This window comes from Desulfovibrio sp. ZJ369, assembly GCF_011039085.1.
In the GTDB taxonomy this organism is placed as follows: Bacteria; Desulfobacterota; Desulfovibrionia; order Desulfovibrionales; family Desulfovibrionaceae; genus Desulfovibrio.
Genome location: NZ_JAAKEI010000009.1, coordinates 1 through 55,025, shown reverse-complemented (window position 1 = coordinate 55,025; position 55,025 = coordinate 1). Strand labels below are relative to the sequence as shown.

General features: G+C 61.1%; 58 protein-coding genes (1 of these 58 running past the window's edge). 22 read left to right on the top strand and 36 right to left on the bottom strand.

The features are described 5' to 3' along the window. Positions 1-313: the 5' end (the start) of a thioredoxin domain-containing protein gene (locus tag G7Y51_RS04835; RefSeq protein WP_165175248.1), read on the bottom strand. It extends 362 nt beyond the left edge of the window; only the first 313 of its 675 coding nucleotides appear in the window; its start codon is at positions 311-313; its stop codon lies off the left edge, out of view. A 184-nt stretch (positions 314-497) separates the two neighbouring features. Between G7Y51_RS04835 and G7Y51_RS04830 the strand changes: the two genes are divergently transcribed. Together G7Y51_RS04830 and G7Y51_RS04825 are read left to right on the top strand one after the other, a co-directional pair. Next, positions 498-815 carry a cytotoxic translational repressor of toxin-antitoxin stability system gene (locus G7Y51_RS04830; RefSeq protein WP_165175247.1) on the top strand — a complete coding sequence of 106 codons (318 nt, stop codon included), beginning with the start codon at positions 498-500 and terminating at the stop codon, positions 813-815. Positions 816-825: 10 nt separating this feature from the next. Continuing rightward, complete coding sequence (locus G7Y51_RS04825) at positions 826-1,203, top strand: helix-turn-helix domain-containing protein (RefSeq protein WP_165175246.1); 378 nt, start codon at positions 826-828, stop codon at positions 1,201-1,203. A gap of 21 nt (positions 1,204-1,224) precedes the next feature. Here G7Y51_RS04825 and G7Y51_RS04820 read toward each other — a convergent pair whose 3' ends face one another. The 13 genes from G7Y51_RS04820 to G7Y51_RS04755 all read right to left on the bottom strand — a co-directional run bounded on the left by G7Y51_RS04820 (position 1,225) and on the right by G7Y51_RS04755 (position 14,877). Then, on the bottom strand, positions 1,225-3,000 hold the full coding sequence (locus G7Y51_RS04820; protein WP_165175245.1) for a TraM recognition domain-containing protein: 1,776 nt from the start codon (positions 2,998-3,000) through the stop codon (positions 1,225-1,227). A gap of 11 nt (positions 3,001-3,011) precedes the next feature. Next, positions 3,012-4,370: a hypothetical protein gene (locus G7Y51_RS04815; protein WP_165175244.1), complete on the bottom strand. Its 1,359-nt coding sequence runs from the start codon at positions 4,368-4,370 to the stop codon at positions 3,012-3,014. 241 nt (positions 4,371-4,611) lie between these two features. Beyond that, positions 4,612-5,028, bottom strand: a complete 417-nt coding sequence (locus G7Y51_RS04805) for a hypothetical protein (RefSeq protein WP_206214247.1) — start codon at positions 5,026-5,028, stop codon at positions 4,612-4,614. Between the two features lie 94 nt (positions 5,029-5,122). After that, complete coding sequence (locus G7Y51_RS04800) at positions 5,123-7,246, bottom strand: DNA topoisomerase 3 (RefSeq protein WP_165175241.1); 2,124 nt, start codon at positions 7,244-7,246, stop codon at positions 5,123-5,125. Position 7,247: 1 nt separating this feature from the next. After that, on the bottom strand, positions 7,248-8,639 hold the full coding sequence (locus G7Y51_RS04795; RefSeq protein ID WP_165175240.1) for a zincin-like metallopeptidase domain-containing protein: 1,392 nt from the start codon (positions 8,637-8,639) through the stop codon (positions 7,248-7,250). After that, the gene (locus tag G7Y51_RS04790) at positions 8,636-8,851 is read right to left on the bottom strand and encodes a hypothetical protein (RefSeq protein WP_165071967.1); all 216 of its coding nucleotides are present in this window, start codon (positions 8,849-8,851) and stop codon (positions 8,636-8,638) included. Before G7Y51_RS04790 ends, G7Y51_RS04795 begins: the two co-directional genes overlap by 4 nt. 22 nt (positions 8,852-8,873) lie before the next feature. Next, positions 8,874-9,149, bottom strand: a complete 276-nt coding sequence (icmT, locus tag G7Y51_RS04785; protein ID WP_165071965.1) for an IcmT/TraK family protein — start codon at positions 9,147-9,149, stop codon at positions 8,874-8,876. Further along, complete coding sequence (locus G7Y51_RS04780) at positions 9,146-9,916, bottom strand: phosphoadenosine phosphosulfate reductase family protein (RefSeq protein ID WP_165175239.1); 771 nt, start codon at positions 9,914-9,916, stop codon at positions 9,146-9,148. Before G7Y51_RS04780 ends, icmT begins: the two co-directional genes overlap by 4 nt. Beyond that, positions 9,900-11,051: an ATPase, T2SS/T4P/T4SS family gene (locus G7Y51_RS04775; protein ID WP_165175238.1), complete on the bottom strand. Its 1,152-nt coding sequence runs from the start codon at positions 11,049-11,051 to the stop codon at positions 9,900-9,902. Before G7Y51_RS04775 ends, G7Y51_RS04780 begins: the two co-directional genes overlap by 17 nt. Further along, entirely contained in the window at positions 11,048-12,304 is a 1,257-nt protein-coding gene (locus G7Y51_RS04770; protein ID WP_165175237.1) for a type IV secretory system conjugative DNA transfer family protein, read from the bottom strand. The genes G7Y51_RS04775 and G7Y51_RS04770 overlap by 4 nt, the downstream gene beginning before the upstream one ends. Then, positions 12,301-12,771, bottom strand: coding sequence for a DotD/TraH family lipoprotein (locus G7Y51_RS04765; protein WP_165175236.1), 471 nt, complete (start codon positions 12,769-12,771; stop codon positions 12,301-12,303). Before G7Y51_RS04765 ends, G7Y51_RS04770 begins: the two co-directional genes overlap by 4 nt. 49 nt (positions 12,772-12,820) lie before the next feature. Continuing rightward, positions 12,821-13,072, bottom strand: a complete 252-nt coding sequence (locus G7Y51_RS04760; protein WP_165175235.1) for a hypothetical protein — start codon at positions 13,070-13,072, stop codon at positions 12,821-12,823. Beyond that, on the bottom strand, positions 13,069-14,877 hold the full coding sequence (locus G7Y51_RS04755; protein ID WP_165175234.1) for a DotA/TraY family protein: 1,809 nt from the start codon (positions 14,875-14,877) through the stop codon (positions 13,069-13,071). The genes G7Y51_RS04760 and G7Y51_RS04755 overlap by 4 nt, the downstream gene beginning before the upstream one ends. Before the next feature lie 78 nt (positions 14,878-14,955). On the opposite strand from G7Y51_RS04755, the gene G7Y51_RS04750 reads away from it, so the two are divergent. Continuing rightward, positions 14,956-15,216 carry a type II toxin-antitoxin system RelB/DinJ family antitoxin gene (locus G7Y51_RS04750; protein ID WP_165175233.1) on the top strand — a complete coding sequence of 87 codons (261 nt, stop codon included), beginning with the start codon at positions 14,956-14,958 and terminating at the stop codon, positions 15,214-15,216. Next, positions 15,217-15,489, top strand: a complete 273-nt coding sequence (locus G7Y51_RS04745; RefSeq protein WP_165175232.1) for a type II toxin-antitoxin system YafQ family toxin — start codon at positions 15,217-15,219, stop codon at positions 15,487-15,489. It begins immediately after the preceding gene. A gap of 18 nt (positions 15,490-15,507) precedes the next feature. Here G7Y51_RS04745 and G7Y51_RS04740 read toward each other — a convergent pair whose 3' ends face one another. From G7Y51_RS04740 to G7Y51_RS04695, 10 genes are all read right to left on the bottom strand, one after another. Then, complete coding sequence (locus G7Y51_RS04740) at positions 15,508-16,605, bottom strand: hypothetical protein (protein ID WP_165175231.1); 1,098 nt, start codon at positions 16,603-16,605, stop codon at positions 15,508-15,510. Next, on the bottom strand, positions 16,602-16,799 hold the full coding sequence (locus tag G7Y51_RS04735) for a hypothetical protein (RefSeq protein ID WP_165175230.1): 198 nt from the start codon (positions 16,797-16,799) through the stop codon (positions 16,602-16,604). Before G7Y51_RS04735 ends, G7Y51_RS04740 begins: the two co-directional genes overlap by 4 nt. A 417-nt stretch (positions 16,800-17,216) precedes the next feature. Then, positions 17,217-17,687, bottom strand: a complete 471-nt coding sequence (locus tag G7Y51_RS04730) for a hypothetical protein (protein WP_165175229.1) — start codon at positions 17,685-17,687, stop codon at positions 17,217-17,219. Beyond that, complete coding sequence (locus G7Y51_RS04725; protein ID WP_165175228.1) at positions 17,687-18,394, bottom strand: DotI/IcmL/TraM family protein; 708 nt, start codon at positions 18,392-18,394, stop codon at positions 17,687-17,689. The genes G7Y51_RS04730 and G7Y51_RS04725 overlap by 1 nt, the downstream gene beginning before the upstream one ends. Before the next feature lie 15 nt (positions 18,395-18,409). After that, complete coding sequence (locus G7Y51_RS04720; RefSeq protein WP_165175227.1) at positions 18,410-18,799, bottom strand: hypothetical protein; 390 nt, start codon at positions 18,797-18,799, stop codon at positions 18,410-18,412. 12 nt (positions 18,800-18,811) lie between these two features. Continuing rightward, positions 18,812-19,318, bottom strand: coding sequence for a hypothetical protein (locus G7Y51_RS04715; RefSeq protein WP_165175226.1), 507 nt, complete (start codon positions 19,316-19,318; stop codon positions 18,812-18,814). Positions 19,319-19,322: 4 nt separating this feature from the next. After that, the gene (locus tag G7Y51_RS04710; RefSeq protein WP_165175225.1) at positions 19,323-19,805 is read right to left on the bottom strand and encodes a hypothetical protein; all 483 of its coding nucleotides are present in this window, start codon (positions 19,803-19,805) and stop codon (positions 19,323-19,325) included. A gap of 6 nt (positions 19,806-19,811) precedes the next feature. Continuing rightward, a complete protein-coding gene (locus G7Y51_RS04705; RefSeq protein ID WP_165175224.1) occupies positions 19,812-20,921 on the bottom strand; it encodes a DotG/IcmE/VirB10 family protein in 1,110 nt (369 codons plus the stop codon). A gap of 9 nt (positions 20,922-20,930) precedes the next feature. Further along, positions 20,931-21,872 (bottom strand): DotH/IcmK family type IV secretion protein, encoded by a 942-nt coding sequence (locus G7Y51_RS04700; RefSeq protein ID WP_165175223.1) that lies wholly within the window; start codon positions 21,870-21,872, stop codon positions 20,931-20,933. Between the two features lie 10 nt (positions 21,873-21,882). Continuing rightward, positions 21,883-23,133 (bottom strand): helix-turn-helix domain-containing protein, encoded by a 1,251-nt coding sequence (locus G7Y51_RS04695; RefSeq protein WP_165175222.1) that lies wholly within the window; start codon positions 23,131-23,133, stop codon positions 21,883-21,885. 425 nt (positions 23,134-23,558) lie between these two features. On the opposite strand from G7Y51_RS04695, the gene G7Y51_RS13875 reads away from it, so the two are divergent. Next, positions 23,559-23,693, top strand: a complete 135-nt coding sequence (locus G7Y51_RS13875; protein WP_277424681.1) for a hypothetical protein — start codon at positions 23,559-23,561, stop codon at positions 23,691-23,693. A gap of 784 nt (positions 23,694-24,477) precedes the next feature. Continuing rightward, complete coding sequence (ggt, locus tag G7Y51_RS04685) at positions 24,478-26,139, top strand: gamma-glutamyltransferase (RefSeq protein WP_165175220.1); 1,662 nt, start codon at positions 24,478-24,480, stop codon at positions 26,137-26,139. Positions 26,140-26,241: 102 nt separating this feature from the next. Here the strand turns inward: ggt and G7Y51_RS04680 are convergent, their stop codons facing one another. The 4 genes from G7Y51_RS04680 to G7Y51_RS04665 form a co-directional block, all read right to left on the bottom strand. Next, positions 26,242-26,931 carry a DsbA family protein gene (locus G7Y51_RS04680; protein ID WP_165175219.1) on the bottom strand — a complete coding sequence of 230 codons (690 nt, stop codon included), beginning with the start codon at positions 26,929-26,931 and terminating at the stop codon, positions 26,242-26,244. 129 nt (positions 26,932-27,060) lie between these two features. Continuing rightward, a complete protein-coding gene (locus G7Y51_RS04675; protein ID WP_165175218.1) occupies positions 27,061-28,986 on the bottom strand; it encodes a TRAP transporter large permease subunit in 1,926 nt (641 codons plus the stop codon). A gap of 153 nt (positions 28,987-29,139) precedes the next feature. Beyond that, entirely contained in the window at positions 29,140-30,165 is a 1,026-nt protein-coding gene (locus G7Y51_RS04670) for a TRAP transporter substrate-binding protein (RefSeq protein ID WP_165175217.1), read from the bottom strand. A gap of 192 nt (positions 30,166-30,357) precedes the next feature. Next, positions 30,358-30,732, bottom strand: coding sequence for a hypothetical protein (locus tag G7Y51_RS04665; protein ID WP_165175216.1), 375 nt, complete (start codon positions 30,730-30,732; stop codon positions 30,358-30,360). Positions 30,733-30,753: 21 nt separating this feature from the next. Between G7Y51_RS04665 and G7Y51_RS04660 the strand changes: the two genes are divergently transcribed. Together G7Y51_RS04660 and G7Y51_RS04655 are read left to right on the top strand one after the other, a co-directional pair. Further along, the gene (locus G7Y51_RS04660) at positions 30,754-32,286 is read left to right on the top strand and encodes a helix-turn-helix transcriptional regulator (RefSeq protein WP_206214246.1); all 1,533 of its coding nucleotides are present in this window, start codon (positions 30,754-30,756) and stop codon (positions 32,284-32,286) included. 322 nt (positions 32,287-32,608) lie between these two features. Further along, entirely contained in the window at positions 32,609-32,980 is a 372-nt protein-coding gene (locus G7Y51_RS04655) for a hypothetical protein (protein WP_206214245.1), read from the top strand. A gap of 242 nt (positions 32,981-33,222) precedes the next feature. On the opposite strand, the gene G7Y51_RS04650 is transcribed toward G7Y51_RS04655, so the two are convergent. The 5 genes from G7Y51_RS04650 to G7Y51_RS04630 form a co-directional block, all read right to left on the bottom strand. Beyond that, entirely contained in the window at positions 33,223-33,507 is a 285-nt protein-coding gene (locus tag G7Y51_RS04650; RefSeq protein WP_165175213.1) for a hypothetical protein, read from the bottom strand. Between the two features lie 243 nt (positions 33,508-33,750). Continuing rightward, positions 33,751-33,978 carry a hypothetical protein gene (locus G7Y51_RS04645; protein ID WP_241160132.1) on the bottom strand — a complete coding sequence of 76 codons (228 nt, stop codon included), beginning with the start codon at positions 33,976-33,978 and terminating at the stop codon, positions 33,751-33,753. A gap of 356 nt (positions 33,979-34,334) precedes the next feature. Further along, entirely contained in the window at positions 34,335-35,879 is a 1,545-nt protein-coding gene (locus G7Y51_RS04640) for a fused MFS/spermidine synthase (protein ID WP_165175212.1), read from the bottom strand. 17 nt (positions 35,880-35,896) lie between these two features. Beyond that, positions 35,897-36,424 (bottom strand): nucleoside deaminase, encoded by a 528-nt coding sequence (locus G7Y51_RS04635; protein WP_241160131.1) that lies wholly within the window; start codon positions 36,422-36,424, stop codon positions 35,897-35,899. A gap of 100 nt (positions 36,425-36,524) precedes the next feature. Further along, positions 36,525-37,193 (bottom strand): TIGR00730 family Rossman fold protein, encoded by a 669-nt coding sequence (locus G7Y51_RS04630; protein ID WP_165175211.1) that lies wholly within the window; start codon positions 37,191-37,193, stop codon positions 36,525-36,527. A 232-nt stretch (positions 37,194-37,425) separates the two neighbouring features. On the opposite strand from G7Y51_RS04630, the gene G7Y51_RS04625 reads away from it, so the two are divergent. The 14 genes from G7Y51_RS04625 to G7Y51_RS04560 all read left to right on the top strand — a co-directional run bounded on the left by G7Y51_RS04625 (position 37,426) and on the right by G7Y51_RS04560 (position 51,485). Beyond that, complete coding sequence (locus G7Y51_RS04625) at positions 37,426-39,036, top strand: MBL fold metallo-hydrolase (protein ID WP_165175210.1); 1,611 nt, start codon at positions 37,426-37,428, stop codon at positions 39,034-39,036. Between the two features lie 46 nt (positions 39,037-39,082). Beyond that, complete coding sequence (gene rsmD, locus G7Y51_RS04620; RefSeq protein ID WP_165175209.1) at positions 39,083-39,634, top strand: 16S rRNA (guanine(966)-N(2))-methyltransferase RsmD; 552 nt, start codon at positions 39,083-39,085, stop codon at positions 39,632-39,634. Continuing rightward, on the top strand, positions 39,631-40,173 hold the full coding sequence (coaD, locus tag G7Y51_RS04615; protein ID WP_165066511.1) for a pantetheine-phosphate adenylyltransferase: 543 nt from the start codon (positions 39,631-39,633) through the stop codon (positions 40,171-40,173). Before rsmD ends, coaD begins: the two co-directional genes overlap by 4 nt. Beyond that, positions 40,170-41,129: a tRNA (adenosine(37)-N6)-dimethylallyltransferase MiaA gene (gene miaA, locus G7Y51_RS04610; protein ID WP_165175208.1), complete on the top strand. Its 960-nt coding sequence runs from the start codon at positions 40,170-40,172 to the stop codon at positions 41,127-41,129. The genes coaD and miaA overlap by 4 nt, the downstream gene beginning before the upstream one ends. Before the next feature lie 338 nt (positions 41,130-41,467). Continuing rightward, a complete protein-coding gene (locus G7Y51_RS04605; RefSeq protein ID WP_165175207.1) occupies positions 41,468-42,439 on the top strand; it encodes a cytochrome c3 family protein in 972 nt (323 codons plus the stop codon). A gap of 14 nt (positions 42,440-42,453) precedes the next feature. Further along, positions 42,454-43,563, top strand: coding sequence for a sulfate respiration complex iron-sulfur protein HmcB (gene hmcB / locus G7Y51_RS04600; protein ID WP_165175206.1), 1,110 nt, complete (start codon positions 42,454-42,456; stop codon positions 43,561-43,563). After that, the gene (hmcC, locus tag G7Y51_RS04595) at positions 43,564-44,778 is read left to right on the top strand and encodes a sulfate respiration complex protein HmcC (protein ID WP_165175205.1); all 1,215 of its coding nucleotides are present in this window, start codon (positions 43,564-43,566) and stop codon (positions 44,776-44,778) included. Positions 44,779-44,917: 139 nt separating this feature from the next. Then, positions 44,918-45,064 carry a hypothetical protein gene (locus G7Y51_RS04590; RefSeq protein ID WP_165175204.1) on the top strand — a complete coding sequence of 49 codons (147 nt, stop codon included), beginning with the start codon at positions 44,918-44,920 and terminating at the stop codon, positions 45,062-45,064. Positions 45,065-45,430: 366 nt separating this feature from the next. Further along, positions 45,431-45,682 (top strand): HypC/HybG/HupF family hydrogenase formation chaperone, encoded by a 252-nt coding sequence (locus G7Y51_RS04585; protein ID WP_165175203.1) that lies wholly within the window; start codon positions 45,431-45,433, stop codon positions 45,680-45,682. Between the two features lie 429 nt (positions 45,683-46,111). Continuing rightward, on the top strand, positions 46,112-48,958 hold the full coding sequence (ileS, locus tag G7Y51_RS04580) for an isoleucine--tRNA ligase (protein ID WP_165175202.1): 2,847 nt from the start codon (positions 46,112-46,114) through the stop codon (positions 48,956-48,958). Next, complete coding sequence (gene lspA / locus G7Y51_RS04575) at positions 48,955-49,479, top strand: signal peptidase II (RefSeq protein ID WP_165175201.1); 525 nt, start codon at positions 48,955-48,957, stop codon at positions 49,477-49,479. The genes ileS and lspA overlap by 4 nt, the downstream gene beginning before the upstream one ends. Next, positions 49,476-49,682, top strand: coding sequence for a PLDc N-terminal domain-containing protein (locus G7Y51_RS04570; protein ID WP_165066535.1), 207 nt, complete (start codon positions 49,476-49,478; stop codon positions 49,680-49,682). The genes lspA and G7Y51_RS04570 overlap by 4 nt, the downstream gene beginning before the upstream one ends. A gap of 12 nt (positions 49,683-49,694) precedes the next feature. Next, positions 49,695-50,669, top strand: a complete 975-nt coding sequence (gene ybgF / locus G7Y51_RS04565) for a tol-pal system protein YbgF (protein WP_165175200.1) — start codon at positions 49,695-49,697, stop codon at positions 50,667-50,669. A 177-nt stretch (positions 50,670-50,846) separates the two neighbouring features. Beyond that, on the top strand, positions 50,847-51,485 hold the full coding sequence (locus G7Y51_RS04560) for a protein phosphatase CheZ (protein ID WP_165175199.1): 639 nt from the start codon (positions 50,847-50,849) through the stop codon (positions 51,483-51,485). Between the two features lie 137 nt (positions 51,486-51,622). Here G7Y51_RS04560 and G7Y51_RS04555 read toward each other — a convergent pair whose 3' ends face one another. From G7Y51_RS04555 to G7Y51_RS04545, 3 genes are all read right to left on the bottom strand, one after another. Next, a complete protein-coding gene (locus G7Y51_RS04555) occupies positions 51,623-52,216 on the bottom strand; it encodes an acyltransferase (protein ID WP_165175198.1) in 594 nt (197 codons plus the stop codon). A gap of 205 nt (positions 52,217-52,421) precedes the next feature. Continuing rightward, on the bottom strand, positions 52,422-53,489 hold the full coding sequence (locus G7Y51_RS04550) for a Gfo/Idh/MocA family oxidoreductase (protein ID WP_165175197.1): 1,068 nt from the start codon (positions 53,487-53,489) through the stop codon (positions 52,422-52,424). Between the two features lie 2 nt (positions 53,490-53,491). After that, on the bottom strand, positions 53,492-54,688 hold the full coding sequence (locus G7Y51_RS04545) for a DegT/DnrJ/EryC1/StrS family aminotransferase (protein ID WP_165175196.1): 1,197 nt from the start codon (positions 54,686-54,688) through the stop codon (positions 53,492-53,494). Between the last annotated feature and the right edge of the window lie 337 nt (positions 54,689-55,025).

Below are 55,025 nucleotides of genomic sequence, written 5' to 3'. Positions count from 1 at the left end.
TGAGGGAAAAGCCGCGCAATGCCTCATAGGCCAGAGCTTTTTTCAGCGATTCGCCGTATTCATCCGAGGGAATATGCCGCACGACGATGCACAGATTGGGATTGTCCCGTTGCGCCTGAAGCGGTTCCTGGATGCCGCAATAGGGGCATTCAAGATTCGACCAGTATTCAAGGATATCGCCCTGAAAACCGTCCACCGGCCTGCCGTCCAGGCAGGTTCTGCCGGAGAGCGCCTCCAAAGGCCGGTAAGCTTGGGACAGGTCTTTGGCGATCTCGGCTTTTACCCCGACTTCCACGGCGAGCCGGTCAGACATGAGCGTTCCGGCGTGGAGGGATGGCGCAAAGAATATCAGGGGACACAGAAAAATGGCTACTGTTACCAGTAAGGCATGAGGGTGCTTGAACATAGAAGTTCTCCTTGGCTGCTTGCATGGAGCTTGCATAGCAAAATTGAAATAAACTCATTGACAATATATCATAATTCGCTATATTTTTTACATGGAAGGCGCACACGACAACAGACCTTGGAAAGTGGACTTTTCCGGCAAGGCCGATAAGCAGGCGCGCAAGTTGCCCGGTGATATTTTGGGCCGTCTGTATGCTCTGAAACTTGATCTTGAGGATAAAGGACCGGAGCAGCCGACGTGGCGTAATTATGGCCGGATCGTCGGCGGCAAGGACGTGCATCACTGTCATTTGAACAGCGGACGCCCGCGTTATGTCGTCGTGTGGAAAGTCATTGATAGGGAAATTCGGATAATGGAAATACGGTATGTCGGGCCGCATGGCAGTGTGGACTACAGCCGCGTCAAATAGGGGAATTGATATGCAGACTGAAATGCAGCTCCTTCCGGCGGAAGCGGGACAGGCGATAATTTCTCTCTCCGTTCCCGCAGCCAAGGCGAGTATGGTGGCCGATGCCATCAAGGGGATGTTGACACTGGCCGGACACAAGGTGCGCCGGGTCAATTCAGAGGGAGAAGAAGTCGTCAGCGCCGATGAAGTTTTTTCTGATGCTTCGCCCGCTATGGCTCTTCGGGGGTTCCGTGGGAAGATGGAATGGACGCAGCAGGAATTGGCGGAAAAACTCGGCACCACGCAGAACTGTATTTCCGCTATGGAAAGCGGGAAGCGACTTATTTCTATGAATATGGCCAAGCGGCTGGAAAAAGTGTTCAATATCCCGTACAAGGTTTTTCTGTAGCAGGGAACAGACTGTTTCGCGCTATGCAGCTTCATGGATTACCGCCTCCTGACTGAGTTGCAACAACTGCGGCACTCTCAGTTGCGCCTTTTTGAGTGAGGGATTGGCATAGAACATATCGCCCCGGACGATCTGGCCGGAAAAGACAAAATGGGCCTCGCCCTCTATCTGTTCCTGCAAGTCGCGCAGGACAACGCGGTCTTCCTGCTCCACTGTGGTGGAATTGGCGTCGCGGTAGTCGGAACTGATTTGTTCATTGACGTTGAAGCCTGTGGTGCGAAGGACAGTGCTTTGCCCTGCCTGCCCGCGCAATAATTCCCATGTCTTCTCAGCGTCCTGCATTTTCATGAAGACTTTCAAAGAGGTGTTTGCCACCATCTGTTGCGCGCCTTTCTGGTCAGCTTCCAGAATACCGGCGTAATCCTGTGAAGCCACAATGGCGGCAATGCCCAGGCCGCGCCCCTGTGTCAGCACGACTTCAAAGCCCGGCGTAACAATGGCCGCGTATTCATCCACGATGCACAGATACGGCCCGATGCCTGTGGCGTCAGTCGGAAGGGCCTCCAGCACATCAGCGGCGTCGCCTTCGATATTCGCGCCAAGGCCAACGGCGCAGGCGTTGCGGATGGCGGAAAGGCTGATTTTGCCGAGACTGGCGAGTTCAGCGGGAGCTTTTTCCAAAGAAGGCAATAAAACCACGAGGATGCGTCGCTGCATGATGGCATCCGCGAAATCCACTTCCCCGTCTTCCGCGCCGTAGATGTGGCTGTAGGTATCCGTCAGGCTGGAAAGGGCCTTGCCGAAGTAGGATTGCGCATAGCCGAACTGCTCCGCGAAGGATTCCGGCTGGTCTTTCAGGTCGCGCCCGGCAATCCAGCCGGAGGTGGCAAGCGCCGCCTGGATGGAGGCGCGGGATTCCTGATCCAGTTCGGGATGCAGGGCCAGAGCCACGCATTTTTCCAGGGCCAGGGAATCACGGATGATCGATGTGGAGAGCTTGAGCAGCCCCTTGTCCCGCAGGTCAACCAGGGCATACATGACGCCGGAAATCAGAGCCTGCGCCTTGTCGGCAAAGATGGAATTGGCCCCGTCCGATGCTGGCATGAGGGAAACAAGAAGCTGTGTCAGGGCTTCCGCCGAGCCGAACGTGAATGGATTGTTCGTGTTGGAAAGACGGCGCGGAGACTTGCCCTTGACCTTGCCGGAAGTGCCGTAGTTCAGCACACGAAAATCATCGTCCCGGCCAAGGAAACGGGCCATCTGCCATATCTGCACCGCCAGCTTGGGGCTGGCTTTGGGGTCGATGTAGAACAGCCCGGATGCCGTTGCCAGGGCATTGTAGGAAAGGGAAACCAGCGTCTCCGTCTTGCCTGAGCCGGTTGTGCCGAAAAGCAGGCAGTGGGTCAGAATATCCTTGGCTTTCAGCCAGAGTTCCTTCCCGTCCTGAAGCCGATTGCCGAGGAAAAAGATGCCTTCCGGCCTGGCAAAACCGCGTCTGCCAGGGAGCGGATCGCCCCTGTCCGTGCCGTACAATCCCAGCGGCATCCGAAACGGCAGGCGTTCCCTGTTCACACAGGCGCAACGGGCGAGAAAGAACGCCAGACCAAGACAAAACAGTGGTGTGGCGCAGGCCGGAAAAAGAAACAGACACGCCCCCGCCGCAAAAATTCCGCCGGTCTGCACCTGACCGAGTTTGAGAGAATCCGCGAGGCGCTGCGCGGGGGAGCGCACGTCCCGGTGCAGGCGCTTTCGTTCCTGCGTTTCATGGTCTTCCAGACCTCTGATGGTTCTGTTCATAAGTACAGCCTCTAAAAGTATTCGTCAGCCAACTTTTCATCTTCGTTGGCGTCGTATTCGGGATCGTCTTCCGCTTCAGCCAGAACCACTTCCGGCGGCGGTTCCACGGAAGAAAATTCGGTATCCAGAGTCGAAGTTCCGGCGGGTTCAGTGGGCGGAACCGGCATCGTTTCCGGCGTGGGCGGCACAAAGATTTCGGTCAGCCAGCCCTGATCGGCCAGAGCTTGCTTGAGACTGACAACGGCAGGCTGAATATGCGGTTCAGCCAGAAGCATTCCGGCTTTCTCCTCCGCCAGATACTGCGCCCACGGCGCGGAGGCTTCGGCCCATGCCGCGCGTCCGCCGCACTGATTGAGGGCATACCAGAGCGGTCGATCCAGCGGCCGGAGCCAGAGGAACTGCGACGTGGCCAGTACGCCTTTTTGCCGCGCCCGATACAGCAGGGCCATGAACCAGGGCAGCTCATAGGCGGCATGGATGCTGAGACACTTCTCGGTCAGCAGGGAGGAGTGACAGCCCCATTCTTTTTTCAGCTTGCTGACAAAGCGGCCTTCTTCCAGCAAAGGACAGGACGCCTGCTCATGATTCTCGGCGTAGGAAAGAGAAACGGCATCCAGCAAAGCGATGCAGCCCTTCTTGTTCCCGCCCGCATAGGCCAGAAAGGCGGCAGCCAGGGCGCGGCGGCAGGGCGACAGGCCCTCGAATCCTTCAAATCGTTTGCCGAGTTGTTCTCGCAGCACGGCGAGAGCCTTTGCTTCATCCAGCCGGGCGTGTCCCCAGGCGGGAAGCGCCGTGGACGGCAAGCCGTTTTTCAGGGCCTGTTCCGGCGTGAACGGCTCACCCTGTTCATCAAGCAGCAGTCCGTGTTCCAGCGCGAACTGGACGGGCGTCCGGGCGATTCGCCACAAGCCGGAATCATAGGATTTTGGCGAGAGCAGATACTTGCCGCGCCCCACCACAGGCCGCAGACAGGGAAAGGACTCCGCATTGTTTTTCAGCAGACTTTCCATGTTGAAGCGCCGGACAAGACCTCCCACGCGGCCCATGAAGATGGAGGCCACGCCGAACAGAACAAGCAGCAGAAGAAACGGCCAGCGAATCCATGAGCCGGTGTAGCGAAGCACCTTTTGCATGGTGTCCCATGACAAAGAGGCGGGATCGGCGGCGTCAATGCGTCCGAAAGCGATTTCCGCTTCCTCGAAAAACAGCGTGAACGCCTTGAGCTGCGCTTTGGCCAGATTCAGAAGCGGGACGTTTACGGCATTGGAATGCGCGGCGTACAGCAGCGGCACAATGCAGAAAACGATAATCAGGCACGCGAACCACAAGAACAGGCGCTGATCTTCCCCGCCGTTGCCGGACTGGTTCATGGCCGTGTCTCCGTGGTTTGTAACGGCAGCATGGAAAGGCCCTCTTGCCGGAGTTTGTTCAGGTTGTCCCTGAAGCGCCCGTCGCGCAGCACGGCGTCGGGCATCCCGCTGACGCGGGCCGCGTCCGGAACGCAGTCAGCCGTCAAGGGATGCTGTGGCGGGAACGCGACTTTCCTGCGTTGTGCGCTCAGGGCAAGGCTCGGCATCAGACAAAGGGCAAGCAAGAGGAGACCGACCGCCCTCATTTGAGATTCCCCTTGAGATGGAGGATGTAGTCGCCGCTTGTTCCGTAAACTTTAAAAGGATTGTTGCCGCCGATGCCGTTGACGGTATTCAGCACCTGATTGTGCGCGTTGTTGATTTTCTGGTGGATGTAGGAATCCACCTGCTTGCAGATGCCCGCGACAATCTGCTCCATGCCGGGAAGCGTCACGCCAAGGCTGAAGGCGTCCCCGATGCCATTGATGGAAGCGAGACAGCCGGAAAGCGCGTCGCGCTCGGTTTCCGGATCGGGCATGAGCACGTCATGCGTCTCTGAAACTCTGCCGTTGCGCTCCTGAATCGCGCCGCCCACGGCTTCCCGCATATCCTGACAGGAGCCTGCAAAACACGGCGCGGCCAGAGCCATGCACAGCAAAAATGTCACCATATATTTCATCTTTCACAGTCCTTGACTGATAAAAGTTTAGAAAAGGAGGGCGCGGGGAGGGAGACCCCTTTTGCAAAAGGGTTTCCCTCCCCACAGGCTCCCTTTATTTCTTCTTACTTTTCGCCTCAAAGTCCGGAGCGCCGCCCGGAGCGACGGGCCAGGTTTTCTTGCATCCGGGATAGCCGGAGCAGCCGTAGAACTCGCCTTTCGCGCCGGAGCGTTTGACGAGCGGCTTGCCGCAGGCCGGGCAGGCGTATTCGGAAAGCGCGGGCTTGGCTCTGGCCTTTCCGGGCTTGCCTTTGTCGTCGGGCAGGATGACCTTGCAGTCGGGCCAGGCGGTGCAGCCCCAGAACCACGCGCCGTCCTTTTTGCGCTTGCGACGGTTCAGGGCCGCGCCGCAGGCCGGGCAGGGAAAGGCGGGCTTGCCGTTGCCGAGAATGGGCGCAAGCAAGTCCGGCAGAATCCTGCACTGATCGGCCAGAAAGGCATCCAGCGTTTCCTGGCCCTGAGCGATGGCCTCAAGGCGGGATTCCCATTCCGCCGTGGTGATGGGGTCTTTGAGCGCGGGCGGGGTGAGGGCAATGACTTCCCTGCCGAGCGGCGTGGAGACAAGGGCTTTTTTGTCGGCAACGAGATAGCCTCGCTCTTTCAGGGTTTCGAGAACTCTGGCGCGGGTGGCTTCGGTGCCGATGCCCTTGGCGTCCTTGAGCGCGGCTTTGGCGTCGGCATCGGCCACAAAGCGATGGACATTGGCCATCGCCTCAATGAGTGTCCCTTCGGAGAAACGGGAGGGCGGCGAAGTCTTTTTCTTCAGGGTCTGCACGTCGCGGCAGTGAACGGCATCGCCCTTTTCCAGCGGCGGCAGAGACTGTTCTTCGGAATCACCGTCTTCATCGTCATGGCCGCTGAAGGCCGTCCAACCGGGATCAAGGATGCGCCGTCCTGTACCCTCCCAGCGGGTATCGGCAAGAGAGACAGCGACTTTTTGCGCCTCATAGCGCATGGGCGCGTGGAATTGCAGATAAAAGGCCGTGGCAATCATGAGGTAGAGATCGCGTTCCTTCTGCGGGAGCGAGTCCGGCGGAATTTCGCCCGTGGGCGCGATGGCGTGGTGCGCCGTCACCTTTTTGGTGTTCCACGCGGCGCTTTTCAGGGAAGCGTCCGCCGTTCCCGCCACCTGCTCCAGACCGGGAACCGAGGAAAGCGCGGCCAGCACGGCGGCGGCATCCGCAAACTGTTCTTCCGGCAGATAACGGCAATCGGTGCGCGGATAGGTGGTCAGCTTTTTTTCGTACAGGGCTTGCGCGGTATCCAGCACCTGTTGCGCCGACATGCCGAGCTGGGCGGAAGCGGCTTTTTGCAGGGAGGAAAGACTGTGCGGCAACGGCGCGGCCTTGCTTTTCGCCTCTCGCGTGGCTTCTGTTACAAGGCCGTCCGTATTCGTGTGGGCTGTAACCAGGGCTTCGGCTACGGAGGCATCAGTCAGGCGTCCGCAGGCATCCAGCCCGGCCAGATCCTCGGAGGGCGCGAAGGTAACGGCAAAGTCTCCAGCGATGTGAACGAGCGAGGCCCGCAGAACGAAATAATCCACAGACTTGAAATGGGAAATTTCCAGATCGCGCGCGACCACCAGCGCCAGAGTGGGCGTCTGGACGCGGCCCAGGGAAAGCACGTCCGAGCGCCCTTCCGCGCGGCCCTTGATGGTCAGGGCGCGGGTGGCGTTGATGCCCGCCAGCCAGTCGGCGCGGCTTCGGGCGCGGGCGGCGTCGCGCAAGGGCGCGTAGCGGGCGTTGTCCGTGAGGTTTGCCAGCGCCTTCCTGACCGAAAGATCGTCCAGTGAGGCCAGCCAGATACGCTCCACCCGTCCCCTGTAGTGAAAGTGTTCCAGCACCTCATCCACAAGAAGCTGGCCTTCACGATCGGGATCGCCCGCATGAACCACGGAATCGGCGTCCCGCAGCAGGGAACCGATGATTTTAAGCTGCGCGGCGGCGTCCTTTTTGACCTTGTATTTCCATTGGTCGGGAATGATGGGCAGGTGTTCACGCCGCCATTGGGCGTATTCAGGCTTGTAATCCTGCGGCCAGGCCTGTTCGAGCATGTGCCCGAAACACCATGTCACCACGTCATCGCCGCAACGGATGCAGCCTTCGGCTTTTTTCTGATTGCCAAGACCAGCGGCAATGGCGCGGCCCAAGGAGGGTTTTTCGGCAATAAACAGTCTCATGTCATATCCTCATGCGGCGTTTGGCCGCGTTTTTCTGTTCCGTGAGCGGAATGGAACTTTCGACAGCTCCGGCAGGAGCCTGTTCCTGAGTGGCCTCGGCCTCATGGCTCAGGGCAAAGGAAAGCTGGCCGCAAAGGTCGGCAAGCTCCCTGATATGCTGAGGGTCCTGTTTGAGCGCCATGTCCAGGAAGTCGGGGTTCTGGAGAATGGCGCGGGCCTTGGCGACGGGATTGTCCGCAGCCTCGAACGCGGCGACGGATTCGGCCAGAGTCGGATCGCGCCGTGCTGAAGCCTCGGACGACGCGGCCTGTGTCGGGGAGACGCCGACCGCCGCGTCCCGCTGCTTCTGCATGGCTTCCAGCTCCGCCCAGGCTTCGGGCCTGGGGAACCACCAGTCGCGTGGTTTTTCCCCTGCCTCGAACTGACGCATGGAAGTCAGCGCCCTGGCCGCGTCAGTCGCAGCCCTGAACAGCTCCGCCACGTCTCCGCCGGAAAACTTCCGGTTCCAGTTGGCCACTTGCGCGGACGCGCTGTTTTCGGGCATGGGCAGATTGAATTTTGCCCCGGCCAGCAGGGTGAACATTTCCGCCCGCATTTCCTCGAAAGCGCGGCTTTTGAGGGTTTCCGGCTCCGTTTGCCGATTCTCCCGCGAGCTGTGACCTGTTGCCTCATAGAAGCCCCGCAGCTTGGCGGCGTAATAGGCGTCAGAACTCTTGAAACTGTCCGGGAACGGCAGCTTCACCACATCTTCGGCATGGCTGTATGCAGCAGGGCCTTTGTGGTGTTCGACGGCAACGCCGGAATCGGCGACGAATTTCTCCAGAAACACGTTGCGTTCCTGTTCCGTGAGCGCCGGAGTCGTTCTTTCTTTGGCAGGCAGTCCGTAGATTTGTTCCGCATTGAACACCGTGAAGGGATAAAACAGCGTCTTGTGCTGGACAGGCGGGAGCTTTGCGCCCTGCTTGCGCTGCTCTTCAATGGCTCTTGCCTCATCCTGGGAATGGAATGTCCATTTTTCATCTTCCCCGATGGTGAAGAACACTTCTTCGGGGCGCAGGAGCTTGATCCCGTGTTCTCCCTTTTTGATCCCCACTTTCAGATTCGGGTGCTCGCTCTGGTAGTGCCGCACCTGTTTGAACGTCAGCCAGCGGTCGTCAGCGTAGCCCTTTTCCATCCCGGCCAGCATGAGGCGCAACATGTTGGGGCCGCCGTACTCCCTGCCGGTTGTCGGGCAAAACGGCGTTCCTGCCGGCGCGGCGGCGATCCTTGGCGCGCCGCCCGCCCGGCTGGTGAGGGAAAGCATGGTTTCGGCAATGCCGTTGACAAACTCTTCCTGCACCTCACGGCTGACCTGGAAACGACTTTTCCTTTCTTCTTGCTGTGTTTGGCTCATGCTTCCTCCCGCGCGATGTCCACAATGACGGCATCCGGCTCTTCCAGGGGATTGAGAAATCCGGCGGCGATAGCTTCCTCGCGGCTCATGAGAAACGCGCCCGCCTCAAGCTGGCGCTCAATGTCCGTCTGAGTGAGTGTGACGCGCTCTTTTTCGCGAGCACGGACGGGAGCGTCGAACAGGCCATAGCTGTTGATGATTTCGTTGGGCATAATTGACCTCAAATGGTTTTCGTCACCAGCGGCAGCGTTTGCGCCACTGGCTTTCATTGTTTCTTGTTTCCCGCCGCCGTCCCATGCAGGCCACGCGGATGGCGCGAAAGCAGGCAAGCGGCGTCATGCCGGTGCGCTGCACGAGGTAAAGGACGAGGATTGCCGCGACGGCAATGGCCGCTGTCCACCAGGCCCAATGGAACAACCAGAGAGCCAGAGGAAAGACGGCGCGGGCGTCCAGAATGAAGATTTTTGGCGTGAGCGCGGTGTCGCGCCAGAGAACTTCGCCGGGCATCATTCCACCTCCTCAGCCGCAAAACGGGCATCCAGGGCTGATACTGTGGTATCCTTGAAACGCCGCCTGTTTTCCGGCAACCAGGATTCCATGACGAGCATCCGTTGCCACAAATCGGAAAAATGGCGGCGAAGCGTCCGCAGTTCATCAAGAGGTTGCAGAGGACAGCAGAAGCAACTGACACGACTGAAGAAACGGTACAGTCCGTTCCAGGCAAAGCCGCGTTTGTAGCAATAAGCCAGTGCATCGGCCTCCGTGACGCCCCATTCAATAAGCGGATACCGTTTCACGCAGTAGGAATTGTCCCTCTTGGCATTTTTGCCAAGCCGATACTGTTCGTCGGCGGCAAAGCCGACACACTGATACAGAGGCAGTGTGACGTTTTGTCGGTGTGTGAGCGCCAGAAGATGCGCGTGAAGCGCATCCCGCTTGTAGCCGGTACACCAGCGTATTTTGGCGTTCGGCCACTGACGGCCAAGCATATGGATTTCTCCGCTGCCCCGGCGTGTTACGGGCATGTCGGAGAAAAGCCAGTCAAAGGGCGATTTGTCCGTTTCCACGTCCACCGGCAGTCTGGGACGCAGGCGCGTGATTTTCAGGCCGGTGAAGGCTTCGAGCTGTTCCAGATGCTCGTACATTTCAGGGAATTCCCAGCCGGTGTCGAAAAACACGACATCGGCCACGGGTTCGCCCCGCTCAAGCAGCATAAGCAGCATGGCCGTACTGTCCTTTCCGCCGGACAGGGAAACGACGTTATGCCGTTGCGCCATACGAAGTTCCTCCTTTGTGTTTGCGTTCCGCCAGAATCGCCAGATAGTTTTCTCTGGCGAGTTTGCCGTCCTCATAGGCGGCTTGTGCGGCGTCCTGTATTCTCTGGCCTGAGACGGCCAGCAGTTCTTCGGTTTTCAGAATCAGACGTTCCAGCGGCGTATCCAGCAGGGTTTCCCGAATCTCCGGCGTAAAAGCCAGATACTCGCGCAGGGCGATACGTCCGCTCTTGTCCGGCAAGGGGAGCAGGCGTTGCGAGACAATCAGCCGCAGACTGGAAAGCAGCGTGGCTGTGACTTGCAGCCGCTCCGCGAACGGGAAGACATTGATGATGCGGGAGAGCGTTTCCGGCACGGAGCGGGTATGCACGGTGGAATAGGCGGCCACGCCGATTTCCGCGCTTTCCATCATGCCCCGCAGGGTATCGGGATCGCGGCTTTCGCCAATCAGCACCACGTCCGGGGCCGTGCGCGTACTGTTGCGCGTGGCCGTGAGAAACGATTGCAGGTGTTCGGGAATCGTGCTTTGCGAGACAGGGCCGCCGGGCTTGGGTACGGCATCAAAATCGAACTCGATGGGCGCTTCATAGGTGCTGACGTGGCGGCCGCCGTTTTCGATGATGCGCCGGAGGATGGCGGCCAGCAGGGTGGACTTGCCCGACCCCATCACGCCCGTGACCAGCACCAGACCGTTGGACGGCATGGCGTGGTCAAGGATGCCCTGCTCCACGTTCAAATCTTCCAGCGCGGGCGGCAGGGAGGGAATGGCGCGGAAGACGATTTTGACGCCTGTGGAATAGCCGTCCGCCACCGGCGTGGCGTTGCCGCGATAGCGACGGCGCACGCCGCGCGCTTCCTCAATTTCATGGGCGAAATCATAATCCGACTGGCCGGATTTGATCTGCGCGGAAACGGAGTTGTTTCGGGTCAGATGCTCCAGCGCGGCCAGCAGTTCATCCGTGGTGATGGGACGCTGCGTAACCTGCCGCCATGCGCCGTTGAGCCGCATCCAGGCCGGAAGGCCGGAGCGCAGGCACAGATCGGACATGCCGCTGTGCGTGGCCCAGAGCAGCAGATCGTTGATCTGCGAATAGTCCCAGCGGATGCGGGGTTCGGCGGGATACACGTTGCCGCTCATTGCCGCTTCCCTCCCTTCGTTCGCGCGGGAGGCGAGACGGTAAAGGCGGAAGGCGCGGTAATCCTGTACACCTTTTGGCCGATGTTCAGCTTGTTGCCTTGCGTGCGCGTCCCCAAGTCGGCGGATGCCGTGTTGACCCGGCTCAGGAGATGTTGGGCGGTGAGCAGGTGGTAGAGCATGACCCCGCGATAGCTCCGCGCCATGCGAGACACATTGTCGGCATAGAGCTGATCCGCTTCGGCCAGTCCCTGCGCCCAGGCTTCGCGTACCGCCGCCCGCCAGATAGCCTGTTCTTCCGCGTTCTCTGGCAGGACGGCGGGGTTGGGTTGTTCCGGCGCGGGGAAGTCATCGGCCATGAGAAATTCCCGCCAGTGAGGGACAACCGCGATGTAGCGCGCCGGTTCCAGCAGTTCGTAGGTTGTTTTGGCGGCTGTGGCCGTGGCCCCGTCCTCGATGCGCATGGACGCGCCCGCCCGCGCGATCTGCGGCGGCAGGATCAGGGCTTCGCCCTGGGTGAGCATGAGCGGCCCAAAATTGAACGCCGTGTCCATGATGGCGCTGTAGCGTTCCGTTTCCGCCACAAGCTGGCCGTAGCGCCAGGACATGGCGGTCTGGAACGTGATGAGTCGCGCCGCTTCCCGAATGGCTCCTGGCCGCATGAGCTGGACGGCGCTTTGTTCCTTGCCGCCGCTACCCTTCATTTCCAGCAGTTCCGCCAGTTCGGCGGGTTCGCCGTCACGCGGCCCGGAGGCCGGGTCAGCGGGAAGGTTCACTTCAAGGGATTGTCCGGAGGCATCTTCCTGATATGAGGCGTCATGGGGTATGAAATTCCCCGTTCCCTTGTCGGCGCTGTCGGCGGGAGCCGGAGCGTTGACAACATCCGGCGACACGGGCGCGGGATTGACGACTTCGCCCTGTTTTCCGGCGCATCCGCTCAGACCGGCGCAGAGCAGAAACGGCAGAACCAGCGCGGCCAGTTTTTGTGAAGCGGACTTTTTGGACACGTCAACCTGGAAACGCTGGCAAAGGATATTCACCACACGCGAGGCGTGGCGCATGACCACGATGCAGGCAATCAACAATGCCAGAAGGCCGCTTCCGCAGAGGACGACGCCGGGTGTGGACAGGTCGGCGGCAGCAAAGCCGTCCTGAAAACCGTCCCGAAAGCCTTTCTGGTAACTTTCCCTGTGGAGGGGAGGCTCATGCAAATCGGGCAACGGCTCTTTGGGAATAAGGAGGGCGGGAGCTTTCATGACCTTCCCTCCAGCCCGAAAGTTCTGGCCAGCGTCAGCACCCGATTGACCGGATCGACGCGCAGCACAGCCTGCGGCTGAATCTGCCAGGCAATGTCCTCCAGCAGTTCATGCGCCGGACGATTCAGACCATGCACCACAACGGGCATGGCTTGCGCCGTGGGAGCGCCGGTTTCCCGGTAGCGGTAGCCGACGTGCAGGCAGATGGCCTTGAGCGCCCCGGACGCTTCGCCTGCCCAGTCGATGGAGACAGGTTGCGTCAGAGAAGGATCGGTGGGCGGCAGCAAGGGCTGCATTCCCTCCCCGCGCAGCCGGGCAAGCATGGCGAGTTCGCTGTGGGCCTGTTCCGCAGCCTGGCCGAGGGTAGCCGCTACAAAATCGACGGAAGGCGAAACCGGTGGCGCGGCTTTGTGCGCGCAGGCGGCAAGCGCCAGACAGGACAGCATCAGCAGAGTTTTGGGTATCACGATGATTGCTCCTTTATAGAGAAGGTGAAAACAGACACACCCCCGCCCGCTATGAGGGCTTGCGGAAACGCAGCAGCCAGCGGCACAGCGGCGTAAAACGACGGGTTCGCAGGATGAAAATGCGCCAGAGTGCTGTAACGAGGCCCAGCAGACAGGGCGGCGCGATGCAGGCCAATGACAGGAAAGAAAGCGGACTGTGCGACCAGGCCGCCGCAACGAGACAGGCCAGCATCGGAACGGCCAACACCAGCAGACGCAATCGCAAGGCCGAGATGACGCCGGGAATATCGGCCTCAGTCATGCCCCAGGCCGCAAGCACGAGGGTGAAATTTTCTTCCAGCGCGGCCTGTTCCGAGGCCGCGCGGTGACGCCGACAAACATCTCAAAGCCCGCGCCGAGCATCCGACCCACCACGTTCATGAGGATGACGGCGGCAAAGAAGCCGCAGACCATGAGCGGCGGACGGATCAGGATGCCGAGAAGGAGGAAATAGCCCCGTTTGCCGTGCTGACCTGCCGCGCCCTCGCCATCGGGCATGGCGTGGGCGCAGAGCCAGAGCGGAGCCGCGACCAGAGCTTCCACCACCAGAATGATCCAGCCCGCCAGAGCGGAAATCCAGCGGATGAACGGAATGGCGGGCAGATAATAGGCCAGCGCCAGCCCGTAGAGCAGGAGCGGCAGAAAGACCGTGAACAGGGCGAAACTGATGTATTTGTCCAGATTGGGAATGGCCTTGCCCACAAAGGGGAGCGCCTTGCCCATTGAGTGGGCCACGTCCACCACACCGAGCGCCGAGGCCAGCCCCCAGGCCGAGCCGATGAGGTAATCCCCCACGTTGGACACGGCCATGATGGGATCGCCGGAGGACAGTTTTTCAATGGCTATGGGCAGGATGTTGCCGGCCACAAGCTGGTTCAGGGTCGCCCGCAGCCAGTTGCAAATTTCGTCAAAGGCCCGGCCTTCGTCCGTGACGGACGGTGTGGCCGTGGTGTCGGAAATACCCCTCCGGCTAGCGTAGGCGGTCTTGATGTAGTTGGCCACCCGTTCTTTGGCCGCTTCATAGTCCCGCAGGCCGTGCATCAGCGCCTGAAGCTCCGACATCGTGTATTCGTGCGGGCTGTAGGTAATGCCGGAGTACATGGCCTCGCGGACTTCCTGATTGATCCAGGCGATTGACCAGTAGGATGAGCCTGCCGCGAACCAGCCGTATTGCGCGGCATTTTCCCTGAATTCGTTGAGCTTGCCCTGAAGCTGCCCCTGTTGCGCGTAGTTCTGCACATCGGCCAGAATGGTCTGGTTGACCTTGGTGGCCGCATCGTAGAGGGCACGGGGATCAATGGAGGATGCGGGCGTGTCGGGATCGGCAAGCTGCTGCGCCAGGGGCGAAAGCGCGGAAACCGCCGCGCTTACGGCGTTGACCTTGCCCCGGCACAGGGCGTCGCCTTCATCCACGCAGGAAACCGTGATCGAACCGGCATTGCCGTTGAAAATGAACCTGTATTCGCCCCCGGAGCGGAACCAGTTGCCGCTGTATGTCCATTCCCCGCCAGGCGTGATGTTCAGGCCGCGTCGTTCGCTCAGGTAGTATTGCAGCGTCAGCGATTCCAACGCGCCATTGCTGATGGCCGCGTAGTGGGTGACGTTCTGATCCGGAGCCTGCACGGTGAGCTGACCGCCATGCTCCACAAAATAGTCCGTACCCAGCTCCCAGACGTAGTTGCCGAGGTTGATGCTGAAACCAAGGCAGGCCAGAATCGCCACCTGAAAAAGTGACAGCCCTTTGAAGATGGGAGCCAGCGCGCCCATTGCGCCCACAAAACGCAAGGGCATCCACAGCGAGCTGTACCGCTTGCCGAAGGGTGTTCCCTCATGCGCGGTTCCGGCCACGGCAACGGCCAGAATCCAGATGAACAGGGCCGACACCACCGCGAGAGCCACCAGATTGAAGGCGCTGAACATTTCAAGCATCAGTTCGGAAGCATGGCTGCCGCCAAGGCTCGCGCCCCAGGTATCCCAGCCCTGCCCCAGAAAGGTGTCCAGAATATGCTTGCTGGCATCGGTCGGGAGCAGGACTTCCGAAGTCGCGGGAAGGTCAGATGTGGCCATGACTGCCCTCCGATTCAACGCTGTGTGATACTTGACAATGCGCACATTTGGGCTACATTTTTCAAAAGGAGAAAAAATATGTCTGCCAACGCCGTTGTTCGTGCCAGAATTGATCCTGCCATCAGGGATGAAGCCAGTGCCATCCTTGCGGATTGGGGGCTTACTGTTTCTGATGCATTGCGTATGACGTTGACGAGAATTGCTCGAGAAAAGCGCCTTCCTTTCAGTGAGGAAATCCCCAACGCACTGACCCGTGAAACCATAGAGAAAGCGGAACGGGGAGAGGAAATATTTCACGCCAAGGATGCGGAAGACCTTTTCAGGCAGTTGGGAATATAAGTGCGTAATTCCACTTTTACCGCTCAATTTCGCCGTGATTTGAGAAAGGTGGAACATCGCGGCTACGATATGCAAAAGCTGAAAACGATAATTATGCTTTTGCTTAATGAGGAACAACTGCCCGAGCGTTGTCGTGATCATGCCCTCAAAGGTGAGTGGAAACCATACCGGGAGTTGCATATAGAACCGGATTGGCTTCTTGTGTATAAAGTAAGCGGGAACGATTGCGTTTTTTACCGCACCGGCACTCATGCCGACCTTTTTTCGTTGTAGCAGTCGCATAGCCGCCCCCTACTGTTGCGCGCCGACCATGCGCGTGTAGAGGTCATCCATTTCCTTGCCCGTCGTGCCTTCCATGCATGTGAGATAGTCCAGTGAGGCGATGACGGTCAGCCTGTTCAGCAAGTCCGTATTCTTGCGCGTCAGTTCCAGTTGAAACGCCTGCATGATGACCAGCTCCCGCAAGAGGCCGGCATCCGTTGCGGAGGCGATTTGCGCGAACCAGTTGGGATTGCCCACGCGCATCTGCGAGAGCAGTTTGTACAGCCCTGCTTCCGAGAGCCTGCCGTTCACAATGCCGGGCGGCGTGCCGCTCCCGCCCGCTTCCGACCACTGATTTTCCGCCCAGGCCGTCACGTCATCCGGCAAGGTGGGCGCGTGATAGACCACATGGTTGTTCAGTGATTCCATGACCGCAGCCACCCGCTCCTCATGGATTTTTCGCGCCGCCGCGTAGGTCTGCCCGGCGGGCGTGTTCTTCTGTTCCTCCGTCACCACCGGCAGCGGGCGGGGATTGCCGAGCGTCTTTATGACTTCATGCGCCTGCGCCACCTGATCTTCGGTCAACGTGGTCTGAAGCGGAAACAGAGCCGCCAGAGTCTCCTTTTCCGTAGGCTGATCATCCGCCAGCACACGCTGGAGAAATTCCACCGGCTTCTTGGGCGTATGGGCATGTTCAAGCTGCTTTTCACGCATGGCGGCGTGGATTTCCTGGCCGGCCTGAGCGCCGAGCTGGATGCCCGCGCCCAGGGAACTGCTCCCGCACAGTCCGGCAGGTTGCGCGGCCTTGCCGTACATGTCCTCTGTTTTCATGGCCTCGCCCGCCACGGCCTGCCCCTTGAGGGCGGCGGCATTGCTCTCCTTGAGCGCGACCAGCGCCCGCACAATGGTGGCGGATTCCGCTTTCAGCGTGCCGATGATGTTTTGCGCGGCCAGCAGGATTTCCGAGCGGATGGCCTGCGCTTCCGCCGCCGTGTGCGCGTTGACCGCCTGAATGGTTTCGGACTTCGCTGCCGTGACAATGGCTCTGACGGAACCGCAGCCGCAGCCTCCGGCCCAGGCCGAAACCGGCAGCAGGACAAGGGCCAGGGCAAAAAAGAGCTTTTTCATTGTTCCCCCGCTATTTCATGGGCAATTTCCAGAATGACGTTGACGACTTCCTCATCGGCGTCGCTCTGGTCTTCGACCTTGCGCCTGCGGCGTTCCACTTCGGCCTTGGCCGAACCGCCCGGAAAACGCGCAGCCAGCCGCCGCAAGGCTTCGGACGGCCCCAGGCGCTGATAGAGATTGTTGCGGATAGCCACGTCTTCCGTGGAAGTTCATGGCGTTGAGGAAAACGGACTTTCCCCCGCCCATCGGCGCGACACCCAAATCAATCCACGCGGCCTGTTCCGAGGAGTTCGGCGCGAACGGCATGATTTTGCCGTCCTGAGTGCGGAACAAAAGACTGCCTTCCCGCCACGGAGAAGCCGAACGCAAGGGCCACATGCCGATGGCGTCCTGAAGCGGCGCGGCCGTAATCGGGGCCGGACTGGACGGCATCAGGCCGGGCAGGGTCGCGGTAAAACCGAGCAGCGGATCGCCGAGTGCTTCCGTCACATCGCACGTTCCCCAGCCCTGAACCGCCTTGGAGAGTTCCGCGACACGACGCCTGAGCAGAAGATGAGCTTCCTGCTCGTTTTCCCGCACACAGGCCCAGGTGCAGAGGCAGATACGGAATTTTACGCAGCATACGCCTTCCAAATCCAGCGCGCGCAAGTTTTCCACGGCACGATCCGGCATGTTTCCAGAGCGCAGTAGCGTTGCAGGGCATGACCCCAATCCTCCAGCAGCGGGCCGATGTGCAGGCCGAGGTTTTTGGCCGTCAGGCGCGACGGCTCAAGAAGCCCGGCAATCCGTTCCCCGCTGCTTTCCGGGTCATATTCAAAGACGACTTGCAGGACATGGCCCGGTTTGGACAGCGTTGATTGCAGCTTTTCCGTCAAACCGGCAATAATGCCCGCGTATTCCTTCTCGCCGACATGAACCAGGGAGCCTTCCAGCCGCATGAGACTGATGAGACTGCCGTCATCGGCCACCAGAACGCCGTTGTCCACGGTTTCCAGTCTGCAATAGCTGTGAACCGGCGCGGCAAACGCTTCAGACAGGGCACGGACGCCGCGATCCACGCCGTTGACCAGCATATCAAGCATCAGGAATCCCTTTTCAGCACCACTTGTTGAATGACTACGCCGCGCGGCGTCTTTGCCGTGGACGCGCGGCGGACAAGGACAGTTGCAAGAAGTTTTTGCGTGCTTTCCACTCCCTGGCTGGATTCGTAGGAAACAATCAGGGGAAACTCGATTTTCCATGTGGCCCTGCCGCCCACCAGACCGGAAGCGATGATGACCGGCGCGCGCGTGGCGACAGCGGACGCGGAAAGCCGTTTGTCCCGGATCATGTCCAGGATGCCGGAACCTTGCAGGGAAGCGAGGAAGGATTTGAACGCCTCGTCCTCAAAGTGTGGCCTGATGCTTTCCAGCTTTTCCCGCCATTCCAGAAAGTTGAGCGACATGGCTCCGGTAATGGCGCTTGAGACCCAGGTCAGCAGCCCCTCCTGCGTCAGCAGCGGCTGATCCAGCGGAACCATCGGCGCGAGCCGCAAGTCCGGCGTGGCCGCGAAGTAGCGCGGCTTCGGCTGGTTCAGGAGCAGCAGCGCCGAGAGGGAAACGCTCAGGCAGAGCGCCGCGACCAGACACAGCGAGAGCTTCATGGAACGGCGAAACTGCGTCCTGTACCAGTCCAGACCGCCGATGACGGCGGCGGCATCCGGGGCGGGCGGTTCCGCATGAATGGCGTTCATGCCCTGTTCCGGCTCCTGCGGCTTCGGGGCGTCTTTTCGTTTGTTGAAGATGCTCATTTCATCGCCTCACGCCTACAGGCCGAGTTCATCCATGCCGGAGGTCTGGTCAGAGCCGAAAAGGGTGGCGGAACCGGAGCCGAGGAGTTCTCCCAGGCCGAGCGCCAGAGCGCCGATGATCACTTTGGTCAGGCCGCCCGCATAGGTGCTTTGCCCCTGATTTTTCACAGCTTTATACATGTCCACGGTTCCCCACGCGGCCATGCCCACTCCGGCGGTATAGCCCGCCATCGTGATGCCCCTGGCGACCCCCTTGGAGTTGTCGGCGATGTTCTGGCCGATTTCCCCGAAGGTCACGGCGGCCTGCACGATTTCGGGCGCAAACAGCCAGACGGAGGCCATGCCCATGAAAGCGGCGGTGAGGCGGATGGAAGATATGGAAAAGGTATTCTTGTCGATGTCCATGGTTTTTCTCCATTAGCCAAGGAGCCTGGCTATATATGTTTGCACATCGCCTCCTATGGTGGCTCCGATGCCGCGCAGGAAGGCGACGAGATTGACGGCGAGTATTCCGCCGAAAAGATGGACGATGCCCCGACTGAGGTTCGCGGGTTGATTGGGCGTGTCGCGCATGAGACACAGCCCCCGCGCAATGCCGATCAACCCGACTGTGGCAATGGCGTACACCGCAAACTGGATGTAAACGGAACCGGGCGAAGACGGCGGGCTGTAGCTCAATGACTGCTCGGAACTTTGATTGAAAACCGTCATGGAGAGGGAATCCATGAGCGCGGGCAGGTTCAGGAGCAGTACGGCGCAGACGAACGTCCAGACCGCTGTGGAGCGGTTGAAGCGGTGTTTGTGACTGATGGCCTGCCCCAGTGAAATCACGGCAAAGACAAGCCCTGCCAGATAGGCCAGCCGGACAAGCACCGGCCACCATTGCTGCACATGCGGGATGACATTGGCGACGTAATTGTCCATGTCGTTACCTGCTGCGTTCGTTTTCTGCGGCATTCTTTCGTTGTTCTCTCTTGAGGATGCCACAGGTTTTGATCCGGAATTTCTTGCATCGCGTATGAACCTGAGTGTGTGACAGGCCAAGGAGCGATGCTATTTGCGCCTGAGTCATGCCTTGTGCGGCCAATATGGCTACATTGCCCACTGATGCCGCAAATTTCAGTTTTTCAATATGTTTCAGGTCATATTCGGCATTTTTGTATTTCATTTTGTATTCAAGCAGTTCACTATTTTCTTTCTGAAGATACAGAAGTTCAGCAGCCTGCCTTACATTGACATTTTTCATCTCCATGATTTCATCAGATGTTATGAATTGAAGCTCTGTATACATACGCTTCCATTTGTCGCTTTGCGTTGCGAGAAACGACAAAAGGATAAATACGCCTGCAATTCCCAATAAAATGGGAAACATGTTCTGGTCGGTAATAATGAAGTAGCAGTCAGCTGGCATAACGATTCACTTTTCCTTTTTGACGTTGACGACGAGGACGCCTACGGGCGTTCCGCTTGCCAGCCGGACGGTCGGCGGACGGTCAAAGCCCTTTTCAAAGATTTTCCCGGCCTTTTCGCCCACCTTTCCGGCGGCTATCCATGCCTGATCGCTGAGACTATATTCGTTCCAGACCATTTGATCCGTAGCGTCATTGCCGTAGCCGTAGATGGTGCTTTGCGCGCCGCTGTACCGCTTGGCGCTGCCCAGTCCCTCAAGAAAGGCGGACGCGATAAGGCCACCCCAGCGGCTGAAGAAATGGGTATTCACGGAACTGGCGACCGAGGCTTCCGAAGTGGACGGGTCAACGGCGTAGGCTTCAAGCTGGACGGTTTCGCCGGAGGGCAGAACCGCGCGATTGAAGGCCAGGACAAGGCGTTCGTCATGCCGCTGGAAGCCGCCCATCAGCCGCGCGTTGCGGTATGCGCCGGAGGTGACTGTGGCCAGCACGGCGGACGGCACATCCGAGTTCACGCTCACATCCATGATGGCATAGAGCAGATCGCCCGGCTTGAGCGTTACGGATTCTGGCGTGTTCGCGGGCGGTGCTGTTTCCTGTATTGCCGCAACAGGCGTGGCCGCCGGAGCTTCTTCGGAGAACTCGCGCAGATAGACAATCTTGCCTTCGCCCACGGCAACGGCGGACAGTTTGGTGTCCAGGGCGTCCAAATCCTCCATCATTCGCTTGAGCATGGCGTTGTCCGTTGCCTGAGTACGGACAGGAGTAGTACGCACCGGCACGACAGGCGGCGGGGCCGGGCGCGTGTCTTCCTTCTTCACGACCACGGGCCTCCGCTGTCCCACAGGCGTGGGCACAAAACTTTCGCCTTTCTGAAGCGCGGCATCGGCTTGCCGGGCATCATGCTTTTTGAGCTTGTCGTTGTATTCATCAGAGCCTTCGCCGCCCGCCCGTCCCGTAATGGATTCGGATCGCGCTGAAACCAGCCTGGCGCTGGAAGACGGCTTTTCCGGCGTGAAGACCACAAAGGCGGCAAAAACAACCACAACCGCAAGCGCCGTCCCCAACAGGCCGAACATGATAACGCGGCGCTTTTTTTCCGTGCTGGTGAGGTTCATGTTTACCCCTTACTGACCGCTGCTCAGGACAAAAGTCTGAATCTGACCGTTGACGGAGAGCATGATGCGCGTTGTGGCAGGCGTCTCGTAGCAGCGGGTATTGCCCGCGCCGCTGACTACCGCGCTCCAGGCTGGCCACATCAGGGAGTTGCTTGTCCTGATGTAGTGCTTGCCGTTGTATTTCCAGATGCCGACTTTTTCAGATCGCGGTTCCATGCGAATCCGCACAGCTCCCTCCGGCGGAACCCGGTCAAGAAAGGCCAGCATGGAGGAATCCGTCGTTTCCCTGATGTCCTTGAGGACGGGAACACTGGCCTTCGGGCCGTGATGGGCAAGCCGGAACAGGACAAGCGCGTCCGCCTTGCGCTCCGGCGAGCGCACGGAATCCGACTCCAGCCTGATGACCAGCGGCATGTCCCGGCCTTCCAGCGTCACCACAATAGTGGACGTGGCGTAGCCCTGTGTGGGCATGACATTGAGCAGATTCCCATCAGGCAAGTCGGGCCGCAGCACCTGAAAGGAGGAAGGCCCACCGTTGGTTACGGATGTAATGGGCCAGGGCTGCCCCGTGGAATCATGGAACACCAGCGAAGTGGCAATATTGGCCGTGGTGAATATCGGTACAGGCGAATGACCCGGCTCAAGAGATACGCTTACCGTGCGCGTGTTCAGATCAGGGGACACCGGCAGGAGAGCGCGTTCACGCTGAGCCGACCGCTCGCGGTATTCCTGAATCTGCCCCTGATCCAGCGGCATCATCTGCCGCAAGGATTCTTCAAACAGGGCTTGCGCGTCCTCTTTCTTTTCCCCAGGTGCGGAGTTTGGCGCTCCGAGTTCCGGCTGTCCGAGAACAACGGTTTGCTGATTCGTTGCGGGCGGCGTAGGCTCACTGGCCAGGGCGGGTTGCCCGGAGAGTGCCGCCAGCACCAGAAGACACACTGTTTTTTTCACGACAAATCCTTTATGCGTGAGCGATTGCGGTGCACTCGGGTTGTTCCCCTCCGGGGAAAAAGCGCGGGACAGACAGGTTCCTCAAAATGTCTCCCACCGAACGGCGGGGAGTTCCGGCTTCGCGCCGGGCGTTCAGCGGCTGATGTTTCGTGAGGAAATTCGGCGTCTGACGACGGCGTTTGAACTCGTTCAGAAACTCGACAATGCCGAGGGGATTGTCTGGTGGAACATCGGCTGCCGAGGGCGCACGATTCTGGGAATGCAAGTACTGCCAGATGCCAAACGGCATGGCATCATTGGCTATGGGCGGGAACTCCGCCGCAAAGGCATCGAACAAGGGCCGCAGTCGCGCTCTTTTTGCTTTCTGCTGTTCCTTCAGGCGCTGTTCCCGCTCTTCGAGGGCACGAAGAGCTTGAAGTGTAGACTGATCTTGTGCCGCCTCGGCCAGCTCCGCAGGAGGAAATGGATCAAGCCAGCGTTGTCCGCGCAGCCAGTTGCCCATTTGTGGCACAAAGCGTCCCTGCTCGCGTTGCCAGCTTTTTGAGTTCGCGAATCGCCGTATCGCGGCATGAAGTTCCGGGAGCGCCGGAAGCTGGCCGCTTCGCAGAAGTGTAAGCCAGGCCATTCGGGCGAAGCCCTTGGCCTCCTTTTTGGGGTACAAGGCCCAGGTATTTTCAAAATCACGCAAGGGAGAAGACACACCCCCCGCCGCAGGCGCTCCGAGCGTGCGGCGGACAGGACTTGCCGCCATTTCTCCCCACGCATGGGGGGAAAGGGGGGAGTTTCTTTCTTTTCGTTGTTTGTTAAGATTGGTTAAGTAGCCAGATTTTGCCTCATGACAGCCAGATTCTGACTGCTTGTGGGCAAGTTTTGTCTCTTGTTTTTCGACAAGTTCCTCAGGCCGCAAGAGATAATAAACGGAAGAACGGTATTGCTCACGCCTGATGGAAATGAGCTTTTCTCTGACAAGTTCGCCAAGGTAATTTTTGATGCTGCTGATGCTGCATGACAGGCGTTTGGCAAGTGTAGCCTGAGACGGCCAGCAATGGTCTTTTTCGGCGGCATAATCGCATAAGATCGCGTACATGGCCTTTGCTCCAAACGTGATCGGTTTTTGCAAGACAAACAAAGGTAGAATCGGGCCGTGAATCTTTCCTTTTGGCGAAAAAGTTTTCATTTTTTTCTCTTTGCCCAGGAAAAAGACAAAAACAGCAGATTCGTTGTTGACAACGAGGAACCTTCCGGCTATCGTTGTTCTCACGTCACATGCGTAAGAACATCAGTTCTGCAATGAAGCCGTTGAGTTGCCGCTCAGCGGCTTTTTTTGGCTTTCTCTGGACGGCCTTTTCCCCAGAGAGGATCATGGGGAGAGTTGACGATGATGGCCTGAACGTGGGCATCACGATCACCGCAGGCGGGCACCTGGAAGGCACGCCGTCCCAAGACAGCGGAGCTTGAGCGGAGGAGACCGGCTATGTGGGAGTTTCTGAAAGGAAGGAGGACGGAGAGGTATGCCGTATATGAAAAAAACTCCGCCCGACCATGCCGCGAGACACATGGCCGGGAGGAGTTCATTGCGGATAAAAAACGCGCTCAAATCCCAAAAAATTTTATTTTTTTGGGATTTTTTTCTGATTTCAATAACTATCAGTAACTTATGGTGAAAATGAAGAAGAAGGCAAAAAAATGGATAAGAAAATGGATAATCAACCGGGGGATCTCCAGGGCATGAAACGTCAGAGTCAGGCTCCGGGATTTTCCTATATCTATATGAAATTAAAGAAAATGTATCGTGAGGGCACTCCAGGGATTTATATGTGAGTGACTTTGAAATTGCTCTGGCGGCCGCGGGAGCGGACGCCCGCGCCGAATGAGCGTCCAGACCGCGTTGCGGTAGCCGTTAGCAAGCTTTGCTTGCTTACGGATAGCGACAGCGGTTGCGTTGGCTGGCTGCCGCAGTAACCAGTTGCTGTCTTCATCCGTAGCTTCCTTCGTCGCAACGGCTGAAGCCTGGACGCGAAATGATGGCGGCGCCGCTTTTGAAATTGAATAATTTCAAAAGCAAAATGCTCTAAAGTGAGCTTTGGCAGGTTTTTTGCTTGGATGTCGGAGCGGTCTACTCGAAGTTGCGGATGCGCAGTTCCGGGGACTTGAGATTTTTGCCATTGCTGCAGGTAGTTGGCTATGGTCTAGACCAGTGTTTTGGCTGACAAAGGATATTTGTCAGCGGATATCACACATACCGCAAGGTCACTGTTGACCTTGCAACGCCGCCGGACGTAAAAAGGCGGCTTTGCATGGCTTAATGGGGGCTGACCCTAGTCCAGCGTGATAACGGCGGGCTTGAGGTGGGCAAACTCCTGTCGGATTTCCTTCAGGTGGCTGCCTGTGATGCGCATGCTTTTTTTCTCCTGTGATTGACGGGGAGTGTTCCCGATCTTGTCTTTTGCCTTTGGCGGTCAGGCGGCACGCTTGCCCACGGGTTTACGCGGCGCGCGGACTGGGCTATGCTGGCGTAAATGCCTTCAGCAAACATTCCCTCATCCGGCCGCCGGGATCGCCCGCATGCGGCACAACGCGCGGCCCGGGCCGCCGGAGAACTTGCATGAGCACGACCTGCCGTTACGCTGCCACTGCTTCCGCCGCCATCAACCCGCAGAGCCTGCGGGGCATGGTTACCACGCCTCATTACCTGGCCTCACAGGCCGGGCTGGACATCCTGCGCCGGGGCGGCACAGCCGTGGACGCGGCCATTGCCGCGGCTGCTGTGCTCTCCGTGGTCTATCCGCACATGTGCGGCCTTGGCGGCGACAATTTCTGGCTGATTTACGACGCGGCCAAGGGCGAGCTCAAGGCCCTCAACGGCAGCGGCCGGGCCGCTGCGGCCGCCACGCCGAAGGCCTATGCCCTGCGGGGCTTCAAAGCCGTGCCCCAGCGCGGCTATATGGCCGTGAACACCGTGCCCGGCGCGGTTTCCGGCTGGGGCGAGGCCTTTGCGCTGAGCAAAGCCTCCCTGGGCTCGCCCCTGACCTGGGCGCAACTGCTTGACGCGGCCCAAGGCTACGCCCAAGACGGTTTTGCGGTCAGCGCGTCCCTGGCTTACTGGCTGGCCCTGGATACCAGCAACCAGGGGCCGGGGCGCAGCCTGCATCAGTTCACCGCCTTCAACGAGATTTTCTGCAGGGAAGACGGCCGCGCCTATGCCTGCGGCGAGGTGCTGCGGCAGGAGAATCTGGCCCGCACGCTGGCGCGTCTGGCGCAAAACGGGCCCGACGAATTTTACCACGGCGCCACGGCCCGCGGCATTGCGGACTCCATGATGCTGCACGGCGGCCTGCTCACGGTGGGCGATCTGGCCGATCACCATGCCGACTGGCAAGACCCGCTGCGCGTGCCGTACCGCGACTATGAGGCCTGCACGCCGCCGCCCAACTGCCAGGGCCTGACCACGCTGGAAATATTGAATATCCTCAATCAGATGGATGTGCGCGCCCTGGGCGAAGGCAGCGCCGACTACTATCATCTGCTGGTGGAAGCCACGGCCGCGGCCGCGGCGGATCGCGACCGTTATCTTGGCGACCCGGACTTTACGCATATCCCGACGGATCGCCTGCTCTCGCCCGCATACGGGCGCGAACTGGCCGCGCGCATCAGCCCGGAACGCAGCGCCGGGCCTCTGCCGCCCCTTGCGCCCGGCGGGGACACGGTCTGGGTGGGCGTGACAGACGCGGCAGGCAATGCGGTTTCCATGCTCCAGAGCATTTACCATGAATTCGGATCGGGCATGGTGGCCGGCGAGACGGGCATTCTGCTGCAGAACCGGGGTTGCGCCTTTTCCCTGGACCCGGCGCAGGTTAATTGCCTGCAGCCGGGCAAGCGCGTTGCGCACACCCTGAGCCCGGCCATGCTGCTGAAAAACGGCACGCCGCGACTGATTTACGGCAGCATGGGCGGCCAGGGCCAGCCGCAGACCCTGGCCGCGCTGACCACCCGGATTGTGGATTTCGGCCTGACGCCGCAGGAGGCGGTCAATGCCCCGCGCTGGCTGCTGGGCCGGAGTTGGGGCGCGCCGTCCAATGATCTCAAGCTGGAGCGGCGCATCCCGGAGAGCGTGGCCCAAAGCCTGCGTGAGCGCGGGCATGTGGTGCGCTCTGTGGAAGACTACAGCGAGGCGATGGGCCATGCCGGAGCCATTCTGCGCCACGAGAGCGGCGTGCTTCAGGGCGCCGCGGATCTGCGGGGGGACGGGTTGGCGGCCGCGCAGTAAGTATTTTCAGAAGAGACGCCATGCCCACAAAGCTCCGAGAGCTGCAGCGCCGCGATCCCGGCGCGCAGGCGTGACGAATCGCGCGCCGGCCGCGCAAGGCTCTCAGCAGCAGCCCTGCCCGTCCAGGCCGCAGGCCGCGCCTTGCGCCGCCTGGTCGCTCGTGCCCGCCAGAGCGGCGGTCAGCGCCTTCTTTACCGTGGCATAGGGCGCATAGCCGCGGGCCAGCAGCAGCCGCTTTTGGCCCTGCTCCAAAAAAAGCGTGGGATAGAGGCGCAATTCGCCCATCAGCGCGGCGGCTTCCTCTGCCTCGCAGCGGGCCTGCTCTTGCGTGGCGTCCTGGGCCAGAGCCTGATCAAAGTCCGCGGCGCGCACATTCCAGCGCGCCGCCAGCGCATGCTGCACGGAACGGGAAAGCACATCCTCGCCCCGGCCGTAGAGAGACTCCTGAAAAGCTTCCATCTGCTGTAGAGCCTGACCCGGCGCAAGGCGCTTCAGGGCCGCCAGAGGCACGGAGATTGCCGGGGAGTGCAGGCAGAGGTCCGGCCTGCGTTCCAAAAGGCGCAAAAACGCGCTCACTGGCCTGCCCGTGGTTTTTTCCAGGCGGATAAAAAAATCCCGCAAGCTGGGAGAATCTTCCTGCAGTTGCGCGAGGCTCACAGGTTCGGGCACAAGGTTCCCGCCAAGCACGCGCACCGGAAGATCCGGGTGCTCCGCGCACAGGCGCTCGAGCACAGGCCCGAAACCATAGCACCACGGGCAGAATACATCCGAGAGATACAAAAAATTCGCCATGCCGTTTTCCTCCCGCGCCATGCGCAGCAGCCGAGAGTATACGCCCAATGCCGGGAACTTGAAAGGGAGATCCCCGGCATGCCGCGCCTGGCCGCGCGCCGGGGATCATGACAGGTTCCCAAACAGGCTCTATTGCAGCAAATAGAGCGAGAGCGTCGGCCAGAAGGTCACCAGCAGCAGGATCGCCAGCATGGTCAGAATGAAAGGCATGGCGGCCCTGGAGACCAGTTCGATCTTCTGCTTGGTGATGCCGCAGGCCACAAAGAGATTCACGCCCACGGGCGGCGTCACGAAGCCGATGGCCAGGTTGACCACCATGATCACGCCGAAGTGGATCGGATCCACGCCCACTTTGGTGACCAGCGGCAGCAAAATGGGCGTGAGGATCACGATGGCGGCCAGGGCCTCCATAAAGGTGCCCACCCAGAGCAGGAGCACATTGATCAGCAGCAGGATGGCGATCTTGTTGGCGGTCAGGTTGAGGATGGCCGAGGCAATGCGCTCTGGCGCCTGCTCCAGGGTCATCACATTGCCGAAAATAGTCGCCATGGACATCAGCATGATGATCACGGCCGAAGTCTGCGCGGATTCCACACAGCATTTCCGGAGCGAGCGCCAGTTCAGCTCGCGGTAAATGAACAGCCCCACCAGCAGGCCGTACATGGCGGCAATGGCCGCGGCCTCGGTGGGCGTCATCAGGCCGCCGTAGATGCCGCCCAGCACGATGACCGGCACAAGCAAGGCCCATTTGGCATCCCAGACGGCGGCCGTCACGCTCTTCAGGTTGCGCGGCCGGGATTCGCCGCGCCAGCCGTTTTTGCGGGCGATGACATAGGCGGTGACCATCAGGGCCAGGCCGGTGAGCACGCCCGGCGTGATGCCCGCCAGAAAGAGCTTGCCCACGGAAGCCTGGGCGGCCACGCCGTACACCACAAAGGGATTGCTCGGCGGGATCATCACGCCGATGGCCCCGGCCGCGGCCACCACCGCGGCGGCAAAGAGCTTGTCGTAGCCGCGCTCGACCATGGCCGGGATGGTCAGAGTCCCGATGGCCGCCACCGTGGCCGGGCCCGAACCGCTGATGGCCGCGAAAAACATGCAGGTGGCAATGCTGGCAAGGGCCATGCCTCCGGCCAGTCCGCCCACCAGCTCGTCGGCCAGGGCCAGCAGACGGCGCGAAAGGCCGCCCGCGCCCATGAACACCCCGGCGGCGATAAAGAAAGGAATCGCCATGATCGGGAAATTGTCGATGGAAGTAAAGGCCACCTGAGCAAGATAGTCCACCGGCAGCGTTCCCGCGCCGAGCACGGTCATCAGGCCCGCAATGCCCAGACTGAAGGCGATGGGCACGCCGATCAGCAAGAGGGCTATGAAATAGCCGAACAAGAGGGCAATGGCGTTCACATCCTCAAAAAGAAAGACCGGCGCGAACAGCAGCGCGGTGAACGCTATGCCGGCCAGGGCGTCCGGCCAGGCCGTGACGCGGAGCTGATCCGCAATGTCCTGAAGCGCGCGCAGGCTCATCAGTCCGAAGCCCAGCGGCAGGATCAGATAGGGTATGGCATAGGGAATGCCGAGCGCCGCGGTCATCTGGGGCATGGCGAGCTGCATGCGGACGTGCTCCAGGCCCTCCAGGGTCATGAAGCCGCTGAGGGCCAGCAGGCAGAGATCCACCACGATCCAGCTTATGCCCTGCACACGGGGCGAAAGCCGATCATAAATGATGTCCACCCGGATGTTGCTGCGCCGGCGGATGGCCAGGGGAATGGCCAGATAGGATATCCAGATGAAAAGATAGCGGGCCGTTTCCTCGGACCAGACCGAGAGCCCCACCCAGTTGGAGACGGTTTCCCTGATTTTGGCAACGGGCAGATACGCGCCGAACCAGGCGACAAATGCCGGGGCGTCCAGCAGCACGAGCATTTGGGTGATCGAATAACGGTAGAGCGTCTGATATGTGATGATCAGGATCATCAGGAGCAGGCCGATGACCAGAAACGGCTTTTCCAGATCCGCGTCAAGCAGACGCAAAAATTTGCGGCAGGTTGAAGACATGGCTCACTCCATGAGCTGCAGCGGTGACGCGCGGCGGTTCGCGGCCCGGACCCTTGCGGGCCGGACCGGATCTTTCCGGACGCGGGGGGGGGAGCAACGATGGATCGTCCGCCGCGCGGGGGTTCTCCGCGCGGCGGAATCAATACGGCGGGCTTATTTCTGCGTTTCGAGCACCAGCTCCACGAGATCGGGCGGCAGCTTGTCCTTGAACTTCTCCCAGACAGGCCGGGTGGCCTTGCGGAAGGCGTCAAGCTGCGCATCGTCAAGCTCCACGATCCTGATGCCGGCCTTGATGAAGCCTTCGCGCGCCTCGGCCTCATTCCTGGGGTACAGCACGCTGCGCTGGTATGCCAGGGCTTCGGCCGCGGCCTCGCGGATCAGCTTTTGGGCTTCGGGCGGCAGCTTGTCCCACCAGGCCTTATTGGCCATCATGACCTGCATGCCGTAGTTGTGGGCCGAGGTCACGGCGTATTTCAGCACTTCGTGATGCTTGGCCCCGTACATATGCGGAAAGGTGTTGCCCTCGCCGTCCACAGTGCCCTGCTGCAAGGCCGTGTACACTTCGCCCCAGGCCACGGGCGTGGGATTCATCTTCAGGATCTTGGCCACTTCCACTTCAACGGCCGAGTCCGTGGTGCGCACCTTGAGGCCCGCCAGATCCTCCACCCTGGAAACCGGGCGGTTGATGGTCACAAAGTTGCGGTAGCCGTATTCGGCGTACATGATCGGCTCAAGACCGATGCTGTTGCCCACTTTTTTGAAATATTCGCCAAGCGCGCCAGAATCAATTGACTTGTACAGCTTTTCCTGATTTTTGGGGCTGGTGATGTACGGCAGGTCAAAGACCTGATAGAGGGGAGAAAAATTGGCCATGTTCGGCGTGGAGCTGACGGCCATTTCCAGGCTGCCCTTCTGAGCGCCTTCCATCAGCACGCGGTCGCTGCCCAGGATGGCGTTGGGAAAGACCTGAACCCTGATTTTGCCGTTGCTCTTTTGCTCCACCAGCTCTTTGAATTTCTCAAAGGCCAGGGTGATGTGATTGCCCGGAGGCGTGGTGTGGGCCACCCGAAACTTGAGTTTCGGGCCGTCGTAGGCCGGCGCGTCAGCCGCCAGGGCCGGTCCCGCCAGCAGGGAAAGCGCGGTCACGAGTCCCGCGGCAAGGGAAAACATCCTGTTCATGGCAACCTCCTGCCACTTTTAGAGTTACGGCGCGAAACAACGCCCTTGCAAGGCACATCCTCCTGGAGCATTTTTGATTGAAAATATTCATTTTCAATCACTTCGCTGCCATCATTTCGCGTCCAGGCTTCAGCCGTTGCGACGAAGGAAGCTACGGATGGAGACAGCAATTAGAGCATTTTGCTTTTGAAATTATTCAATTTCAAAAGCGGCGCTGCCATCATTTCCCCGCAAGCGGGACAAGCGCCTGAAAAGCGTGGTTTTCAGGCTCATTCGGCGCGGGCATCTCCTGCCCGGATCGTGAAGCCCGGCATTTTTCTCAGTGTGTACTTTTACGCACAAGCCCACATCCGGCCAATCATCCGCGGTGGTAATTTGCAAAAAAAGAGGCGAAAATACGGGATGCAGGTAGCCCGCCAGGGCATATACCTCAAAGGATGATACATTCATCCCATTGAAATATAAAAAAATAATATGTATTATCCTTGTACGGCGCAAAATTCCCTTCATGCCGGCGACCGCGTCATGCAGGACTTTTTTTTCACAGAACAGGGAGAAAAGGGGCATGCACGCGCGCTGAGCGCCGTCATGACTGCGAGGTACAGCTTGAAAGAGCTCCGCTATATTTTGGGTGCGGGCTGCCTGAACGCCTGGCTCTGGCTGACGTTCCGGGGCTACGGAGACATGGAGCCCCTGCTTTTCAATGATGAGTTCGGACGCCTGTTCGCGGTCCTGCCCGGCGCGGCCGCGTCCCTTTTGCTGATGGGCCTGTTCAGGGCACAGCTGCGCCGCAAAGGCGCTCTTAACCGGCTCTGGATCGCGGGCAGCGCCTGCCTGATGCTTCCGGCTCTGGCGGGCCTGGATATTCCCCTGTTTTCCGGCCCGCTCGCGGGCATGTCGCTCAGCCTGCCCGCGGGCTTCGGCTTTGCCGCGGGCTTTATGGTTCTGGGCATGGGCGTGGCCGGGCTGTCGCGCCTGGGCACATTGATTGTGGTCAGCGGCGGGATCATTATCAGCCGCTCCCTGATCCACGGCATGTTGACCCTGCGCCCGGACAGCCTTTTTCTGCTGCCCGTGGTCTTTGCTCTGGCAGCCAGACTCCTGCTGGAAGCGCCTGAAAATTCTGAACCCGATACCGGGGACGGCGCGGGCCAGCCTGGCTGCAAGCCCGGCTGGACGTTTGCGGGCGCGCTGTGGCCGATATACCCCGTTTACGCGCTGGCCGGCGTAAGCCACGGCCTGTACTACAGTCTGCTGGCCGTCATGGAGCCGCTGCTCCCGCGGCCCAAGCCGCATTTGCTGCTGATCGCGGCACTGAGCTGCCTCATATCGCCGCTCTGCATCCATCTGGCGCGCCGGGCCTCCATCTGGCGGACCATTCTGCTCATGGGCCCCCTGCTGGTGGTGGGCTACACGGCCTGGCCCCTGCTGCACCGCGAATCTCCGGCCCTGTCCCTGGACAGCCTGCATTTCGCCTACACGCTGCTCGGCGTGTACAGTTACGCCACGCTCTTCTTTGCGGCCTCGCGTCTGAAGCAAAGCGGCGAGGGCAACGGCATCCGGCTGATCGGCTTTGGCGGGGCAACCCTCCTGTTCAGCCTGCTGCTCGGCACATATGCCCTGCCCGGCATCCGCACCAGTCTTTCCCACGGCACCACGGTCAATTATCTCTTTGCCTTTCTGGCCGTTACCATTCTGATTTCCAGCTTTGCCTTTGTCTTTCTGCTGGAGCGGCTCGTTTTCTGGGCTTCTCCCCGCGATGGCCGGGAAACGCGCCCCGCCTTCCTGCCTCTGGAAAACGCGCCCGCAGCCATGCAGGCCCTGACGTGTGAAAAAGAGAAAAAACCGGAAGATGAAGGCGGCATGCCGTCCGAAACGCTCAGTCTGGAGCAGTGCGAACGGATTTTCCGCGCCCTGGGCCTGACCCGCCAGCAGGCTCTGGTTGCAGCCATGCTGGTCCAGAAACACCAGGACGTGGAAATCTGCGGCAGCCTGAACATCTCTCAGAGCACCCTGAAAACGCACATCAGGAATATTTTACGGCGGCTGAGCATCAACAGCCGCCACGAACTGCCCTGGCTGGTCTGCCGGGCGGCGGACAGCGCACAAAACAGGACGTGAGCCCAGGCGCGTCGCCTGCGCCGGACAGACGCGGCTTCTGCGTCCACTGCGGCGGCGCTGCCCAGGCGTTGCCCCAAGCCGTGGTCCTGGCCGGGACTGCTGCGGCTTGACAGGAGAGATGCAGTACATATTTTATATTCTATACTGGCAACGCGTTTATTTCAGCGACAGAGAAACGGCGTTGTTATACCATGCGCCGGAGACAAGCTGAAATCTATCCAGGGCCCCGGCAGAATGTCGGGGTCTTTTTTTACAGTGACGTTGCCATGAACCAGAGAACCGGAACCCGTCCACGGCTTCCGCAAGATATGAGGAACAAAGAATGAACGCTTCAGTCAATACATCCGATACGACGAAAACAACGTCCAGATCCCAGACCATGAAGAAAAAAACCGTCGCCCGCGCCGCGGATAAGGGTATGTCTCATTCCGCGCAAAAAAACATGTCGGATATGGGCGAGAAAGCGCAAAGCATGGCCGGCGACAACGCCCGGGAATCCACGAAGGATATGAAGAGCAGAACGCGTCAGACAGGCAGCAGCCTGAGCGAAAAGGCCCGCAAAAGCGGCAAAAGCATGGAAAGCGGCGCTCGTCAGGCCAAAGACTCCATGAGCGATGCCTTTCACGACGTCAAAAGCAGCGTGAAAGACAAGGCGCATGAGCTCAAAAATTCCCTGAAGGACATGACCCGCTAAGCCGCCAGGCGCATCAGCCCGGATACGAAAAAATCCCTGACGCTCCTGCCGGACGCCGGGGCTTGCGCGTGCACGGCTGATCTGCGCTGCAACAGCGGGAATGTTGTACCCATCTGACCCAAGGGCTTGTGAGGCTCCCGCAAGAACCTCACAAGCCCTTGCCCGTCATAGAGCATATTGCTTTTAAAACGCCCTAAAACCTGGCCGAAACCTGAAAAAAGCAGCGGGATCGCCGGGCCGGCTTATTTTTCAATCCAGGAAAGCAGGGCGTCAACAATCTTGCGGGCCTGTTCCGCGCTGGAAATGGTGAACTTGGATTGCTGGCGGTACTCGCCGCCGGATTTTTTATAGCGACGGATCACATATTTCTCCGGGCCGTAGTCATCGGTTTCCGGCCGCCATTGTTGATAGCGGAACAGAATCGTGGTCCAGGCGCCCTTGCTCAACACCACCTTGTCGATCTCTTTGATCAGGATCTGGCCGTTTTCCTCATACTGCACAGTGAGATCATCAATGGTCTCGTTCAAAAAACTTCCTCGCACTCCGCGCGGCCGGGCCGCCTGGCCCCCGCGCTGTTAAATGTGGATCCGCATACGGCGCAAAACACCGGAAAGGGTGGCGGCTCCTGCCGGACATGACGGTCAGCGGGGAACGTCTGCCTTGAAAAGCCGGCATTTCCAAAGCCGTCAGCTTCACCAGAAAAATGCCAGGCTGCCGATGATGTGGCGGCAGGCCTGCTCCGCGCCGGTCTGCTGCGGCGCTGATGCGCCTCAGACCCCGCTGTAGTTGGCCAGAATCCCCTTGACGTCCTCAGGCAACTGAGGGTGCTGCAACTGCATGGTCGCCGGGCCGGGGCCATAGAAGTCGGCCTTGGTCCGGGCCGCGGCGCTCATGGCCATCAGGTTTTCGGCCAGAGTCAGCTCCTGGCGGTTGTTCAGCTTCTGCCCCAGCATGGTCAGGACCTGATCCGTGGTGGATACGGGTTTGATTGTGGGCATATGCTCCATAGGGGGCCTCCTTGTCTCAAACATTTTCCGGTGTAGCGCGGCCGCGTGGGCGCAGAATCATGCCTGCAATAAACTCACGGGAAAAAATCTGTTCTCCGGCCCGCAAGGCCGCGCCGCGCGGAGGGCGCGCCTGCTCGGACTGCCCTGCGCGGGGAGTTTCACACCGCTGACGCTCCAGAGACTAAAGTACAGATTTCAGCGCCATCCCGCAAGATTCCATCCGTGCGTCGGCGAAAAACCCGCAGGGCGGCAAAACGCTCTGCCGGGCGCGTCGCCGTTCACCGCACGCGCCAAAAAAATTCGCCCCGGCACGCCTGAGCCGGCGGTCTGAAGCGGCCGGAAGACGTTCATGGCCGCAGGAGCATCAGCGCATAGCGCTCAACCGGGGCCAGATCGTCGGTGAGCGGCGCAATATCCCGGTCCACAGGCCGGAGATGCCTGGCGCGCAGCATGGCGGCCAGCTGTGGGGGCACAGGCGGGCTTTCCCCGTCCGGGGCCATCTCCCGCCCGCTTTCGGGCCGTTTTTCCGCAAAGGCCACGAGCATAAGGTTCTGCACCTCGGCAGGCCGCTCCGGCCGCCCCACGCAAAAAACGCGCACATCCGGAAAAGCCGCGGCAAGAGCCTGGTAAATGCCCCGGAACAGACGCCCGTCCTCGCCTTCCACCGCGGAAATGAGATTCATCAGCAGCGCGCCGCCCGGAGCCACAGCCCGGCGCAAGGCCTGCGCGGCCTCCTGCGTGGCCATCTGAAAGGGCACGGAATAATGCGAGTTGAAAACATCCACAAAAACCAGATCATAGCGGCTTTTCTGCCGGTTCAGAAAAGCGCGGGCGTCCTCATGCAGCACGGTGAGCCGCGAATCCTGCCGCAGGCCGAACCAGCGCCGCGCCGCCGCGGTCATGGCCGGATCAAGCTCCACCACGGTCAGGCGCAGATCCCGGCCTCCGGGACCGCCGGGCGCGTGCGGGCGCGCCCGCCCGGCCAGCAGCCACTTGGGCACCGAATAGCCGCCCCCGCCGAGCATCAGCACGCTTTGCGCCTTGGGCACGAAATAGGGACCCAAAGCGTAAAAACGGGTGTACTCGAAATAGAGTTCGTCCGGCGCGTCCAGATACATGCCGGACTGGCTGTAGCCGGGATCCGTGGCCATCAGGCGCACCCGCCTGTTGCCCTCGGCCGGATCCAGGCCCTCGCTGATCCGAATGTTGTTGTAGGGGCTTTCCAGCATGACGCCCCGCCCGTTGCGCGCCAGCCATTGCCTGTAGAGCGTGTTCTGCCAGGCCAGCAGAACGCAGAGCGCCAGCAGAAGCAGCCGCAGCAGCGGCCTGCCCGGCGCGTTGCCCAGAGAAAGCAGCAGCATGCAGATGGCCGCGCCCCAAAGAATGATGGTGCTGGAAAAAAAGGAGATCAGCACAAAGCCGCCCAAAAAGGTGCCAAGAATGCTGCCCGCTGTGGAGAGCGCATACAGTCTGCCCACTGTGGCGCCGGAAGTATCCACCCGGGCGATGCGCAGGCGGATCACATAGGGCGTGATCATCCCGAAAAAAAAGGCGGGCACGGCGAAAATGCCCGCAGCCGCGGCCACGGCCGCCAGATAGAGATTGCCGATGGCCGAGGTCACGCCCGCGCCCACCGCCGTATGGCAGAAGGCCGTCAGGCCGCAGCCGGCTCCGGCCCCGGCCAGAGCCTGGCCCAGGCCGGCGCGGGAAAGCCTTTTATCGGCCCGGCGCCCTCCGGCCCAGGCTCCCAGGGCCAGGCAGGCCAGCACCACGCCGATCAGGCTGGTCCAGACAACGGCCGACGTGCCCACATGCGGGGCCAGCACCCGCGCGCCCACCATTTCCAGCACCATGACCAGAGCCCCGCTCAGAAAAACCGTCAGTTCAAGCATCAATCATCCTCATGGTCTTATCCGGGAGCACGCTCGCGCCTGCCCGCGAAAAAATCGCGCAGCAGCGCGGCGCAGGCTGCGGCCCGCACGCCACCCATCTGCCAGACCCGGTGGTTGCAGGGCGCGGCATCCAAATACTCGGCGCGGGAAACCACGGCCCCGGCCAGGGCGTCGGCCGCGCCGAAAACCAGCCCGGCCAGGCGGGCGTGCGCCAGGGCCGCCGCGCACATGGCGCAGGGCTCCAGGGTGACCACCAGCACGCAACCCGCAAGGCGATAATTGCCCAGCGCCGCGCCCGCGGCGCGCAGAGCCAGAATTTCGGCATGCGCCGTGGGATCGTGCAGACTGACCGGCGCGTTGCGCGCGCGGGCCAGGATGCGCCCGTCGGGCCCGGCAATCACGGCGCCCACCGGCACTTCGCCCGCGCGGCCGCCCTCGGCCGCCGCTTCCAGGGCCAGATCCATGAGTCCTTCCCAGGTATGCCCGGACGGCGGGGCCGGCACAGGCCCCGCAGCCTCGAAAACGCGCGGCAGAACAAGCGTCATGTCACGCCTCATCGGTCCATTCGGTGTGAAGATCGCGCAGCCGGCGGCCAGTCCCCCGAAACGTTATGCAGTACGGGGTACTGGTGCGCTTCACGCGGCACTAGAGGATAATGATCTTGCACAGATGGTTGACCACTTCCTCGGGCGTGTCGCAGACCGTGACCAGTTTCTGGATCTCGGCCTCCTGGATAAAGCCCCCCGCGACCATGCTGTGGCGCAGCCATTCCAGAAAGCCGCTCCAGTAGCGCGAATCATACAGAATGATCGGAAAAGGCCGGGTGCGGCCGGTCTGAGCCAGCACAAAGGCCTCGGAAAGCTCGTCGATGGTGCCCATGCCGCCGGGCATGACCACATAGGCCATGGCGTATTTCACGAACATGAACTTGCGGATGAAAAAATAGCGGAAATTGCAGCGGGTTTTTACATAGTTGTTGCAGCCCTGCTCGTGCGGCAGATGGATGTGCAGGCCCACGGACTCGCCCCCGGCCTCGCTGGCCCCCTTGTTGGCCGCCTCCATGATGCCCGGGCCGCCGCCGGTGATGATCCCGAAACCCGCCTGCACCAGCATGTGCGCGATCTTTTCCGCATCCTGATACTCCTGCATGTCCGGCGTGCAGCGGGCCGAGCCGAAAATGGAAATGCAGTTGCTCTTCAGGGCGTTGAGCTGGTCCAGGGCCGTGACCATTTCCGCCATGATCCTGAACGTGCGCCAGGATTCGGTTGTCACGGAAGTCAGATCGTCCACAATATTTTGTCGTAATTCAGGCATGATTGCTCCTTGGGGCGGGGACGCGCCGCGGGCGCGCCTGTTTTTCGCTTCGGCCAGTATATGTGCGCGGCCGGGCAAAGGCAATGCGTTCCAGGGCCGCGGCAAAACCCTGCGATTTCCCCGGCATGCGCCTGCCCCGACCCGACGCGGGGCTTGCGCTTGGCCGCGATGACAGGCATAGTCGTACGGAAAAAACGCCCGTTCCGGGCCGCACTTCCGCAAAGGAGATGCCATGAAGGTTCAATTTCTGGGCGCGGCGCAGACCGTGACCGGCTCCTGCTACATGATCGAGGTCGGCGGCACGCGTTTCTGCGTGGACTGCGGCATGCACCAGGGCAACAAGGCCATTGAAGCCCGCAACCGCGAGGCCGGAATCTACGAGCCCGCCGGCATTGACTTCATCCTGATCACCCACGCCCATATAGACCATTCGGGCCTGCTGCCCCTGCTGGTCAAAAACGGCTATGCCAACCCCGTCTACTGCACCAGGGCCACGGGCGAGCTGCTGGAGATCATGCTCCAGGACAGCGCCCACATTCAGGAAATGGAAGCCCAGTGGGAAGCCAAAAAGTACGAGCGCCGCGGGCTCAAAAACCCGCCTCTCGCGCTGTACGGCATGGAAGACGCCCAAAAAGCGGCCACCCTGTTTCAACCCGTGGACTACCACAGGACTTTCGAGCCCGCGCCGGGCATCCGCGTGACCTACTATGACGCCGGGCATATTCTGGGCTCCGGCTCCCTGCGCATCGAGGCCGAGGAGAACGGCAAAACCACCAGCCTGATCTTTTCCGGCGACATTGGCCGCCCCCAGTCCCTGATCGTGCGCGATCCGGAAAATCCGCCCGTGGCCGATTATGTGTTCATGGAATCCACCTACGGCGACCGCAATCATAAAAATGAAAGCACGAGCACCGAGGAGCTGGCCGAAGCCATCGCCTACAGCCACAGCCGCGGCGAAAAGGTGATCATCCCGGCCTTTGCCGTGGAGCGCACCCAGGAAGTGCTCTACTGCCTGCACATTCTCAACAAACAGGGCAAGCTGCCCGCGGACATGCCCGTTTTCGTGGACAGCCCCCTGGCCATCCGCGCCACGGAAGTCTTTCAGCGCCACCGCGAGCTTTTCGACGAGGACGCGCGGGCCCTGCTGAACGACGGCGAAGATCCTTTTGCCCTGCCCCATCTGCGCTATACCATGAGCGCCGAGGAATCGCAGGCCATCAACAGCTATCAGGGCCCGGCCGTGGTCATTTCAGCCAGTGGCATGTGCAATGCCGGGCGGATCAAGCATCACCTCAAGCACAATATCTGGCGGCCCGGGGCCAGCGTGGTCTTTGTGGGCTACCAGGCCGTGGGCACGCCGGGCCGCAAACTGGTGGAGCGCGCCGCAAAGATCACGCTCTTCGGCGAGGATATGGAAGTGGCCGCGCGCATTTTCACCATCAACGGCTTTTCGGGCCATGCCGGGCAGAGCCAGCTGCTGGACTGGGCCGCCCCCCTGGCCCGGGACGGCGCGCACATCGTGCTGGTGCACGGCGAAAATTCGGCCCAGACCACGCTGGCCGGGCTCATTGAGCAACGGTTCGGCATCCGGCCCCTGATTCCCGCCTATCTTGAGGAAATGGTCCTGGAGGGCCGCCAGGTGGCCCGGACCGTGCTGCATGAAGGCCAGGCGCACCCCAGGGTGGACTGGACTTTTCTCACCGGCGAGCTGGAGCGCAAGTGGGACATGTTCAAGGGCAAGCTGGCCGATGTGGAGCAGCGCCCCTGGGTGGAGCAGACCGAACTGCAGGAGGCCCTGGCCAAGATGGATTACGCCATGACCCGCCTGCTTTCGCGCATGTAGGCGCGGCCCGGCATCCTGCGCGACATTCAACCGGATGGGAGCCGCCATGCGGATCATTGCCGGCAGATTGGGCGGCCGCGTGCTGAAAACCGTGCAGGGCGAAGGCTACCGTCCGGCCATGGGCAGAACGCGCGAGGCGCTTTTTTCCATGCTTGAGGCCCGGGGCCTGCACTGGCACGGCACGCGCGTGCTGGATCTTTTCGCGGGCAGCGGCAGCCTGGCGTTCGAGGCTCTGAGCCGGGGCGCGCTCTCGGCCCTGCTGGTGGAAAACGCGGCCCTGGCCGTGCGCTGCCTGCAACAAAACATCGCGGATCTGGGCCTTGCGGAGCAGGCCCGGCTGCTCAGGGAGGACGTGGCGCGCCTGCTGCGGCGACCGCCCATTGAGCCCTTTGATCTGGTCTTTATGGATCCGCCTTACCGCAAAAATCTGGCCCAGGCGGCCTTGCGCGCCCTGGCGGAAAACAACTGGCTGGCTCCGGGCGCCCTGGTGAGCGCGGAGATCGAAAAAGATCTCACACTTGCCCCGCCGCCCGCCCTCAACCTGCTGGCTGACCGCCTCTTCGGGCAGACCCGCATCTGCATCTGGACACTGCCATGAAAACAGCATTATACCCCGGGACTTTCGATCCCCTGACCAACGGTCATCTGAGCCTGATCCGCCGCGGCTGCGAGGTTTTTGATCAAGTTCTGGTGGCCGTGGCCGACAACACGCCCAAATTTCCGCTCTTCAGCCATGAGGAGCGCGTGCGGATGGCCCGCGAAGCCCTGAAAAACGAGCCCCGCGCCGTGGTGGAGCCATTTTCGGGCCTGACCGTGGAATATGCGGCCGAGCGCGGGGCCTGCGCCATCCTGCGCGGGCTGCGCGCGGTCTCGGATTTTGAGTACGAATTCCAGTTGGCCCTGATGAACCGCCGTTTGCAACGCCACATCCAGACGGTCTTCATGATGACCGATTACCAATGGCTGTTCATCAGTTCCACCATTGTCAAGGCCGCGGCCAGCCACGGCGCGGACGTCAAGGGCCTGGTGCCGGAAAACGTGCGCCGCATGCTCATGGAAAAATACGACAAGGGCCAGGTGCGCCGGGGCACGCCCTGTCTGGCCGCGCCGCACGGCGGCTTTCGCGTGCCGGAATGAGCCTGCGGGCAACCCCGGTTCCGGCCGCGCCTCCGGCGTCCCGGCCCGCGCCCGTGATCTGTCTGGCCGGGCCCACGGGCGCGGGCAAGACCGCGGCGGCCCTGCTCCTGGCCGAAGCCCTGGACGGCGAGGTGATCAACGCCGATTCCCGGCAGGTCTATGCCGACTTTCCGCTGATCACGGCCCAGCCCTCGCCGGAAGAGCGCGCCCGCTGCGGCCATCATCTCTACGGCTTTCTGCCCGCAACGCAAAAGATCAGCGCCGGGCAATGGGCGGAACAGGCCGCGGCCAGGGCCCGGCAACTGCTGGCGCGCGGCAGGACGCCCCTGCTGGTGGGCGGCACGGGCCTCTATTTTCAGACCCTGCTGCGCGGCATTGCCCAAATCCCGCCCGTGGATCCGGCCATCGCCGCGCGCCTGCAAGCCCGCCTGGAGGCGGAAGGCGCGCCCGCGCTGCATGGCGAGCTGGCCGCGGCGGATCCGGCCTATGCGGCGCGCATCCACCCGCACGACCGCCAGCGCATCGGCCGCGCCCTGGAAGTGCTGGAGGGCACGGGCCGCCCGTTCAGCTGGTGGCACGCGAACGCCATGAGCCCCCCGCTCTGCCGGGGCCCCCTGCTGGTGCTCAATGCGGATCTGGCCTGGCTGGAGCCGCGCCTGGCGCGGCGGCTGGATCTGATGCTGGCCGCCGGCGCCCTGGACGAAGCCCGGCAGGCTCTGAGTCGCTGCGACGATCCGGCCGCGCCCGGCTGGTCGGGCATCGGCGCGGCCGAAGCTCTGGCCCATCTGCAAGGCCGCATCAGCCTTGAGCAGTGCCGCAGCCTCTGGCTGCGCAATACCCGCGCCTATGCCAAACGCCAGTTGACCTGGTTCCGGGCCCGTGCCGAGGCGATTTTTCTGCCGCCCGACGATCCCGCGGCCGTGCTGGCGCAGGCCCGGCGGCACTGGGCCTGCTGAATCGCGAAGGCAGAAAATGCCCCCTGCCGTGAAGTCCGGAAAGCCCGCGGGCGGCTGGGGCCGCGCCAAGGCGCTTGGATGCCTCCGGCGGCCCGCACGCGCACGCGGTTTTTGTCGCCTGTAACGAACGCGGCTTTTTTTTATGAAAATTTTCTCAATGCCCTGTTTTTCCGGGCTTGAGAACCCCTTTCAACGCGCCCCCCCTCCTTGACGTGCTTCGCGCCCTGGGCTACCGTGGCGGCATCTGACCGTCTGCCCCTCCGGGGGGCCGGAGGCAGCCCGCGGCGCGGTGCCGCGGGCTGGGTATGTTGGGGTACTGTATGCAAAAGGACAAGCATATGAGGAACGGCACAACACTGCTTCTGCTGGCGGCGATGGCCCTGGCCGGCGCGGCGTGTCTGACGGCCTGGGGGGCGGGCTCTGCGGCCGCGGCTTCCCTGGAGGCCACGGACAGCGGCGCGCCGTCGGCCATGGTCATCTTCCCGGTGGGCGAAAAGCCCAATCCCAAGGGCTCGGCCATGAAACCCGTGGTCTTCAATCACCTGATCCACGAGAAAAAAATCGAAAACTGCGAGTCCTGCCACCATACGGGCGATACGGTGGCTTGTACCACCTGTCATACGGTGGGAGGCAAAGCCGAGGGCAATTTCATCACCCTTGAGCGGGCCATGCACGCCACGAACATCGCCCAACGCCCCAAGGGCGAGAATACGCCGCAGAGTTGTGTGAGCTGTCATGAGCAGCAGCTCAAGCGCCGGGAATGCGCGGGCTGTCATGTTCTTGTAAAACCCAGGCGCGACGCGGCCTGGTGCGCGTCCTGCCATAATGTGACGCCCGCCATGACCAATGCCCAGTTGCAACAGGGCATTGCCGGGGAGCTGCCCGCTGAAGAAAACGAGGCCCTGGCCGCGAAAACCGTGCTGGCCCAAAAGCCCGTGCCCTATCTTGCGCCCAAGGATGCTCCGCTCAAGGTGGTCATTGGCGAGCTGGCCAAAGAATACAAGCCGACCCTGTTCACCCACCGCCGCCATCTCAATTCGCTGATGGAGGGGATCAAGGACGACAAGCTGGCCCAGGCCTTCCACACCCGGCCGGAAACGCTCTGTGCGGCCTGCCATCATTACAGCCCGCTTTCGGCCACGCCGCCCAAGTGCAGCAGTTGCCACAGCGCGACCATTGATCCCAGGCATCCGGAGCGCCCGCAGCTCAAGGCCGCGTACCATCTGCAATGCATGGGCTGCCACACGGCCATGAACGTCGGTCGTCCCAGGAGCACCGACTGCACAACCTGCCATAAACGCGCCGATTAGTAGGGAGAAGGCATATGAATCGCAGAAAATTCCTGACTATTCTGGGAAGCGCGGGCGTGGTTTCGGCACTGGGCACGGCCAAAGTGGCCAAAGCCGCCTCCCATACCTTTCCGTACTATGAAGAAAGCTACGGCGTGCTGCACGACACGACCCGCTGCATCGGCTGCCGCCGCTGTGAAGCGGCCTGCAATAAAGTGAATCATCTGCCCAGGCCGGCCAAGCCCTTCACGGATCTCTCAGTCACGGAAACCCGCCGCCGCACCACGGCGTATGAATGGACCGTGGTCAACAAGTACGAAATGAACGGCAAGCCGGTTTTCCGCAAATTGCAGTGCTTCCACTGCAATGATCCGGCCTGCGCCTCGGCCTGCTTCGCCAAATGTTTCCAGAAGCTGCCCGACGGCACAGTGGCCTATGACGGCTCGCAATGCGTGGGCTGCCGCTACTGCATGGTGGCCTGTCCTTTCTATGTGCCGGGCTTCCAGTATGACGAGGCCTTTGATCCCCTGGTGCAAAAATGCACCTTTTGCGAGCCCCGCCTCAAAGAAGGCAAACTCCCCGGTTGCGTGGAAGCCTGCCCGGTGAATGCCCTGACCTTCGGCAAGCGCAGCGACCTGATCAAAGCGGCCCGCGCGCGCATTGCCGACAATCCCGGCAAGTATGTGAATTATGTCTACGGCGAATGGGACGCGGGCGGCACAGCCTGGATGGTTCTGGCTCCTGCCGCGGGCACGGCCGAAGCCGTGCGGCCCAACAACGCGGCCGACGCCGGGCCGGCTCTGGAGCAACTGGGCCTGAACACCCATCTGGGCAAGCAGCCCATGGGCGAACTGACCTATGGAGCCCTGGGCGCGGTGCCCATGATCGTGGCCTTCTGGCCCGTGCTCTTCGGCGGGGCCTACGCCATCAGCAAGCGCCGCGAGGCCGTGCACAAGGCCGAACAGGACCAGGTCGTCGCTCAGGCCAAAGAAGACGTGACCGCCGCCGTGGACGCCGCCGTGCGCAAGATTGAGGAAACCCAGGGCCCGGGCGCGGCCGAAACGGCCCGCAGGGCCATGGCCGAGGCCCTGAAAGCCAGGGAAGCCAGGACGGCGCATCCTGACGGACACGGGGAGGATAAGTAAATGGAAAACCACGGCATCGTCATTCCCACCAAAGACAAGCTGTTCAATCTCGATCCGCTGCTGCGCCGCACGCCGGGCAATATCATCACCTGGATCATTCTGGCGGTGGGCCTGATCATCACGGTGATCCGCTTCACCATGGGCATCGGCTCGGTCACCAATCTGGACGACAATCAGCCCTGGGGCCTGTGGATCGGCTTTGACCTGCTCTGCGGCGTGTGCCTTGCGGCGGGCGGCTACTTCACAACCGTGGCCTGCTATGTAATGGGCATGAAGCAGTTCCACTCCGCGGTGCGCCCGGCTGTGACCACGGCCTTTCTGGGCTACGCTTTCGTGGTCGTGGCCCTGCTCTACGACCTCGGCCATCCCTTGCGCCTGCCGTACATGTTCTTCTTTCCCGGCACCACTTCCGTGCTTTTTGAAGTGGGCCTGTGCGTGGCCACATACGTCACCGTGCTTTTCATCGAATTTTCCGTGGCGCCCATGGAGTGGCTGTCCCGGAGATTCCCCTTCCTGCTCTCCTGGCACAGCCTGGTGAACCGGGCCACGATTTTGCTGACCATCTTCGGCGTGACCCTCTCCACCCTGCACCAATCCTCGCTGGGCGCACTCTATCTGATTGCGCCGGAAAAACTGCATCCGCTCTGGTACTCCCCCTTCATGCCCATGTTCTTCTTCGTCAGCTCCATGGCCGCGGGCGCGTCCATGGTCATTTTTGAAGGCATGTTCGCACACAAGGGCGTGCATCAGTACATGGACGCCACGCATCTGCGCGAGGCCGACGGGGTCGTCTTCAGTTTCTCCAGGGCCGCCTCGTTCATCCTCTTCGCCTATTTCATGCTCAAGCTTATCGACATGCTGGTGCAGGCCAACATCCCCTACCTTTTCTCAGGCTACGGCATGTGGTGGCTGGTGGAAATGCTCTGCTTCGTGCTCTTGCCCGCCCTGCTCTACGCCAAGGGCGCGCGCGACCAGAACCTGTGTCTTTGCCGCTTTGCCGCGGCCAACACGGTGCTCGGCATTGTGCTCAACCGCTTCAATGTCTCCATGATTGCCTTCAATTACAATCTGCCCTCGGCGGAGCGCTATTTTCCGAGCATCTGGGAAATCTGCATCTCCATTTTCGTGGTGACCATGATTGTGACGGCATACCGCTTCATTGTGTATAACATGCCCGTGCTCTATGAACATCCCGACTTCAAGGATGCGCACTGAGCAGCATGATCAAACAGGCCCGCGGGGGCCGCGCCGGGCAGCGTAACACCGGCCGGCCCCACGGGAAGCGCGGCAGAAGCCGCCCGCATGACAGGCGTTGAAGCGCGCCGGCCCCCGGCTTTTTCAAGAGGAGATCACTATGGAATTCAGCACGTTCTATCAATACTTCCTGTATACCAAGAGCTGGGCGTACATCATGATGTTTGTGGTGCTGCCCGTCTATGTGCTGTACTGGAACTTCATACTCTATCCGGCCAGGAAGAAACGCAATAACAGTCCGAAGTAGAGCGTTTTGCTAATGAAATTAGCTAAACGCTCTGGCGACAGCGTTAGCTGGCGCCCGCGCCGAATGAGCGTCCAGACCGCGTTCTGGACGCGAAATGATGGCAGCGAAGTGATTGAAAATGGATATTTTCAATCAAAAAAATGCTCTAAGAGAGCATTGCAACGGACAGGGCGGGGCCGTCGCGCACAGGCAGGCGCAGCGGCCCCGCCTCCTGCACATTCCCCGCCTGCTGCCCCCCCCGCAGCGCCGCTCCCGGGTCTTTGGCCGGGCCACCCCGCCGGACTGATGGCGGCAAGCGGCGCGTGCGTCCCACGCGCTTGCCGTTCCGCCTTGAATGCTTATTCTACCTTGCAGTGAGGTTCAGCCATGTGTCTTGCCATCCCCGCCCAGATCGTGGAGCTTCAGGAAGAAGGCATGGCCCGCGTGCGCGTGGGCGAAAGCCATACTTTTTTGACGGCCTCCATGATGCTTTTGCCCGAACCGCCGCACGTCGGCGATTATGTGATAGTCCATGCCGGTTTTGCCATGCATACCCTCAGCCCTCAGGAAGCGCAGGACAGCCTGGCTGCTCTGCGCGAACTGGCTGAAGCCATGGAGGGCAGCCCGGCGCAGTTCTAGAATATTTTTTGGGCGCAGCACGCACGTTCCTGCGAAGGCTGCCCCTGTGACCTTCCCGGACTGACGACAAACTCCGCTTCGCGGATTTTGTGCTGCCGGGCGGAAAGGCGCGCAAAGCGATCGTGTACGGGCGCGGCGCAGCCGCGACCTGCCCGCATTTTTCCTGGCTGCCGACTTTGTCCGCAGCCTCAAGAGGCCGCATATCAGGGCTGACGCATCGTATGCGGCAGCCGGGACATTCACCTTTGAGATGATTTCCTAAAAAATTCATTTTAAATTTCAGATAGTTGTAATGCAATTTTCATTAAAGGCGTGAATATCTCCGGCAGCCCTGCTTCTTGACTTTAGACCCGTCTTTGCCCACACTAAAGCGATTTTTCCACCGCATATCCACGGCCCTTGAGCCGGAAACAGCCGCCGGGAGCCAGCATGAGCGACTATAAAAAGACGTTGAATCTTCCGCACACCGCCTTTCCCATGAAGGCCAATCTGGCGCAGCGCGAGCCGGAACTGCTCAAAAAATGGGCTGAAATCCAGGCCGGCGAGGCCATGATTGCCGCCTCGGGCAGCCGGGGCGACTATGTGTTGCACGACGGTCCCCCCTATGCCAACGGCCATATCCACATGGGCACGGCGCTGAACAAGATTCTCAAGGATATTGTGGTCAAATCGCGCAATATGCAGGGTTTTGCGGCGCGCTATGTGCCCGGCTGGGACTGCCACGGGCTGCCCATTGAGCATAAGGTAGAGCAGGAACTCAAGGCCAAAAAAAAAGAACTGCCCGCGCATGTGGTGCGCAAGCTCTGCCGCGAGTATGCGGCCAGATGGATCAACATCCAGCGCGAGGAATTCAAGCGACTGGGCGTGTTCGGAACCTGGGAAAAGCCCTATATGAGCATGGATCCGGCCTATGAGGCCACCACGGCCCGCGAACTGGCGGACTTTGTGGAAAAAGGCAACGTGATCCGGGCCAAGAAACCCATTTACTGGTGCTGCTCCTGTCACACGGCCCTGGCCGAAGCCGAGGTGGAATATTACGACCACACTTCCCCCTCCATCTATGTGCGTTTTCCCCTGCCCGATCCGGGCCTGAAGAAAATCTTCCCCCAGGCCGATCCCCAGCGGGCCTTTGCGGCCATCTGGACAACCACGCCCTGGACCTTGCCGGACAATATGGCCATTTGCCTGCATCCGGAATTCAGCTATGTGCTGGTGGAAGCAGGGGGAGCCCAGTACCTGCTGGCCGAAGAGCGCCTTGCGCCCTGCTCCGGCCTTTTCGGCCCGGATCGGCCCACAATTCTGGGCCGGGCCACAGGCGCGCAACTGGAAGGGCTCATGGCGCGCCATCCTTTTTACGACCGCCCCTCGCCCCTGATCCTCGGCCCGCACGTTACCCTGGACACAGGCACCGGCTGCGTGCATACCGCGCCGGGGCACGGTCGCGAGGACTATGAAGCGGGCCTGAAATACGGCCTTGAGATCTACTCGCCCCTGGACGACGCGGGCCGCTTTTTGCCCGCCGTGGAATTTTTCGCGGGCCTCACCGTCACCGAGGCCAACCCCAGGGTCATTGAAAAGCTTACGGAAGTGGGCGCGCTGCTGCATGAGGACACGATCAGCCACTCCTACCCGCACTGCTGGCGCTGCAAGCAGCCGGTGATCTTCCGGGCCACGACCCAATGGTTTATCAGCATGGAAAAGAACGAGCTGCGCGGCCGGGCCCTGCAAAGCATTGATCGCGCGGTGCGCTGGATTCCGGCCTGGGGACGGGACCGCATTTACAATATGATCGAATCCCGGCCGGACTGGTGCATCTCGCGCCAGCGCCAGTGGGGCGTGCCCATCCTGGCCCTGCTCTGTGAGGATTGCGGCGAGGCCTGGAACGATCCGGCCTGGATGCGCGACATGGCCGCGCGCTTCGCCAGCCATCCCACGGGCTGCGACTACTGGTACGAGACCGATGTGAACGAGATCGCGCCCAAAGATCTCGTGTGCCCGCACTGCGGCGGCCGCCGCTGGAAAAAGGAAACCGACATCCTGGATGTCTGGTTTGATTCCGGCACCAGCTTTGCGGCTGTGCTGGAGGAGCGCCCGGAACTGCGTTACCCGGCCGATCTCTATCTGGAAGGCTCGGATCAGCACCGGGGCTGGTTTCACAGTTCGCTGCTGGTTTCCGAGGGCACGCGCGGGCAGGCCCCCTACCGCGCGGTGCTGACCCACGGCTATGTGGTGGACGGCGAAGGCCGCAAAATGTCCAAATCCATCGGCAACGTCATTGCCCCGCAGGAGCTCATTGAAAAATTCGGAGCCGAAATCGTGCGCCTCTGGGTTTCCTCGGTGGAGTACCGCGAGGACATCCGCATTTCGGATCAGATTCTGGGCCGCCTGGTGGACGCCTACCGGCGCATCCGCAATACCTGCCGCTTCATCCTGGGCAACATCGACGGTCTGGCCCCGGCGGACCTTGTGCCCCTTGAGGATTTGCTGCCCCTGGATCGTTTTGCCCTGGACACGGCCGCCCGCGTGCACCAGCGCGTGCAACAGGCGTACGCGGAATTTGAATTTCACAAGGTCTACCATACTCTGCACAAGTACTGCGTCACGGATCTTTCCTCCGTGTACCTGGACATCCTCAAGGATCGTCTCTACGCTTCGGGCGCGAGCAGCCGCCAGCGCCGCTCGGCCCAGACGGCCCTGTATCATATTCTCTGCTTGCTGCTGCGCGACATGGCTCCGGTGCTCTCTTTCACTGCCGAGGAAATCTTCAGCCATCTGCCCCCTGCCCTGCATGGACCGCAGAGCACGGTCTTTGCGCTGCCCCCGGTCAATGTGCAGCCCTGGCTGCTGGACGAAGGCCACCGCGACGACTGGAACGTGCTGCTTGCCGTGCGCGGCGCGGTGACCAAAGCCATTGAGCCCTTGCGCCGCGACGGCGTGGTGGGGCACTCCCTGGACACCCGGGTGACGCTCTATCTGGCCGACGAGCTGCGCCAACTCCTGCAAAGTCTGGGCACGGATCTGCGCGCGGTCTGCATTGTCTCCCAACTGGAGACGGCCCCGTTGGACGCGGCCCCGGGCACGGCCCTGAGGGATGCGGACGTGGCCGGGCTGGCCATCGGCGTGGAAAAAGCCCGCGGCGAAAAATGTGAGCGCTGCTGGATTTACAGTACGGAGCTGGGCGGCGATCCCGCGCATCCCACGCTCTGCCCGCGCTGCGCGGCAGTGCTGCGCGAATTTCCGACTCTGGGGGGCGACGGGGAGCACGCTGCCCGATGAAACGCCGTTACCGGATTTTGTTCGGCGTGGCCGCGCTGGTCATGGTCCTGGACCAGCTCAGCAAGTGGTGGGTCATGGCCACTGTTCCCGTGCACCGGCCCGTGGTGGTGATTCCCGGTTTTTTCGATCTGATCAACATCCGCAACCGGGGGGCGGCCTTTGGCTTTTTGAACCGCTCGGACATTGAATGGCAGTTCTGGCTGTTTCTGGCAGCCACCACCGTGGCGGCCTGGGCAATCATCGCCCTGGCGCGCAGCGCCGACGACGAGCCCTGGCTGTTCGCGGCCCTGGGCCTGGTCTTGGGCGGGGCCCTGGGCAATCTCGCGGATCGCCTGCGTTTCAGGGCAGTGGTCGATTTTCTGGATTTTCATGTGGGCGACTGGCATTGGCCCGCCTTTAATGTGGCGGATACGGCCATCTGCCTGGGGGCTTTTCTGGCCTGCTTTGTTCTCTGGCGCAAGCCGCCCGCGCCTGCGGCGGCCGGCACGCAAACGTCCGGCAAGGGAGGAAGCGCGGCATGAGCTTCGCGTGGTGGCATCCTCTGGTGGCGCTGATCCCCATGCTCCCCAGTTTCTGGAGCATCTGGCACATCTGGGATCATGAGTTCGAAAGTCCGCAACAGCGCGCGCTCTGGCTGGTGCTGGTCGTTTTTCTGCCGGTACTGGGCGGCCTTGTTTATCTTTTCACGGGCCGCAAAAAAGCCCTGAGAAAAATTCAACGCTGAAACGAGGAGAGCATGAACACATTCCGTTCTTCCCATCTTCTGCCCCTGGTCTGCGCCACCTTGTTTTTGGGCGCCTGCGTGCAGAGCGGCTCAGGCAGCGGCAGTCTGGATCTGGATCAGCGCGTGCAGCAGCACGATATGCAGCTGCGGCAAATGCAGCCCGCCCAGGCCGATACCTGGAACCAGCTGCAGGCCATGCGCCAGGAGCTGAACACGCTCAAAGGTCAAATGGACGATTTGCAGAATGCGGGCGGCGCGCGCGCCCTGGTTGAGCGGGTCAACCGGCATGACGCCGCCTTGCGGCAGGTGGAGAGCAGCATGGCTCTGAATCTCAACCTGGGCGATCCCATGCCCGCAGCCCCGCTCGCTTCCTCCGCAGCCGCGCCCTTGGCGGTCCCTCCCGCAAGCCCCGTGGGAACGCCCATGACCGGCGCTACGGCAGGCCAAGCGGCACAAGGCAATTACGGCCTGCCCGAGCAGGGAACCTACGGCCAGCCCGCGGGCGGCAGCGGCTATGCCCCGGCCGCGGGTCAGGCCCAGCCCGCCCAGGCTCCGAGCGCAGCCACCTGGGGCCAGCCTTCGCCCCAGCCTGTGCTTCAGGTTCCGCAAAAAGACATTTCCCTGGCGCTCTTTGACGCCGGAGTCAATGCCTTCAATGCCCGCAACTATACGGAAGCCCAGCGCTCTTTCTCGGACTTTCTGAAAAATTACCCAAGCCACAATCTGGTGCCCGACGCCCAGTACTATCTGGCGGAATGCCACTTCCAGCGCAACCAGTTCGCGGACGCGGCCCTGGCCTATGACACGGTGATCAAGAAATATCCCAAATCCACGCGCGCGCCCGGCGCGTATCTCAAGCAGGGCATCAGTTTCAGCAAGCTGAACCAGGGGGCCGCGGCCAAAGCCCGCATGCAGGAGCTGATTAAAAAGTACCCCACCTCGCCGGAAGCCGCGCGCGCCAAAACCTTTATGAAAACCAACAAGTAAGCGGCATTTTTTGACGCCAGGGCAGAGCATTGCGGCCGTGTTGCGGGCGGCAATGCCCGCTGGCTGGAGGATGCGCGGGCGCGACACCCTGCGGGGGGCGCGAATTCATTCCGGAATTACAGGCAACCTGCGGCACGGCGGCGCAGTCGCCGGCCAGAGGCCGAAAGGGGAGCAGACATGGCAGCGAAACAGGCTCAGCCGACTGTCTATAAGTTATTGAGCGCGGACATGCGCCAGGGGCTGAAAAATATTTATCAACAAATTTCCACGGCCTCCGGCGATCAGGCCGTGCCCGCGCCGGAAACCGACGCCCTCTTTCATGAAGCCTCGGATCAACTGGGCGAGGTGCTCAAAGCGACGGAAACGGCCACCATGAATATCATGGAGATCGTGGAAAAGCATCTTGATCTGCAGGCAGAGAGCGCGGAACTGCTGGCCGCCGTGCGCGAGAACACGGCCACGCCCGACCAGACGGCCCGGCTTGTGGAGATCAACCGACAGCTCGGCGCCGATCTGACCAGCCTGCTGACCGCCCTGAGCTTTCAGGACATTACAGGCCAGCGCATTAAACGAGTGGTGACGGCGCTGAACAAAATTGAAGACAGCGTGGTGGAACTTTATGTCTCTTCAGGCCTGATCATGGACGGCGCGGAAAAACACCCGGACAAGGACGCCCTGGCCCTGCAAAGCGAAGCCCAAAAAGCCGTGCAGGATTTTCGCCAGAACCGCAAAGTCACATCCACGCTCAAAGGGCCGGACAAAAACGGCGTCTCCCAAAGCGCCATTGACGACATGCTGGCCCAGTTGGGCATGTAGGAAAACGCCATGAGAGAAAGTACAAGACAAGCTCTTTGGCAATAGCTTGTCTTGCTGTTTTCATCTTCACAGTTTTTTTACGCGGCTACTGGCTTGAACAGAAACAAAGCCTGCATAAGGATGAAGCCTTCACTTTTTCAACGATCTTTTGCAATGTTTGGTCCCACAGTGGAGTGGACACCTCCCAGACCTTCGGCTCCCGGCGCATACTGTTGGCCGCAGACCTGACAGCGGAGGGCGGCGTCAAGTTTTTCGCCGCAAGTGCAGACCCAGCCGCGTTGGCGGGCCGGGTTGCCGAAAACCAGGGCATGATCCGGCACATGGCGGGTGACCACGGCACCCGCGCCCACAAAGGCGCATCGACCCACAATCAGGCCGCAAACAATCACGCAGTTGGCTCCCAGGCTGGCCCCCTGCCGGATTAACGTGGGCCGGGCCTGATCCATTTTTTTGATTTCTGCGCGCGGATTGAAGACATTGGTAAAAACCATGCTCGGCCCGCAGAAAACGCCGTCCTCCAACGTCACATGGCGGTAGACGCTGACATTGTTCTGCAATTTGCAGTTGTCGCCCACCACTGCGCCGTTATCCACAAAGACGTTTTGGCCTATATTGCAGTTTCTGCCGATCACGGCCTCGCTCATGACATGGCAGAAATGCCAGATCCGTGTGCCTGCGCCGATACGCGCGCCCGCTTCGACGCAAGCTGTGGGATGCACGAAATATTCCATGCGCAACGCTCCAAGCATAAAAGATCGTATGCTTCGCAGGGCGATCCGACCCGAAAGGCGCGCCGGGCCCGACGCGTACTGCGGGCATTAGCGCCGCCATTTGGCCGCGTACGGCGTGAATGCCGGAAAAACCCGCGTTGGTTAAACAGGTTCCTGATTGAAGCCGGATCCGTTCCGGCGGAAGACGCGCGGCCGCGCCCTTGTCTTACTCCCTGTGGCCCAGGCGGCAGTGCTGGGGGGTGAAGCGCAGGTGCACTTCCCGGCCTGTTTCAATGGATTCGTAAATGGCCATGATCAGTTCCAGGCTGCGGCGGCCCTCCAGGCCGTCCACGAGCTGATGGCCGCCGTTTTCCAGGCAGGCCAGCACATGCTCGTAATAACTGCGGTGGCCGAAGCCGTACACATCAGGCGGATTCACGGAAAAGCGCCGCATCACCTCCTGATCCTCGGGCAGAGGCGGATCGAAATTCCAGGTCTCCATGCGGTTCACCGCAAAACCGCCGATCACCACGCTGCCTTTTTCGCCCAAAATCGAGAGCGAGCCTTCCAGATCTTTGGGGCGCGCGGCCGTGGTGGCTTCAATAATGCCTAGGGCCCCGCTGCGGAACTTGAGCACAACCACGGCCGTATCCTCGGCTTCGATGTTCACGAGTGCGGTGCGGCTTTTGGCGAACACGCTTTCCACGTCGCCCAGCATCCATTCCAGCAGATCCACATGATGGCTGGCCTGATTGGTCAGCACCCCGCCGTCCATGCTCCAGGTGCCGCGCCAGGCGTCCTGATCGTAATAGCTTTGCGGTCGGCACCAGCGCACGCGCACCGTGCCCATGACGATTTTGCCGAAGCGCCCGGCCTCCAAAGCTTCGCGCGTTTTCATGACCGGCAGGTTGAAGCGGTTCTGCTTGATCACGAAGAGTTTGACGTGGGCCTTGTCGCAGGCGCGGATCATGGCGTCCGCATCGTCCAGGGTCAGGGCCATGGGCTTTTCCACCAGAATATGCTTGCCGTATGGGGCCAGCTCCAGGGTATGACGGGCATGGTTGCCGCTCTCGGTCAAAATGCTCACCGCGTCGATCTGCGGGCCGAGGTTGCGCATCATGTCGTGCATGCTGGTGAACCAGGGCACGCCCCACTCCTCGCCCCGGGCTCTGGCTTTTTCGGCATTCACGTCGCAGACGGCGGCCAGCGCGGCTCCGGGAATTTGACCTCCGCCCAGCAGCTCGCAGTGACGCTTGGAAATGCGGCCGCAGCCCACCAGCGCGAAATGCAGCATCTTTATTCTCCTTGATGTTGGCGGGCCAGAGCCGCGCGCAACGCTTCCGCGACGCGTTCCTGCGTGGCGGCGTCCAGATAGGGGTGCATGGGCAGGGAAAGCACGCGCGCAGTCACATCCCGGGTCACGGGAAAATCCCCGGGAGCGTAGCCCAGCGCGGCAAAGGCCTTTTGCGTATGCAGGCCTTTGGGATAGTTGACGGCCGTGGGGATGCCCTCAAGCGCGAGTTGGGCCGCCAGGGCGGCGCGATCCGTGCCTGCGGGCAGCAGCACGCTGTACTGAGCCCAGGTGCTCCGGCCCGGCGCCGGCGGCGGCGCGGGCAGGTCCAGGCCCGGCACATGGGCCAGCAGACGGCCCCAGCGGGCCGCCACCTCCTGGCGCTCATCCAGCTCTTGCGCGAAAATATCCAGTTTGGCCAGCAGGATGGCCGCCTGAAGGGTGTCCAGACGGCCGTTCATGCCCAGGCGCACGTTTTCGTTTTTATGATCCGCGTCGATGCGGCCGTGATAGCGCAAAGAGTCGATCAGCGCGGCCAATGCCGCGTCATCGGTGAACACGGCCCCGCCGTCGCCGTAGCACCCCAGGGGTTTTGCCGGGAAAAAGCTCGTGGTTGCGACGTCGCAGCCGCAGGCGCAGAGCGCCTGCTCCCTGTAACGCCCTCCAAAGCCCTGGGCCGCATCTTCCAGCACCTTGAGCCCGTGTGCGCGGGCCACGCGGAGAATTTCGACATACTCAGCCGGGCGGCCGAAGAGATCAACGGCGATGATCGCGCGCGGCCGCAAACGGCCTTCCACGGCCTGCCGGGGCAGGGGATGCAGGGAAGGATCGCCTTTTTCCAGGGCCGCCAGGGCCTGTTCCAGATGGGAGGCGTTCAGATTGAAATGGCGGTCAATGTCCACGAAAACCGGTGTGGCCCCGGTGCGGGCAATGCTTTCGGCCGTGGCAATGAAACTCAGGGCCGTGGTCAGAACCGCGTCGCCCGGGCCCAGGCCCCAGGCCAGCAGCGCCAGGTCCAGAGCCGCGCTGCCCGATGCGCAGCCCAGGCAGTACCGCGCGCCGCAAAAGGCCGCGAGCCTTTCTTCCAGCTCGCGCACCTCAGGCCCCATGATGTAGCGGCCGTGGCGCAGCACTGCGGCAATGCGCCTTTCCAGAACCGGCCTGATGCGCGCCTGCTGCGCGTCAAGATCAATGAAGTGCATGGCATCCACCGTGCTTGCTTGTGCTGTGGGCGATGTGGCCCGGCAAGGAGGCCTCTCCGTTCCGGGCATGGAAAATAACACATTTCAAATGCAATCTACATGCCGGAATTTGCTTGGGGCGTGTGCCCTTGAAACTACACTTGGCCCGCGGACAATGCAAGGCCAGTCCCAGGGAAAGCAGGTTTTTTCCCGGCATGAGAATGGGGAAGGCTAGAGCAATTTGACTTTTATTTTATTTAGAAATCGTTTAGATTGCAGAGATGAAATTTGCATCTGAAGAAATCCGAACCAAGGCTGTTCATGCGTATCTTGATGGAAAAGCAACAGCCAGGCAATT

Bases quoted from the DNA above. Each gene is read 5' to 3' on its own strand.
- G7Y51_RS13875 (WP_277424681.1), top strand. From the start codon at position 23,559: ATGGATAAGAAAATGGATAATCAACCGGGGGATCTCCAGGGCATGAAA.
- G7Y51_RS04675 (WP_165175218.1), bottom strand. From the start codon at position 28,986: ATGTCTTCAACCTGCCGCAAATTTTTGCGTCTGCTTGACGCGGATCTG.
- G7Y51_RS04550 (WP_165175197.1), bottom strand. From the start codon at position 53,489: ATGCTGCATTTCGCGCTGGTGGGCTGCGGCCGCATTTCCAAGCGTCAC.
- G7Y51_RS04665 (WP_165175216.1), bottom strand. From the start codon at position 30,732: ATGCCCCTTTTCTCCCTGTTCTGTGAAAAAAAAGTCCTGCATGACGCG.
- ileS (WP_165175202.1), top strand. From the start codon at position 46,112: ATGAGCGACTATAAAAAGACGTTGAATCTTCCGCACACCGCCTTTCCC.
- G7Y51_RS04720 (WP_165175227.1), bottom strand. From the start codon at position 18,799: ATGGACATCGACAAGAATACCTTTTCCATATCTTCCATCCGCCTCACC.
- G7Y51_RS04820 (WP_165175245.1), bottom strand. From the start codon at position 3,000: ATGAACAGAACCATCAGAGGTCTGGAAGACCATGAAACGCAGGAACGA.
- hmcC (WP_165175205.1), top strand. From the start codon at position 43,564: ATGGAAAACCACGGCATCGTCATTCCCACCAAAGACAAGCTGTTCAAT.
- G7Y51_RS04780 (WP_165175239.1), bottom strand. From the start codon at position 9,916: ATGGCGCAACGGCATAACGTCGTTTCCCTGTCCGGCGGAAAGGACAGT.
- G7Y51_RS04680 (WP_165175219.1), bottom strand. From the start codon at position 26,931: ATGGCGAATTTTTTGTATCTCTCGGATGTATTCTGCCCGTGGTGCTAT.
- G7Y51_RS04730 (WP_165175229.1), bottom strand. From the start codon at position 17,687: ATGCTTGATATGCTGGTCAACGGCGTGGATCGCGGCGTCCGTGCCCTG.
- G7Y51_RS04740 (WP_165175231.1), bottom strand. From the start codon at position 16,605: ATGAAAAAGCTCTTTTTTGCCCTGGCCCTTGTCCTGCTGCCGGTTTCG.
- G7Y51_RS04755 (WP_165175234.1), bottom strand. From the start codon at position 14,877: ATGGCCACATCTGACCTTCCCGCGACTTCGGAAGTCCTGCTCCCGACC.
- G7Y51_RS04825 (WP_165175246.1), top strand. From the start codon at position 826: ATGCAGACTGAAATGCAGCTCCTTCCGGCGGAAGCGGGACAGGCGATA.
- coaD (WP_165066511.1), top strand. From the start codon at position 39,631: ATGAAAACAGCATTATACCCCGGGACTTTCGATCCCCTGACCAACGGT.
- G7Y51_RS04625 (WP_165175210.1), top strand. From the start codon at position 37,426: ATGAAGGTTCAATTTCTGGGCGCGGCGCAGACCGTGACCGGCTCCTGC.
- G7Y51_RS04830 (WP_165175247.1), top strand. From the start codon at position 498: ATGGAAGGCGCACACGACAACAGACCTTGGAAAGTGGACTTTTCCGGC.
- G7Y51_RS04590 (WP_165175204.1), top strand. From the start codon at position 44,918: ATGGAATTCAGCACGTTCTATCAATACTTCCTGTATACCAAGAGCTGG.
- G7Y51_RS04770 (WP_165175237.1), bottom strand. From the start codon at position 12,304: ATGAAAGCTCCCGCCCTCCTTATTCCCAAAGAGCCGTTGCCCGATTTG.
- G7Y51_RS04655 (WP_206214245.1), top strand. From the start codon at position 32,609: ATGAACGCTTCAGTCAATACATCCGATACGACGAAAACAACGTCCAGA.
- G7Y51_RS04635 (WP_241160131.1), bottom strand. From the start codon at position 36,424: ATGACGCTTGTTCTGCCGCGCGTTTTCGAGGCTGCGGGGCCTGTGCCG.
- G7Y51_RS04555 (WP_165175198.1), bottom strand. From the start codon at position 52,216: ATGGAATATTTCGTGCATCCCACAGCTTGCGTCGAAGCGGGCGCGCGT.
- G7Y51_RS04750 (WP_165175233.1), top strand. From the start codon at position 14,956: ATGTCTGCCAACGCCGTTGTTCGTGCCAGAATTGATCCTGCCATCAGG.
- G7Y51_RS04605 (WP_165175207.1), top strand. From the start codon at position 41,468: ATGAGGAACGGCACAACACTGCTTCTGCTGGCGGCGATGGCCCTGGCC.
- G7Y51_RS04715 (WP_165175226.1), bottom strand. From the start codon at position 19,318: ATGGACAATTACGTCGCCAATGTCATCCCGCATGTGCAGCAATGGTGG.
- G7Y51_RS04705 (WP_165175224.1), bottom strand. From the start codon at position 20,921: ATGAACCTCACCAGCACGGAAAAAAAGCGCCGCGTTATCATGTTCGGC.
- G7Y51_RS04660 (WP_206214246.1), top strand. From the start codon at position 30,754: ATGACTGCGAGGTACAGCTTGAAAGAGCTCCGCTATATTTTGGGTGCG.
- ggt (WP_165175220.1), top strand. From the start codon at position 24,478: ATGAGCACGACCTGCCGTTACGCTGCCACTGCTTCCGCCGCCATCAAC.
- lspA (WP_165175201.1), top strand. From the start codon at position 48,955: ATGAAACGCCGTTACCGGATTTTGTTCGGCGTGGCCGCGCTGGTCATG.
- G7Y51_RS04800 (WP_165175241.1), bottom strand. From the start codon at position 7,246: ATGAGACTGTTTATTGCCGAAAAACCCTCCTTGGGCCGCGCCATTGCC.
- G7Y51_RS04640 (WP_165175212.1), bottom strand. From the start codon at position 35,879: ATGCTTGAACTGACGGTTTTTCTGAGCGGGGCTCTGGTCATGGTGCTG.
- G7Y51_RS04570 (WP_165066535.1), top strand. From the start codon at position 49,476: ATGAGCTTCGCGTGGTGGCATCCTCTGGTGGCGCTGATCCCCATGCTC.
- G7Y51_RS04815 (WP_165175244.1), bottom strand. From the start codon at position 4,370: ATGAACCAGTCCGGCAACGGCGGGGAAGATCAGCGCCTGTTCTTGTGG.
- G7Y51_RS04790 (WP_165071967.1), bottom strand. From the start codon at position 8,851: ATGCCCAACGAAATCATCAACAGCTATGGCCTGTTCGACGCTCCCGTC.
- G7Y51_RS04545 (WP_165175196.1), bottom strand. From the start codon at position 54,688: ATGCACTTCATTGATCTTGACGCGCAGCAGGCGCGCATCAGGCCGGTT.
- hmcB (WP_165175206.1), top strand. From the start codon at position 42,454: ATGAATCGCAGAAAATTCCTGACTATTCTGGGAAGCGCGGGCGTGGTT.
- G7Y51_RS04670 (WP_165175217.1), bottom strand. From the start codon at position 30,165: ATGAACAGGATGTTTTCCCTTGCCGCGGGACTCGTGACCGCGCTTTCC.
- G7Y51_RS04795 (WP_165175240.1), bottom strand. From the start codon at position 8,639: ATGAGCCAAACACAGCAAGAAGAAAGGAAAAGTCGTTTCCAGGTCAGC.
- rsmD (WP_165175209.1), top strand. From the start codon at position 39,083: ATGCGGATCATTGCCGGCAGATTGGGCGGCCGCGTGCTGAAAACCGTG.
- G7Y51_RS04585 (WP_165175203.1), top strand. From the start codon at position 45,431: ATGTGTCTTGCCATCCCCGCCCAGATCGTGGAGCTTCAGGAAGAAGGC.
- G7Y51_RS04560 (WP_165175199.1), top strand. From the start codon at position 50,847: ATGGCAGCGAAACAGGCTCAGCCGACTGTCTATAAGTTATTGAGCGCG.
- G7Y51_RS04630 (WP_165175211.1), bottom strand. From the start codon at position 37,193: ATGCCTGAATTACGACAAAATATTGTGGACGATCTGACTTCCGTGACA.
- G7Y51_RS04805 (WP_206214247.1), bottom strand. From the start codon at position 5,028: ATGAAATATATGGTGACATTTTTGCTGTGCATGGCTCTGGCCGCGCCG.
- G7Y51_RS04645 (WP_241160132.1), bottom strand. From the start codon at position 33,978: ATGCCCACAATCAAACCCGTATCCACCACGGATCAGGTCCTGACCATG.
- ybgF (WP_165175200.1), top strand. From the start codon at position 49,695: ATGAACACATTCCGTTCTTCCCATCTTCTGCCCCTGGTCTGCGCCACC.
- G7Y51_RS04775 (WP_165175238.1), bottom strand. From the start codon at position 11,051: ATGAGCGGCAACGTGTATCCCGCCGAACCCCGCATCCGCTGGGACTAT.
- miaA (WP_165175208.1), top strand. From the start codon at position 40,170: ATGAGCCTGCGGGCAACCCCGGTTCCGGCCGCGCCTCCGGCGTCCCGG.
- icmT (WP_165071965.1), bottom strand. From the start codon at position 9,149: ATGATGCCCGGCGAAGTTCTCTGGCGCGACACCGCGCTCACGCCAAAA.
- G7Y51_RS04725 (WP_165175228.1), bottom strand. From the start codon at position 18,394: ATGAGCATCTTCAACAAACGAAAAGACGCCCCGAAGCCGCAGGAGCCG.
- G7Y51_RS04760 (WP_165175235.1), bottom strand. From the start codon at position 13,072: ATGACTGAGGCCGATATTCCCGGCGTCATCTCGGCCTTGCGATTGCGT.
- G7Y51_RS04710 (WP_165175225.1), bottom strand. From the start codon at position 19,805: ATGCCAGCTGACTGCTACTTCATTATTACCGACCAGAACATGTTTCCC.